Raw genomic sequence first — 57,671 nt, 5'->3', positions numbered from 1 at the left:
CAAGTTCCGTAATCTTTTCGTGATTGCCCGGAACTCGTCATTCTTTTTCAAAACGCAGACGATGCCCCCGAAAGAAGCGGCGCGGCGTTTGAACGTGCGCTATGTTGCTCGCGGCAGCGTGCGCCGTTCGGCCAGCCGAATCCGGATCACTGCCGAACTGGTGGATGCCACGACCGAACGCACCATCTGGGCAGAACGGTTCGACCGCAAGATCGACGACATCTTTGACATTCTGGACGAGGTGACGGAATGCATCGTGGCCGCCACGGCTGTGATGATCGAGTCGCATGAGAAGCAACGTATGATTCAGGCGATTCCGTCCGATCTTGAGGCGTATGGGTCTGTGCTTCAGGGTCAGTACCACATCTTCAAATACACCCGAAACGACAACCGGAAAGCACAGAGCTTCTACGAAAATGCCCTGGATCGGGACGAAGGCTACGCCCGCGCTGCGGCTGCGCTGTCGCGAACGCTGAATATCAACTGGCGCTATTCCTGGACCGAGGACCCCTCTGGCGCACTTGATCAGGCGCTGGGATTTGCGCAACGCGCAATCGAGCTGGACCCGACGGACGCACGAGGGTTCGGAGAGTTGGGGTATGTGCATCTCTACCGCAAAGAGCATGATGCCGCGATCCAGTCCTATCAAAGGGCGCTGGCGCTTAACCCCAATGATGCCGACATGCACTCGGACTATGCTGACGCTCTGGCGCATTATGGTGACAACGAAACGGCGATCACGCATCTGCGGCAGGCTATGCGCCTGAACCCCTATTTCCCGGATCAGTATCTGTGGCACCTGGGGGGCGCGTATTACAACCTTCGGCGCTACGAAGACTCGATTGAAACCATCAATAAGATGAACAATCCAACCGAGGGGCAACGTTTGCTGGCCGCAAGCTATGCACAGCTTGGTCAAACCGACCTGGCCCGTCAGATTGCGGACAAACATCGCTCGGCGCATCCGAATTTTTCACTGTCGCGTTGGGCGACTGTTCAGCCGGACAAATTGGAAGAGGACACGCAGCATTTCGTTGAGGGCCTAAAAAAGGCTGGGTTCTAATAAAACAGGCCCCGTTTGACAGGGGCCTGTTGTGCAGTTTTCCAGATCGGAACCACAAGGTCCGTCCGGCGTCAGTCCTCGGAACCCCGAGCCCGCGCGCCGCTGACTCTGGCACCGCTGACACGTGCGCCACTTACCCGGGCCCCACTGACACGCGCACCGCTGACACGCGCACCACTTACCCGAGCGCCACTGACCGCCGGGCTGTCGAAGCCAAAATAGATGTCGAGAAGGACTTGTTCGAACTGGCCGGTCATCACATCCATGCGAACGGTGTAGTCGGCTTTGTCATAATCCCATACACGAATGTCGTCGGCGATTTGATAGTCCGCAGACGCCACACCAGAAAGAGCTGGGTTCACCGGAGCCCGAGCACCATTGCCAGCAGGGGCATTGCCTTCTGTGGCGGTATCACCTTCTCCATGTACCAGAAACACAGTTGGCTCAGGCAACTCGTAATAGGTTCCCTCGTAAGAAAAACCGTAAATTCTGGCGAACTGAGCGTCATCGTCCAACTGTTCCGCCAAATGGTTGTTGTTTCCGCGTCGCTTTTTACGTCTGCTAACCTGTTCAAACAACTGTTGCCCAAGATCGAATCTGCCGACTTGTTCCCAAAATGGCTTTTGTGGGTCGGTCTGAGTCCCCTGACGCACTTTTATTAGCGTTCCATGTTTGAATTGGGTTTTATTAAACCAAGAATGATCAGGGTCGTCCGCAACAGTATAAACGCCGTTTTGTGTTGGCTCGGCTTGATCCTTTACCAGAACGCGGTCGCCAGGTTTCAGGTTAACTCCATCGACGGTATTCCCCTTTAAAGGGAGGGGCAGGTTGGCAGTCGTGGCAGCTTTTACCTTGGTTTGCGTTTCGATCTTTATGTCGCCAAGTACTCTTCCAAATAACAACACTTCTGAAAAACTGAGCAATGACTCAGACATATCACTCTCTCCCAATTACGGGAGCGACGGAGTCCGAGACCTCATCTCCCCCTCAATACGGCCTGAACGGGTTCAGGCTTAAATTAATCCAAATTAATCACCCCACGCATAGATGCCACAAAACCGCTTCAAAATAAAGGGTTTTGGGTCTCACCCCGGCACTTGAGTGCGGACCGAATTAGAGTGGCTGTCCTCGTCGGGGTCGGGCAGGCGCGGGCCTACCGTCGCCTCGCCGATATCGCGCATTCGGAAATTGCCTTCGATGATGCGGTGAAACGCGCCCCCGGTGATTTCCTGATCGACAGCCAGCAAGGCCTTTTCCACCCCAAAATAGCTGAGCATATCCGCATCCAGCCGCTCCCACGTATCGGCCAGATAGGTTCCCAGAAAATCGCGCGCCTCCAGCAGAGCAATGCGGAAATCTTCGGGGTTTTCAGCGTATCGTTTGTCGAAAATCCCCTGCATCACCTCGCTGTATTCGGGCGTACCTTCCAGCTGATCCGACAGGTTCTCTTCCTCGGGTGTGATCAGCTCGTGAACCAACAGGCGTTCGTGGTAAATGTCCACGAAAACATCGAACATCGCGCCGGTCAGGGGTTCGGACAAAGCATGCTCGCTGGACCATCCGGCGGCAAACTCGGAAAGTGACCGGTCGTTGGCCGCAAGCCGGATTTGTGCATTCTCGGACAGTTCGGCAAACCGGCTCAGGCGGTTGAACGTATAGAGATTGCCGCGCGTGTTTTCGAGCAAATCATCGACCACCGAACCGAAATGCAGCGAGGCCAACAACGCCACCAGATCGGCTGCCGATTCATGAAACCCGTAATACTCGCCCGAGGCATCCCCGTCCGAGGGCATCCCGATCACGCTGTAGATGATGGCATGGCCGATTTCATGCGCGACTACGTCGAAATTCAGGCTGTAGGGGCGGTATTCATCGCCGTGTTCATGCGTGCCGCCAGTTTCCAGAAAACCCCAGCCGATATGTGCGTTGTCAAGGCTGGGCAGCAGCGACAGCTCCAGTCGGTCAAAATCGCGCCTGAAATGCCAGGGGATCGGACGGTCAAAATACCCCTCCCAGACATCCATGGTGAAATGGGCCGAGCCGAACAGATGCGCCGCTTCAAACGCCGGATCGCTTGGGTCGATATGGATGAAGTTGCCGGACTCGTCTGGCATGGCGGGGGGTTGAAAGAACCCGTCCCAGGGCGGTAGATACATGCCGGGGCCGTTTGGGCCGGGCACGATCGCACCATAAGGTGTGGTCTTGCCCACCGGGTTGACCGTGTACATGCGCGGACCGGACGGGCCGGGACCGATGCTGCCTTGCGGGGCCGAAACCTCGACCAGTTCCAGCGGCGCATCCGGTTCCAGAAAGGGCGATTGCGGGTAGAGAAGAAACCGCGTGCCGGGTTCCTCGGCTTCGTGCTGTTCGGGTAAGTCCATCAAACGCCCTCCCGCGCGTTTGCCCGATCAATATCCGCACCCCCCTAGGCGGGGGCGTCGTTCGGGCCGCCATCTCTGTGGCAATATAAAAACTCAGCTTCTATCAAATCATAAAACGCGTCCCGCCCGGCCAGACCCAGCGAGATTGCATGGGATTCAAGATCATCCGGCACCTCCTGGTCAAGTCGTGTTTCAAAGTACCATATTACGAAGCGCAGTCTGTCCGCCCCTGTTCGCCGTTCCGATGTGCCGCCGTTGGCTTTGCTGGCGGCGCGATCCCGCAATTTGGCATAGTGGCCCGAGCGGCGCAGCTCGGACAGCAGCTGCGCATCCAGATCGTCAGCACGCGCGGTCACAGCGCCTTCGATACGGGCGGCATCGGCCAACAACATCTCGTAATCCTCGGGGCTGAGGTCATTGTCCTGCAACCAGCCCATCAGATCGGCACGCCGGACCAAGCCGGCGCGGGCGCGGTGATCTGCCATTTGCCTGACCAGATCGGCACGCTCGGGGTCGCGGTTGCGTCGCGATGCATCCTCGCGCGACAGCAAGGCCAAAACGGCACGATCCCGCAGCCGCGCATAGAGATCCGGGTTCAAGCGCAGTTCATCCACAACGGCCTGATCCGCGTCTGGATCGCCGCCATCCACCCGCCGCCGCAACGCTTTCCACATCAGCGTCGGTTCGGTGCGTTCCGCATCGGACATGGGCGGGGGGTCACCGGCCAAATGCTCTGCCATGGCGTGCAACATGGCACGGGCATCGTCGGCCTTGGCGTCGATAGCTCCCTCAGGCAGCCAACTGGTAAAGTCCGCAACGCCGGGATGGCCGTTCATCTGCGCCGTAATTTCGGGCCACAAACGTTGTTGGTAGTGCAGGTTTTTGGAGGCCCGAAGCATCGCGGCAGCCGTTTCCGGCGGTAGAACCCCTTCGGACTGCGCCCGCGCAACCGTTGCCCGGATCGAAACCATCGGCGCGCTGAGCGGCTGGAACCCCAGCTCGGCGGGGCTGTGCAGAACAGCGACCTCATCATCGTCCTGCAAGGTGCCGGAATAGTAATCCTCGTAGATACGCCCAACCCCGATCATTCCAAAATCGGCCAGTTCGGCCGCGCGCAAGGCCCCCATGCTGGCACTGCCGAACACCGGAATTCCCTGCTCCATCGCCCAGAGGATTTCCTTGTGCCAGACCGAAGGGACGCCTTCAAAGAAACCGTCGATTATGCCGATGGCATCCGGCTTGTCCCGTGCCACGCGGTAGACATCACCCTGCCGGACCGGAGGCAAGATCGTGGCGTCCAGGCAGGCGCGCACCTCCTTTTGCGACAGGGTCGGGCCTACGAAAACAACCACCGTCATTCCAACCCATCCATCACGCGCTGCGCCCGCGGGCCGGGCAGGTAGTCAGAGTCATCATGGGGCGCTTCCAACCCGGGAATGACTGCCCGGACCACTGCGATGTCATAGTCGGGGCGCGACAGGTCGACCGTGACCACCTGCGAGATCCCGGCCTGCGCAAGCTGATGCCGCAACAGGGCCAGATCATCATCGAACGAGCCGGTTGCATTGGACGGGCAATCGGCAAAGCGCTGATCCGCAGCGCAACCGTCAATCAGATCGCGCACATATCGGCCACGCTCGGATTTGGCCTGATCGGTGAATTCCGCAGGGTCCAGATCATCCCGCGCACCCGAGATATAGGTCAGACGTGTCTGCGCTGCCTCGGTCAAAGCGCGCAGCAGGGCAATGGCGCGGTCTGGATGGCAGCCGTCGCCGATGCCGATATGGCCGGGTTGGCCGCTGCCCTCGCAGATCACACAGCGGAAACTGGCGATCCCGATATCCGAGGTGGTGTTCCACAAACCAACATCCAGCCCCGCAGACAACATCATTTGCACGGCCTGCTGGCAGCGCGGGTCGTCAACACTGTCAGGATCAAGCCGAGCGGGGAGGTGCTGCTGGTCCCACAGGGTGGTGGCATCCCTCTCAATCAATTCGCAGATGGCATGGCAACTGGCCTCAGCCAGGTTGTTACCTGACGCTAACCCGTTGGTCGACCGGGGAAAGGCCGCCTGACCGCCGACCGGGGCCGTGGTGTAATCCGTATCGACCATCTCAAGCGGCACCCAGCACGCATCATCGGCCATTAGATCGCGGCCTTCGACCCACAGCATGTTCTCATGCGGATCAAAGCGCCCGCTGTTGACACGCGGCAGCCTCTCCACATCGACGACGGCCACATCCCGGGCAAGCTCGGCATAGCGCGCCAACCGCTGCGGCAACAGCACACGCTCGGCGTGCCAGGACTCGATCGCTTCCATCACGCCTGACGCCTCAGCCGCGGGCAGGGACAGGCCCTTGCCCAACGACACCGCCACCGAGCGGGAGTTTGGGCGCGCGACCATAACAGTGGGCAATCCGATCCGGTCCAGCCCGGTCAGATTGGCGATGCGGGTGATGCCCATTTCCCTGAGGAACGGTTTGACAATGGCCAGCGTCTGCTCGGGGTCGCGCAGCCGGTGCGTGTCCAGCACATATTGCTTTTGCGATGACTCGGGCATGTTGCGGGCCTTGCCTTAAATTCGAGCAATGACCTCGATGCGAAAATAACTGCGCCGGGCCAGTCTGTTACGGCTCAGGATGATGGATCAACGCCGTTCGGTCAACCGCACTGACCGTCAATGCGGCTAAAGGCAAAGCGTGAAACGTTACGGTAGAGCTGACCGTGTTCCAAAATAACGCTCGGGTAAGCGGGGTTGTTCACGGCATCCGGCCAGCCCTGCGGTTCCAGCGCCAGACCGGACCAGGCCATGTAGGGCGCGCCCGACAGCGTCTTTCGGCCCGGATGGTTCAGATAGGTGCCGGAATAAACCTGCAACCCCGGTTCCGTCGTGGACAGGTCCATCCGAACACCCGACCGGAGGGATTCCAGCGTCGCAGCCAGTTTCTCTGGCCTTTGTTGATCCGAAAGACAGAAGTTGTGATCGAAGGGGTAGTTTCCGACCTCTCGGGGTGTACGGAAATCAAATACCGTACCCGAAACTTCGGCCGGATCACCCAGCGGAATAAGGTCATCATCCACCGGCAAGTAACGGTCGGCAACGATGGTCAGGATGTGATCTGTGATGTCTCCAGCACCGCTAAGATTGAAATACCAGTGCGGCGCGAAATTGCAGATCGACGCACCTTTTGAGCGGGCTTCGATCTCAAGCACCAGCGCAGCAGGGTCTTCAATCGTAAAGCGCGCCTCGACAAACAGCTCTCCGCCAAATCCCATATGACCGTCCGGCAGATGTAGACCAAAGGTTACATGCGTCGCGCTTTGCTGCCTGAGGTCCCAATCCTGCTTCGCTGCGCCATCCTCACCGCCGTGCAGGCAATGCCGGTCACGGAAGTTTTGGTCTAACTGGTATTCCTGACCGCCAAGGCGATAGCAACCTCCGGCGATGCGGTTCGCACATCGTCCGACGATCGGGCCCAGATAGTCATCGTTTTGCAGGTAATCCTGCGGCTCGCTCCACCCCAGCACCAAAGAATGGTCGACGCCATCAAGGCGCAGGTCGCACAACGAGGCCCCTAAAGGCGAAAGCGTCGCCGTTAGTATTCCGTTCGAGATGACTATCCTTTGCACTGCCATTGCCCTCGTGACCCGTTTTTCGCCCATATCCTGCCTTGGCACGGGGCAGCGCGCATATGTTCTATTGTATCCTCGGGCAAATTAGTATACCGCCGCATACAAATGGATGCCCGAGCCCGTCAGCCCGGTGCAAACCCCTCTGAAACGCCAACACCCGGGATAGCCATGAGCCTTTATACAGACTACCTAGCCGAGATCGAGACCCGTAAAGAACAGGGCCTGAACCCCAAGCCGATCGACGACGGAGCCCTTGTCAAAGAGATCGTCGCCCAGATCAAGGATGCAGGCCATGAACACCGGGCGGAGTCGCTGAACTTTTTCATCTACAACACGCTGCCCGGCACAACCAGCGCCGCAGGTGAAAAGGCGAAGTTTCTGAGAGAGATCGTTCTGGGCGAGGCCGTGGTCGAGGAAATCTCGGTTCCTTTCGCGTTCGAACTGCTGTCACATATGAAAGGCGGCCCTTCGGTTGAGGTTCTGCTGGATCTGGCGTTGGGTGATGATGCGGCGATTGCCGGGCAGGCCGCCGACGTTCTGAAGTCGCAGGTGTTCCTGTATGACGCCGACACTGATCGTCTGAAAGCCGCCTATGAGGCCGGCAACGCGGTGGCGAAGGATGTTCTGGAAAGCTACGCCAAGGCAGAATTCTTCACCAAGCTGCCCGAGATCGACGAAGAGATCGAGGTCGTGACTTATGTCGCGGCCGAGGGCGATATCTCGACCGATCTTCTGTCGCCGGGCAATCAGGCGCATTCGCGCGCTGACCGGGAACTGCACGGTAAGAGCCTGACCGAAAAGTAGTTGAAGGATATCATCGGGTTATGATTCTCTGAATTTTGCTGGCAAACGGAGGATCAGATGCCCTGGAATGATATCGCTCGCGCTCAACATACACGCAAAACGGACCGCTATCCAAGTGACATGTCAGACGATGAATGGTCGCTGGTCGAGCCAATGATTCCACCGGCACGGTCTGGCGGTCGTCCTCGAACGACGGATATGCGGGAAGTGATGAATGCGATTTTCTACATCGGATCGACAGGCTGCCAGTGGCGCGCTTTGCCGACAGACTTTCCTCCCATGACGACTGTACAGGGATATTTCTATAATTGGCGGAACGCGGGCTTGCTGGCGGCAATGAGTGATTTGCTGGTTGCTGCCGCTCGTGAATTGGAGGGCCGCGCTGCCGAGCCTACGGCGGGTGTGATTGATAGCCAAAGTGTGAAAACTACAGAAAGTGGAGGCATTTGCGGATATGACGCCGGCAAAAAGACCAAGGGGCGCAAGCGTCATATTGTGACGGACGTCCTTGGGCTTCTGCTGATTATCATCGTTCATGCCGCCAACATCCAGGACCGTGACGGCGCTCCCGATCTGCTCAAAGCGGTCGGCAAAAAATTCCCTTGTTTGCGCCATATTTTCGCCGATGGTGGGTATGCGGGGGATAAGCTCCGACAAGCCATGGGTGATGAGTGGACACTGGAAATAGTCAAGCGACCTAACAAGGCAAAAGGCTTCGTTCTTCTGCCCAAGCGATGGGTCGTTGAGCGCACTTTTGCATGGCTGGGAAGGTGTCGACGGTTGGCCAAAGACTGGGAACGCACAATCGAAAGCTCAACAGCCTGGGCGCTCGTTGCCAATATCCGCCTCCTGACACGCAGACTGGCAAGGCACTGCTATGCAACGTAAAACTTTAGATTCAGGCTCTAAGTGCTTTATCTCTGAAAAGGCACAGCAGGAAGTCGAAGCGCTGAAACTCCAGCACCCGGGCAAACGCGTGATGCTAATCGCTGAAAAAGGCACCATGGGTGTTGGATCGTCCCGGATGTCGGGCGTGAACAACGTGGCACTGTGGACCGGCAAGCAGGCCAGCCCCTATGTGCCTTTCGTCAACTTCGCTCCGATCGTGGCAGGGACAAACGGTATCTCGCCGATCTTTCTGACCACCGTGGGCGTGACCGGCGGCATCGGTCTGGACCTGAAAAACTGGGTCAAGAAGGTGGACGAAGATGGCAACGCCATCCTGAACAACGATGGCAACCCGATCCTTGAAGAGAAGTACTCGGTCGCAACCGGTACGGTTCTGAAGATCGACACGAAAAAACACGCGCTGCTGAGCGAAGATGGTGATGAACTGGTCGACCTGGCTTCGTCCTTCACCCCGCAGAAAATGGAGTTCATGAAGGCGGGTGGGTCCTACGCCATCGTCTTCGGCAAAAAGCTTCAGACACTCGCGGCGGAAACGCTGGGCGTCGAAGCACCTTTGGTGTTTGCCCCGTCGAAAGAGGTCAGTCACGAAGGTCAGGGTCTGACCGCAGTTGAGAAGATCTTCAACAAAAACGCCGTTGGTTCCACGCCGGGCAAAACCCTGCATGCAGGTTCCGACGTGCGCGTAAAGGTCAACATCGTTGGTTCGCAAGACACCACCGGCCTGATGACCATGCAGGAACTTGAAGCGATGGCCGCCACCGTCGTGTCCCCAACCGTTGATGGGGCTTATCAGTCGGGCTGTCACACCGCGTCGGTTTGGGATGCCAAGGCACAGGCGAACACGCCGCGTCTGATGAAATTCATGAATGATTTCGGCCTCGTCACCGGCCGCGACCCGAAAGGCGTCTATCACTCGATGACCGACGTGATCCACAAGGTGCTGAACGACATCACTGTGGATGACTGGTCGGTCATCATTGGCGGCGACAGCCATACGCGTATGTCCAAAGGCGTGGCGTTTGGCGCGGACTCTGGCACCGTGGCTCTGGCACTGGCCACCGGTGAGGCTTCGATGCCGATCCCGGAATCGGTCAAGGTGACGTTCAAAGGCCAGATGGCCGAGCATATGGACTTCCGCGACGTGGTCCACGCCACCCAGGCGCAGATGCTGGAACAGCACGGCGACAACGTGTTCCAGGGCCGCGTGATCGAAGTGCATATTGGCACGCTGCTGGCGGACCAAGCCTTTACCTTCACCGACTGGACCGCCGAGATGAAGGCCAAAGCCTCGGTCTGTATCTCGAATGACGAGACCCTGATCGGTTCGCTGGAATTGGCCAAGTCGCGCATCCAGATCATGATCGACAAAGGCATGGAGCATGAAAACGGCATGCTGCAAAAGCTGGTCAACATCGCCGATGCCCGCATTGCTCAGATCAAATCGGGTGAAAAGCCCGCTCTGCAACCCGATGACAACGCGAAATACTTCGCCGAGGTTGTTGTCGATCTGGATCAGATCGTCGAGCCGATGATCGCCGACCCTGACGTCAACAATGCGGATGTGTCCAAGCGGTACACCCACGACACGATCCGCCCGATCTCGTACTACAATGCCGAAAAGCATGTGGATCTGGGCTTTGTCGGCTCGTGCATGGTGCACAAAGGGGACATCAAGATTGTCGCCCAGATGCTGAAAAACCTTGAAAAGGAAACCGGCAAGGTCGAATTCAAGGCCCCGCTGGTGGTTGCGGCTCCGACCTACAACATCATCGACGAGCTGAAGGAAGAGGGCGACTGGGAAGTGCTCGAGAAATACTCGGGCTTTGAATTCGACGACCTGTTCCCGAAAGAAAAGGCACGTACCGAGTACGAGAACATCCTGTACCTCGAACGCCCCGGCTGTAACCTCTGCATGGGCAACCAAGAGAAAGCCGCCAAGGGTGACACGGTTCTGGCCACATCGACCCGCCTGTTCCAGGGCCGTGTCGTTGCAGATGCGCCGGACAAGAAGGGTGAAAGCCTGCTGGCGTCGACCCCGGTAGTTGTGCTGTCTGCAATCCTCGGCCGTACGCCGAAGATCGAAGAGTACAAAGCGGCGGTTGAAGGCATTGACCTGACCAAATTCGCGCCACCTGCAACGCCGGAAAACACCAGATCGGCGCATTTCTAAGACCCGTTGGGCCGGTTCGCCACAGGTCAGGCGGACCGGCCCGCGAACAGCAGGTTCGCCAAGCCCGGTTTAGGTGATGTGAAAGCCGCAACCGGGCTGCCTGCACCATTCCGACAAAAGCCGCGCGACCTGATGGATGGGATCATCGCCTTCGATATCCTCGGTCCGCAGCACCGCGCGCCACGGAACGGTAATTCCGTCCTGTGTGACCCTCGCGCCCACAATGCGCCCTTCTTTCAGCGCGGACTGAACCGCCCAATTCGACAAAACGCTGGTCCCCAGATCTGAGGCTACAAGCTCGACAATCGCTTCGGGCAGTTCCACCGTCGCGGCCCATTTCGGATAGCTGTCGGTAGGGCGAAACAGCAGCGCGAATTCGCGGTCCGGTTCGGGGATTTTAGTGTAGGTGATGAACGGCTCACCAACGATGTCCGAACCTTCGACATAATCGCGGCCCGCCAGCCGATGGGTCGGCGGCATGATATACAGCAACGGGTCTTCGAACAGCGGCAGACTGCTGATCCCGGCCTGTGAGACGTTTCCAGACATGATCGCAATATCCAGATGTCGGTTGAGCAATCCGCTGACCGGATCGCCGCGAACGCCCGCCATGATCTGAATGTCGATCCCGTCTGTGCGCAGCTTCAGGAATTTGATGAAAGAAGGCAGCCACCGGTAATTGCTGTAGGCCTCGACCGACAGACGCACCACATGCTGCACATTGGCATTCATTCGGCGCACGTCCTCTTCAGCGCGGCTGAGATCAGTGAGAATACGTTCGGCCACCACGGCCATGTAGTCCGCCGCCGGGGTGCGGCGCAATTTCTTGTGCATGCGTGTGAACAGGGGAACATCCAGCCTGCGTTCAGCCTCGCGCAGGCGGTGGGATAGGGCCGAGGGTGTAACACCCAGCTTTTTGGCCGCATCGGTGATCCGTCCCGTTTCGGTAATCGCTTGAATCAATTGCAGATGGCGCAGGTCGAGCAGTGGTTTCATGGGTTTTAGCCTGAACAAAATTCAACAAATAGAAAAAACTTCGAAATTGAAATTCAGTCAATATGCAGGTGAAACTGCCTTGTGCGGCAATCCAAGCTCAGGCGGATGCCGCAACCCCGGCCAGGAGATATCGCAATGACAACGCTGCTTGTACCGAAACTGCCGGATGCCGGGCTGGCGGGCAGTTATATCAACGGGGCATGGCACTGGCCGGCCAGTGGAGAGACACTGACGGTCGAGAACCCCTCGCGCCGGGTTCCTATCTGCGAGGTCGGTCGCGGCACGTCAACGGAAGTCGATCTGGCAGTCGCCGCCGCCCGTGCCGCGCTGCCAATGTGGCGCGCCTTGGCAGCGGCCGAGCGTGGCAAGCTGCTTACCGAACTCGGGCGTCGTCTGGAAGAAAATGCGGAAGAGGTCGCCCGCGTGCTGGCTGCCGAAACCGGAAACGCCATCAAAACCCAATCACGGGGCGAGGCGATGGGCGCGGCCGGTGTGCTGAAATATTATGGCGGTGTGGCCGTTGAGCAGAAGGGTGAAACCCTGCCGCTGGGGCCTGGCCTATTCAGCTATTCCACGCGCGAACCGCATGGGGTCGTGGGCTCGATCATCCCGTGGAACTCGCCTTTGCAACTGGGCGCGGTTAAGATTTCGATGGCACTGTCGACCGGGAATTGTCTGGTGTTGAAACCTGCCGAGGACGCGCCGCTTGCGATTCTGAAGCTGGTTGAATTGGCTGAGGGGCTGTTCCCGCCGGGCGTGTTCAATGTCGTCACCGGGCTGGGCGAAGAGGCCGGAGCCGCGCTGGCTGCGCATCCCGGCATCGACAAGGTCTCGTTCACCGGGTCCAGCGAGGTGGGCAAGCTGATCGGCAAGGCAACTGCCGACCGCATTGCCAAACTGACGCTTGAGCTTGGCGGCAAGTCGCCCACCATCGTCTTTCCCGATGCCATTGCCGAAGGCCGTTTGGACAGCACTGCCCAACAGGTCGCCAATGCGATGCGCTTTGCCCGTCAGGGACAAAGCTGCACCGCCGGATCTCGTTTGTTTGTGCATAGGTCCATCTGGGACGTGTTGATGCCAAAAGTGGCCGAGAAATCCGCCGCGTTGAAAGTTGGCGATGCGCTGGACCCGGAGGTTGACATGGGCGCGGTAGTCAATGCCGAACGATATGGTGAAATTCGCGCCTATGTGGCCGAGGCCGAGGCGCAGGGTGCCACCTTTTTGATCGGTGAAACCCCCGATTCTGACCCTAAAGGGTTCTGCCCCAACCCGACTATCATTACCGGTGTCGACAACACATGGCGCATCGCCCGAGAAGAGGTGTTCGGCCCCGTCATGGTAGCCATGCCCTTTGACACCGAAGAAGAGGTCATTGCTATGGCCAATGACACGCATTACGGGCTGGCGGCCTTTCTGTTCACCCATGATATCAGCCGCATCACCCGTCTGACCCGCGCCATCGACGCGGGTTGGATTCAAGTCAATCAGGGTGGGGGGCAAATCCCGGGCATGTCTTATGGCGGCACCAAGCAATCCGGCACCGGCAGTGAATACTCGATTGAGGGCGCACTTGAGGCCTATACCTATCGCAAATGCGTAACGATCAACATCGAGGGCGGTGCGTGAGCACGGACCGATTTGGCAATCCGATTGATCCAGCTGTTGGCTACGCTCGTGGCGCGTTACTGAGCAGCTCGGCGGATGAAGTACGAAGGCTAGCTCAGGCAGGCCGCGTGGCGGCGGAGTTCGTGGCGCGCAGGGGCATCGACCGGATTGCCATCTGCACCGGCAACTTGCGGTTCTATCCGGCAATGCCTGACGATCTCGGTACCTTGTGCGAGGAATGGATCGGGCCGGGCCTGTTCCATGAGGACCTGCGTCAGGCCGCCATCGCGCATCTGGGCGGGCAGGGGCATGAGGCAGCGGCCGTGCTCAACCGCACCAGCGCCGGCATCGTAGCGACTGTGCTGGCCCATGCGCACGATAAACCGGTGCTGTCTCTGGTGGCCGAAGGGGATCGCAGCCATGCATCGGTTTTGCGCGGGGCGCGACTGGCCGGTGTTTCGGTGCGCGAGGTGCATGATCTGGAGGCTGTTCAACAGGCGCTGGCTGCGGACAAACCGGCGCTGTTCGTCATTACCCCAGTTACGTCCGAACTCTCCCTGCTGAGCGATGATCTGATTCGGGATGCGGTGACGGCCGGACGCAAGGCTGGGTGTGTCACCTTCCTGGATGACGCCTATGGCGCGCGGTTTCGTCCGGTTCTGCATGGCGGCGGGGCCTCGTTGTCGTTTGGGGCCGATCTGGTGATTACCAATGCCGACAAGGCAGGTCTATCCGGTCCTCGCGCCGGGGTCCTGTGTGGCGATCCGGCAGCGCTGATCCCGGTACAGGCCAAAGCCAGCGAGCTGGGGATGGAGGCCCGAGCGCCCGTCGCAGTAGGTGCGATGCGCAGTTTGCAGGGTTTCACCCCGGATTTGCTGCTGCAAGAAGCGCAGGACGGGGCAGCATTGGCCGATGCGTTGGGCGCCAGGCTTGGGGCGGAACGGGTGACACGTTCGGCTCTGGGGCCGAAAATCGACGAGCAGGACGTCATGCAGATCGTGCTTGAGATTGCCGGGGCAGACCACGCCAATCTGGTACCCGCCGAAGTCACGGCCACAATCGGCATGTTGATGTTGCGCGCCAAGGGGATTGTCACGGTCAATACCCATGGGCAGCCTGGCGGGCGGGTTTCGATCCGCCTCAAGCCGACAACGGGTGCTATGGCTCGCGCCGGAGGAGCAACGGCGGTGGCCGACTGTCTCGTGTCGGCAATGCGTCAGACGGCTGAGCGTCTGCATGACACAGCTTGGATCGAAGCGACCTTGTTTGGAGAAACGTGAATGGCCGACGCGGCATTGATCACACGGCTGGACAATCGGCTGGACCAGCTTGTGAATATTGACATGGGCGAACGCGGCATCGAACCTTTGTTCGAGGCTGCGCGCGAATTGCAGGGCGGTTCGCTGATCGGCGTGGCTGCCGATGCGCTGATGGCAGTGCCTCAGGGTGGAACCGTGGTCTTAACAACCGGATCGGTCTCGCGCGCTTGGATCACACCACAGCTTGGGGAAAATGACGGCCCCTCGGGCGCGGCGGCTATCGCGCGGGCGCTGGTGCTGGCGCGCAATGTGACCTGCGTGATGCTATGCGAAGAGACTTTGCTACCCGCCATCCGCAATACATGCCAGGCTGCCGGGCTATTTCCCGTCACGCTGGAACAGGCTGCGATTGCGAAGGCAGACCAAAGCCTCGCCACGATTGTGAAGGTTCCCTATACCACCGACGATGCGGGCGGGCAGGCACAGGCTGAGGCGCTGCTGGCCGATCTGAAACCGGAACTTTTGTTTTCGACCGAGCGTGTTGGGCGCAATGAATACGGTGTTTATCATTCTATGCGTGGCATCGACTATGGCATGGGCAGGGCGCGGGTCGATATGCTGTTCGATCTGGCGCTGGAGCGTGGCATTCCCGTCGTAGCCGTCGGTGATGGCGGCAATGAGATTGGCATGGGCAAGGTCGCCGACCATGTCAAGGCGCATGTGCCCTATGGGGACACCTGCCAATGCGGCTGTGGCGGCGGGATCGGCGCGGTGACGGGCTGTGACGTGCTGGTTACGGCGGCTTGTTCCAACTGGGGCTGCACCGCCATTGCCGCCGCCATGGCCGCGCGGGCCGGGCACGCCGGATTGCTGCACACACCCGAGCGTGAAGCCCTGCTGTTGGACACGATGGTGGCCAACGGCCTGATCAATTCAACACACGGGGTCGTCGACGACAATGTTGACGGCTTTCCACGCCAAAGCCATATCGCAATAGCCGAGCTATGCCGCACGATTGTAAGCCGCGCGCTCTGACAACGCACAGGACTGACCTATGATCCAAGACACTCCCGCCCTTATCGACGCGATCCGCGACCGGTTTGCCCATGTCGACAACTGCCCCTTTCAGGGTGACCGCATCTTTTTTGAAAACGCCGGAGGGGCACTGACACTAAAATCGGTCGCTGAAACTTCGGCCTTCTATGCTGCGATCCCGGACAATCCTGGCCGCATCAACCCGGCGGGGCAGGGGACGCAGAATGTGATCAACAAGGCCAAAGGCGATCTGGCCGTGTTTATGAATGCCTCCTCCGGGCAGTTCTTTACCGGTGAGAGCGGCACCGAGCTGCTGTTCCGCATGATCCGCACCGCTTGCCTGGTGGCTCCGAAAGGGGCCAAGGTCATTGGGTCGTCCATCGAACACCCTGCCACACGCAGCGCGGCACGCCGCTGGGCCGGGATCGCGGGGCTGGACTATGTCAACGTGGCGCATAATGACGAAATCGGTCTTGTCACTGCCGCCGATTATGCTGCGCAGATGACCCCTGACGTGGCAGTGGCGACGATCCTGCACGCCTCGCCGGTCACCGGCATGGGCATGGACGTGGCAGAAATCTCGGCGACCATCCGGGCGGTTTCACCAGACTGTCTGATCATCGTGGACGGTATTCAGCACGCGGCGCACGGTCAAATGGATCTGGATGCGTATAATGTCGACGGCTATGCGATCTCGCCCTACAAAGTGTTCTCGCGACATGGCTATGGCATCGCCTGGATCTCGGACAAGCTGAGCGCCCTCCCTCATGACATGCTGATCGACGCGCCCGCCACCGGGTGGGAATTTGGCACCCGCGACGCAGGCTCATACGCCACGGTGTCAGATGTGGTCGCGTATTTCGACTGGCTGGGCGGAGAAGTTTCGGATGAGACCGAGCCCCGCGCCCGGATCGAGGCCGCAGGCCGTGCAATCCACGCCTACGAGACCCACCTGACCAATACCGCAATCAACGGAACCGGCAACCTGCCGGGTCTGCGTGACATGGATCACGTCACCATTCTGGCGGGCGTGGACAATCCAGCTCGCGAAGGTCTGGTGTCGATTGTTGTCGACGGGCGGGCCTCGGAAGACGTGGTGGAGGTTCTGAACCAGCAGGGCATTCGCACTCATACGCGCAAAGCCGATCATTATTCCGGCAACGTTCTGACACCGCTCGGGCTGCCGGACTGCATTCGCATCTCGTTCTGCCATTACAACACCGAACAGGAAGTCGCCCGCCTTCTGGCCGCGATCAAAGAGCTGGGGCCGGAAAGCTAACGCCACCGCGATACTGATCATGGGTGCGCGGGCTCTAACCGCGCATCCGGGCGTTCAGCGGATCATAGAGGGGGCGCAGGCTGGCCCGAGCCGAAAGCGCCTTCCCGGCGACCATCACCTGATAGCTGCGTTCAGCAAGGTCTTTAACAGTGATGTCATCGGGCTTGGCCACATATCCCATCCCAACGGCACTACCGACGGTCCAGCCATAGCTGGCCGATGTCAGGCGTCCCACGATCTGGCCATCGTGGAGAATTGGTTCTTTACCAAAGACCAGCGCGTTCGGATCCTCTAGCCGGAAGGACAGCAAACGACTGGCCGGGCCTGCCGACTTTCGGGCCTCAATCGCCGCCTTGCCGATGAAATCGGTGGTGAAGTCACAGGCAAAGGTCAGGCCGCTTTCCACCGGGCTGTCAAATGGCCCAATATCATGACCCCAATGGCGGAATCCTTTCTCGATCCGGCACGAGTCGACCGCCATGCTGCCACACAGGCGCGGCGCGTCCGGCGTGGCCATGATGGTCTCAAACACCTGCTGGGCAAACTCGGCAGGGATGTGCAATTCCCACCCCAATTCACCGACATATGTAATCCGCTGCGCCCGAACCGGAGCATGACCCACGTGCAGCGACTGCCACGTGCCGAACGGAAAGGCATCATCCGACAGGTCACCATCCGTCAACCCCGCCAAAAAGTTCCGCGCGCGTGGACCCATCAGGGCCAGCGTGGCCTCGGATGAGGTCACGTTAATCACCGAAACCCCGGTGCCTGCCAGTTGCGTTCTCAGCCAGTATTCCGTTTGCGGCTCGGCCCCGGCCGAAGCCATGACCATGTAGCGCGTCGCGGTCAGGCGCGCGATGGTCACGTCGGCCTCGATTCCGCCTTGCGGGTTGAACATCTGCGTATAGACCAAAGCGCCCGATGCGACAGCCATATCGGCACCACAGAGCTGCTGCATCCGGGCCTCGGCCTCCGGTCCATCGACCATATAGCGACCAAAAGTCAGGTCGATGCATCCCAGATCGGTGCGCATAGCCTCATGCTCGGCCCTCCAATCGCCGAACCAAGGCTCGCGCCCGAACCCATCGGTCATCTCGCGACCGTAGTACAGGGGCCGTTCCCACCCGTTGGCACTGCCAAACTGCGCGCCCGCGTCGCGCAGATGGGTGTAATAGGGGGTACGGCGCAGGCCACGCGCTTCGGTTTTGCGCAGGTAGGGCCAGTGCATCGCATAGGCATGACTCAGCGTTTCAGCGGCCTTGGCCGCGGTATAGCTGCGTGCGTTCAGACCCGGCACGATCCGGCGGCTGTCCATATCAGTCAGGTCCATGGTCATGTGACCCGCCATGATCCACTCGGCCAGCGCCTTGCCCGCACCGGGGCCGTTCTGAATTCCGGTCGAGTTGAATCCGGCTGCAACCCAATAGCCCGCCATATCCGGCACCGGACCCAGATAGGGTTTGGCGTCTGGGGTAAAGCACTCCGGTCCGTTGAAGAACTTGCGAATGCCCGAGGTCGCCAGCGCCGGAACCCGCTGGGTCGCTGCCTCCAGAATGGGATACAGGTGTTCTTCGTCACAGGGCAGTTCGTCAAATTCGAAAGCTTCGGGCAAGCCGTCCTTGGGCAGCCATGGCGTCGCGTTGGGCTCGGAACAGCCGATCAGCAGCTTGCCCGCGTCTTCTTTATAATAGGCATATTCATCCATCACCCGCAGGACGGGCAGGTCGCCGGTTACGCCCTCAATCGGGTCGGTCACAACATAATAGTGGTTGGTGTAGTGCAGCGGGATCTGAACGCCATGGGTCAGGCCGAACTCACGCGCCCACATGCCGGTTGCGTTGACCACGTGTTCGGCGCGGATCAAGCCCTGCTCGGTCTCTACACCAACTGCGCGTCCGCCTTCGATGATGACGCGGCTGACCTTGGTGTCTTCGAACATCTGCGCGCCGTTGCTTCGCGCGCCTTTGGCCAGCGCCATCGTCGTGTCGATCGGGTTGGTGTAGCCGTCGCCGGGGAACCAGAATGCGCCCTTCGCGCCATAAGTCGACAACAATGGCCAACGATCCTGCGCCTCGGTCAGGCTGATTTCTTCGGCGCGTATCCCGCAGCCATGGGCGTAATCGACCTTGCGGCGCAGTTCTTCCATGCGGGCCTCGGTCAGCGCCACGGTCATCGAACCGTTGCGTTTGAACCCGGTGTTCTGGCCGGTCTCATCCTCAAGGCTTTCCATCAGGTCGAGACCGTATTTCGCCAGCGCCGACATGATCGGCACGCCCTGCGTTTCACTAACCAGACCGGCGGCGTGCCACGTCGTGCCTGAGGTCAGTTTCTTACGCTCGAACAGGGCGACCGACCAGCCTGCTTTGGCGAGATGATACGCGGTCGCGCAGCCGACAATGCCTCCGCCGATGATAGCGACCTGCACGTCTGAGGGCAGAGGTTTTGCCATGGTTCTTATCCCCGCAAGCGGTCGTTTTCGGGGTCGTAAAACGGCACAGTAGATACAGTCGCATTCACCGGAACGCCCAATACTTCGATCTGATAGACGTCACCGGGCTGCGCGGCTTCGGTCAGATAGCCCAAAGCAATCCTTTTGCCGATGCGGAACCCAGTTCCGCCCGAGCTGACATAACCCACCGGCTTGCCATCCCGGCAGATCGGGTCCGACGACAGCGCGTCAGCCCCGTGGCCGTCCAGCTCGAACGCAGTGAAGTGATAATCCTTCGGCTGATCGGCCCGCGCCAGAAACGCCTCGCGCCCGACAAAGCTGTCCTTTTTCTTGCTGACAAAGTGATCCAGCCCCGCGTCGAACGCGGTGTATTCGATGCCGAAATCCGCGCCCCAGCCGTGATAGCCCTTTTCCAGCCGCATCGCGTTCAGCCCGTAAGAGCCGAATTCAACAATCCCTTTGTCTGCGCCCTGTTCAATGATGGCGGTGTAGACGCGGACCAGATCGGCGTTGCGCATATGCAGTTCCCAGCCCAGCTCTCCGACATAGGATACCCGCAAGGCAATCACCGGCGCGCCTGCGATGGTGATCTTACGCACCGACATCCACGGGGCGCTTTCCTTGGACAGATCATCCTGCGTCAACGGTTGCAGCACCTCGCGGGATTTCGGCCCCATGACCATCAGGGCTGCGTCAAACTCAGAACCTCGGGTCAGGGTCACACCCTCATCGGGCAGGAATTTCGACATCCAGTCATGATCGCGCTGATCGGCCAGAGTGGGGCCGCAGAGCAGGTATTTGTTCTCATCCAGCCGCGAAATCGTGGCTTCGGACCAGATTTTGCCCTTGGGCGTCAGCATGTAAGACAGCTTGACCCGACCCACCGCTGGCATCGTGCCGCAGAACACCTGATTGAGAAACTCGGTGGCCTTCGGCCCTTCGACCCCATACCGGGTGAAGCCGCCGTGGTCCATCACGCCGACATTGTCGCGCACGCCCTCGCACTCGGCTTTGACCGCGTCATGCCATGCTTCGTGATGGAAACTGAGCTGGCCATTGTCTTTGATGTCATCGGTCTGGAACCAAAAGGCGCGCTCCCACCCGGCGACTTGCCCGAAGACCGCGCCCTTGGCTTTGAGCACGTCATAAAGCGGAGAGGTCTGCACCGGACGTCCCGCTTTCCACAGGCGGTGCGGGTAGGGGATCGCGTATTGGTGTTCATACAGCTCGCTGGCGCGTTTGACGGTGTAATCGAACGTGGCCCATTCCTCGCCAAAGCGACGGGGGTCCCACATGGACATGTCCCATTCGGTCTCGCCCTCTGTTATCCACTCAGTCAGGGTTTTTGCCGCCGCCGCCGAGTGGGTGATACCGACCGGAAAGCAACAGGCGTGGTAGAAATTCGGCAGACCAAAGGCGGGGCCGCAGAGTGGCGCGCCATCCGGGCTGTACGGGATCGGGCCGTTCACGAAACGGCTGACACCGGCCTCGCCCAGAAGCGGCACATGTTCCAGCGCGGCTTCTAGGATTTCGGCGATGTCATCGACGCTGTCCGGGTAAAGCTGGTTGGCAAAGCAGTCGGGCATGCCATCCAGCCAAGCGGGGCGGCCCTCGTGACCGTAAGAGCCCAACAGCAACCCGTTCCGCTCGCGCCTCAGGTAATACATGATGTCCGGGTCGCGGATGAGCGGGAAGTTCTCGGGGTTGGCCTCAAGCTCGGGCAGGCTTTCGGTGACCAGATACTGGTGCTCCAACGTGACGACGGGCAGTTTCTGGCCCACCATCTCACCGACGACGCGACCGTAATAGCCACCGGCGTTGATCACAATGTCACAGACCACATTACCCTTGTCGGTCTGCACCTCCCACTCGACGGACGCGCGGCGTCTGATGCCGGTGACCGTGGTAAACCGCGCGATCACCGCGCCCTGATCCCGCGCGCCTTTGGCCAGCGCCTGCGTCAGTTGCGAGGGATCTACGTCACCCTCATAAGGATCATAAATCCCACCGATGATGCTGTCGCCCGAACTGAAATAGGGGTGCATCTCGTCCATCTCGGACGGGGTGAGCATCGCCATGTCATACCCCAGCCCCTTAGATACGCCGACAAGGTGGCGGAACAGGTCCATACGTTCCGACGTATGGGCGGGCCAGAACGCGCCCGTGTGACGATACGTGATCGGGTAATCGACCTCTTCGGCCAGATCCTTATACAACCGCCAGGCATAGTTGCCCGCGCGCATCCCGCCCCAACTGTTGGCATAGGTCGGAATGTTCCCCGCCGCGTGCCAGGTCGAGCCGCTGGTCAACTCGTTCTTTTCGATCAGCAGCGTATCGGTCACGCCTGCTTTGGCCAGTTGAAAAAGGGTCGAGACGCCAACCGCACCACCCCCGATGATCACGACTTTGGCCTGGTTTTTCATGAGATCAGACTTTCAGATGAATGGGCAAACGGGCGCGAATGGCGGCTTCGGCATCGGCCGGAAGATGAGAGGGCGCCGGCTGCGCCTCGATCTCGGCGACGCGGGCAATGGCGCGGTCCCACACGGTTTGCGCGCCATTTTCCAGCCAGTCGTTGACGCTCTGGCGATCACCCAATGACGGGTAGACGTATTCCCGGGTCATCAGTTCCAGCGTCTGAGCGGTGCCGAGGAAATGCCCTTCGCCCGTCACCACCTGTTCGATCATGTCCAGATCAATGCCGCCTTCACACATCTCGACCCCCCGCACCGTGCGCAGGATGGCCCCGCACATGTCGTTGTCGATCACCAGCGCCTCTTTGCTGGCAGCCATGATCGAGCCGAGCATACCCACCGACAGATTGATCATGTCGGCCCCGCCTTGCGCGGCCAGCGCGATGGTATAGCCCTTTTCATAGCCGGATTGCGCATCGACCGTCTTGGCGTCTGTCATCCCCGCCGAGACGGTCGAGGGCAGGCCGAGATGCAGCAGCAGTTGCGCGGCGGCGGCATTGGCCACTGCGGCCTCGCCAGAACCGCCGGTCATCGCTCCGGTCCGCAGGTCCGAGATGAAAGGCAAAAAGGCAAGGATACAGGGGAAACCCGGCTGCATCATGTTGACCAGAACCAACCCAGCCAGCGATTCCGCAAGCCCCTGCGCCAGAGCACCCGCCAGCGCGGCGGGGCTGGTTGCCCCCGCCTGCGCCGCCGAACAGATTTGCAGCGGCATGCCGTGTCGCACGCATTCCCACATAACGCCGCAGGCCTCTTCCGCCCATGTCAGCGGCGGCACCACATGGCAGACTGATGCAAAGCAGAACGGCTGCGCGCGGAATTGTCCTGTGCCGCCCAACGCTGTCTCGAACATCTCGATCACCGGTGCGACATTGGCAGGCTCAAAAAAGCTGGTGCCGATGGGTTTTGACGTCGCTTTCAACCCGGCAAACGCTGTGTTGAGGTCCAAGCTCAGCGGATCCGGCATATCGCGCGCCACCACCGGGCGCAGCGCATAGTGAATGCTGTCACAAGCATCGACGATCCGCATCAGGTCATACAGGTCCTGCAAGCTGCTGTCGCGAAAGCTGCCAGTCGCGGCATCCAGAACCTGCACCGCCGCGCCGCCGGTTCCTATGTGAACGCGGCCGCCGCCAACTTCGATCCCACGATTGCGGTCAAACCCCGGCAACTCAACTCGCTTGCACGCCTTAGAGATCGTGTCTTCAACGAGGCTGCACGGGAAGAGAAGACGCCCGTCTGCGCGTTCTGATGCTCCGTTTTCCAACGCCAGCGCGCGGATATCTTCAGGCGCGCCTGACAGGCCGATACGCTCCAGAATGTCGAAGGCGGCAGAGGTGATTTCGGTTAGTTTGCCGTCATCCAATGGCGCGAACCGGCCACCGAATGGCGGTGGTGTCCCTTGCGATGCGGCGGGTCTGTCCCCGCGTTTCGATCTTGTCCGCCGCATGCGTGCGCCTTTACTGGGGTAAGCTCTGACCCACTTTAGGAAAGGGGTTATTTTAGCTCAATTCCATAACTTACATCATTTCGTGAATCGTTTTCAGCCTATTCGAAACAGAAGTTTGACCAAGACGCCAGGGTATCGGATAGAGAAACCATGACTCAGCTGCCGATCCTTTGGACCTTCCGCCGATGCCCCTATGCCATGCGCGCCCGGCTTGCCGTTGCCAGCGCAGGGCTGACAGTGGAACTGCGCGAGATCGTGTTGCGCGACAAACCCGACGCATTTCTGAAAACATCTGCCTCGGGCACGGTACCTGCCCTGCGACTGGCGGATCGGGTGCTGGATGAGAGTCTGGATATCATGATCTGGGCGCTTGAGCAGCGAGATCCGCAGCGCCTGCTGGAAATGCCGTCTGAGGGGTGGGACCTGATCGCCGCAAATGACGGCCCGTTCAAGGCCGCGCTGGACCACACCAAATATGCAACCCGCTATCCGGAACTGGACACAGAGGCCGAACGTACAAAGGCAGCGGCACATCTCATGGCGCTGGACCAAAGGCTACACGGTCAGCGCTGGCTTTTCGGAGATCGACCAACTTTGACCGATCTGGCCCTGCTGCCTTTTGTCCGTCAGTTCGCGCATATTGACCGCGCTTGGTTCGACGCACAGGACTGGCCCGATCTGATCGGGTGGCTGAACCGGTTTCTGGCCAGCGACAGCTTTGCCGGGATCATGGCCAAATACCCGCCATGGGCCAAAGGGGCCGAGCCAGAGATATTCGGCGGCGCACTGAGCCCAGATCTCAGTCCCGCGACCCCGACCAGCGCAGGATAAGATTGGCCGCAATCGGCGCACCAATGATCACCAGCACGATGCGCATCAGATGGTGGGTGATCACAAATCCCAGATCGGCCCCCGAGACGATGGCCAGAACCGTCATCTCGGCTTGCCCACCCGGAGCGAAGGCCAGAAACGCCTCGACCGGCTGACCCAGTCCCAGTGTCGCAACAATGGCGGTAAAGACAGCTGCCAGAACCGCCAGCACGATCACATAGGCCATTCCCGCAGCTACGACCTTGCGCAGCTCAACCCACGTGACCCCGACGAATTTGACCCCGATTGCGCAGCCAATAAAGAACTGCGCCGCCAATATCGCCTCACGCGGGGGGCGGGTGTGAATGAAATCGCCAAGCGACAGTGCCGCCGTTAAGATCATCGGCCCAAGGATTGAGGCACCGAACAGGCCCAGGCGTTCTCCTCCTTTCCAGCCGACAATGGCCGCCAGCACCATCAGCGCCAGTTCCTGCACCGGTAGATCCCGCGCGGGCTCTCCGATCGGGTTGGTCAGCTGGGCATCGTAGAACACTGTCAGGACCAAAGGGGCCAGTGTCACGATAATCAGAACCCGCGTGCCGTGGATCAGGGACAGGATACGTGGGTTGGCCCCGGCCTCGGTGCCGAAGATGATCATGTCTTGCAGCCCGCCGGGCATCGCTGCGTAGAAGGCCGTGGTGCTGTCGAAGCCCCAGACCTTGCGAAAGAACGGTACACCGATCAACGCAATCAGCAGGATGAAAAGTGGGATAAGCGCAATCGACGCCGCCATCTTGGGCAACTCGGCGAACAAGGCCGGAGTGATGGATGCACCCACCGCCACGCCCAGAATGGTACGTGCGGCAACCGAAAGCTGCCCAAATCCTTTGATCGGCGCATGGGCGAAGGCCGCAATCAGGCAGGCGGCCATCGGACCGAACAGAAAGGGCAAAGGCAGCCCAAGCACCCAGAACACAGCCGTACCAAGCGCCGCCAGACCAAAGGTCAGGGCGCGTTTCGCAAGAAGAGTTTGCGGGGCAATCCGGGTGGGCAAGAGGCAGGGTCCAGTAGTGTTGACTAGTTCTGGATGCGCTTGTATCCATTTGGACACAATTTGACAAGCGAACACCTCATGACCCTTCAAGACGACCCATTGCAGCCCGGCCCGCAAGGGAATTCCGCCTATCAGCGTCTGCTTGATGACATACGCGATGGTACCCTTTTGCCCGGCGAGCGTCTGCGCGAGATTGAGCTGTCGGACCGTTTGGGTGTCAGCCGCACCCCGATACGTGAGGCCATCCGTCAGCTTGAGGCGGACGGGCTTGTCACGCACGTTCCGCGACAGGGGGCAACGGTACGCAGTCTGGATTATGCCGAGGTGATGGAGCTGTATGAGATGCGCGCCGTGCTGGAAGGCACCGCCGCGCGTCTGGCGGCACGGGCAGCATCGGATGTTGAACTGGATGAGCTGGACGTGCTGAATGACCGTCTGGCCGAAGCCGGAACCGGCCCCGAGGTGACCCGCATCAACCGGATTTTTCACGCCACGCTGCTGGATGCGGCCAAGAACCGGTTTCTGGCAAAATCCATGCTGTCTTTGCAAAAGGCGCTGTTGATCCTCGGGCCATCGCAAATGCTGGACAGCGACCGGGCCGAGGCCGCGGTGACCGAACACCGGCGCATCATGGTTGCCTTGAAGTCCCGCGATGGGGCGGCAGCCGAAACCGAAATGCGCGCGCATATTCACGCGGCCCAACGCATGCGCATCCGCGCCTTGCAAGAACGCGACCGCACAATCGAGCAATCCCCATAGGCGGGCAAGGCAGGGGAACCGCACGCAGGCCTGTGATGCGGCATCAAAACCCCAACGCAGGGGCAGGCAATTCCCTCCATACCCGCAATTTCCGCTGCATGCACAGGGGCCTCTGGGACCGTTGGCCGAGGACTATACCGAGGACGTATACCTCTCGGACCTGCTGAAGGTGACGGCGGCCGCGCCAATTCGCACCCGGTGCAAGCGCTATACGATCTGGGCGCGGTTGTTTGCCGCACAGCCCGATCAGATGGGCTATGCGATCGTCGACTCAAAATCTTTGCACCTGTTCATTCCATCAGTGTTTCCACCACCAACGGCGGACAAGTTTCAGCTGAGCTGCCATGGCAGTTTTGAAACTCAGGGCGGACCTAACGCCGCCCCTTTTTCCGGTTCTTCCAGAACGGAGGCACATCCCCCGCCATGATGCAGCCATATGGGTCGATGTAATCCTCGATCTCGGCCAAATCATAAGACTTGATCTGCGCCACCACACTGTCAGCCTTTTTGTAGCTCGACGGCAATTCGGACGCATCGACGCCTCCGGCATGGAACCGGATGTCCAGCCCTTCGGTCTCGGCCTTCAGCATTTGTTCGGGCGTGACCGACCCCATCCGACGCTTATGTTCCGAACGGGAAAAGTTCCGCCCAGCCCCGTGTGGGCTGAAGCCCAGACCATGGTCTGCATCCTTGCCGCGCACGATCAGCACCGGCTCGGACATGTTCAGAGGGATCAGCGTCAGGCCAGTTGCGTCCGCCGCATAATCCCCCCATGCCGGTGTCGCCCCCTTGCCGTGATAGAACATGTCTTCGCGCTTGAAGACAAAGTTGTGCTCGTTCCAGAACCGCTCACCCACATCGCCCACGCGCGCGACCTCGACCGTCGCCTGATGGATCGCGTTGTGGTTGGCCTTGGTCCATTTCCGGATCAGTTGCAGCGCCTCCCAGTAGTCTCGCCCTTCCTGTGTGTCCGCAGGAATCCAAGCGTTCTGCTTCGGTGTGCGCGGGGACAGTTGCTTGCGGAACCGCTCGGCCACGACCATTCCGTTCTTATACAGAACTGCCCCCGGACCACGCGAACCATGATGGGTCACAATCGCCGTGCGGCCGGTCTTGCGCGAACGACCGACGAACAGGAAATGGTTCCCATCGCCCTGCGTCCCCATATGCTCCTGCGCCATGCGCAGTGACTTTGGGTTGTCCAGAAACGGGTTTTCCCGGAACGCATCCAGCAGTTTCAGCGACGTGGTGAACCGCTTGCCCTGCGGGCGCCCTCCCGGCCCGAAATGCGTCACCGATTGCGCCGCATCCAGCACCGCCTTGGGGTCCGCATCGCCCAGATCAGTGATCATGACCGAGCAACAGATATCCGCCGAGTGCATCCCCGGATGGATCGCATTCCGCGCAGCCGCGACGCCGCCAACCGGGATCGTGCCGATCGGACCCGCCGGACAGGCATCGGGCATAATCGCCCCGGCTTCGATGGTCGGGGTCCGCATCAGCGCGGTCATCGTCTCACGCACTTTCAGGACATTGTCCTCTTCATCCGGATGCGCAGCGTCGATGTTTTCGTGAAAAGCCACTTCTCCGGGTGCGCGCAGGTCCAGCGTTGGCGGGATCGGAGGGATTTCGCCCTCCAGCTCCTGCCGGATACGCACCAGACCAAACCCCTCGGCCCGCATCTCATTCGCGCGACCCAGTAGGGTCGGGAATTGCTTGCCGGGGCGGTGTCCCCAGTCTTTCAGATGTTCCCCGGTCACAGGGTCAAATGTGTTTTCTTCAGTCATTGTATCCACTCATTCAAATTCAGGCCCCGGCGACAAGGGGGAAGAAACAGTTCGGGAGGCCCGCCCCGCATCTGAATGGGCAGATGCGTTTGCCGTCTGGGCGCCGACACGGAGGGGAGTTGAACCCGCTCGACCTGTCCCTGGTTGGTGCCATGTAGTTCCTTCGGCATTCGCCGGGGTATTCCTTTCGCTCCAGGTCTCGGCGACAAGGGTTTGGTGAAACGCCTGCTCTACCCGACTGAGCTACCGCCCGTCCCCCAGGGGGCTCGGGCGAGCGGGATTCGAACCCGCGACACGGAGATTAACAATCTGTAGTTCCACCGGCATTCGCCGAGACATATTCCTTTCAATTCGGGTCAGGCAAACAAGGGATAGTGAGACGGCGCCCTCTTCGGGCGCGGATCGGGTTCAGCGATGTAGTCCCACCGGCATTCTGCCTGATGTCATCTGGTTGGCCGGGGCGGCGCACCGCCTGAGCCTTGTTCATACGTCGATCTTCTCGATCTCACCGACCCAATGATCCGGGCCGGTCTGACCGGCGGCAAAGGCCGCGATCTGGTCAAAGACCGCATCCGAGAACCCGCCGACATTCAACACATCGGCACGCGTCTGCGCCTGTGTGGTCCCGTATGGGGCGATGTCGATGCAGACCAGTTTGGCCTTCGGGTTGCGACGCTTGATCACCTCCCATTCTTTCAACATCGCCGTGCCCTGCCCACCATTCCGGGCATCCACCCAGGATTGGTTATCGGACACGAACACCACCAGATCCGGCGCGCGACCGCGCTTATTCAACCAGGCCAGCGGCGCGGAACAGTTCGTCCCACCACCAGCCAAGGCAGCCAACCGCTCGGCATTGGTCAGGATCGTGTCGCGCGGCTGCAAACGTACGTCACGCACGTCAAAATCGAACGGCAACACCTGACATCCGCGGTTCACGCGCTGGAACGACGCTGCAACCAGCGCCGCCACATCCACGTGCCGCACGGCCGAGGTCGCCCCCGGACGATACCCTGTCACAGCCCAAGTCATCGACCCGGATACATCCGGGCACACAACAACCTGACCCGAGACCTGCGGCACGTTCTGCGCAGCGATCTCCATCGCGTCATGCAGAGCGTCCACGATCTGCGGCGGCATATCGCCGGTCACGTTCTGCGCCGCCACCATCAGCTGGTATGGAAACGCGCGCGCCTTGGCGATGGCCTGCGGGTCTCGCAGCAGTGCAGCCACTTGATCCACATTCTTGGCCACGTCAAAAACGCCGTGACGTTGAAACGTGTTCAGGTTCTGCCGCACCATCTGCCACGAACCCTTACGCGCGATCCGCGCCCAATGCTGTGGCGACAGCTCCAGCTGCGTCAGCATCTGGAACGGCACATCCGGCACCGGACCCTTGCCCGTCTCACGAAACGCGATCCAGTCCTGCAAGGCCCGTGGCAGCCGTGCCAGATTGCACGGCCGCCCGACGATCCAGGCAAACAGCGCCTCCCGCTCGGCCGAGGCCGGTTTCGGGTGCACCATCTTGACCACGTCCGCCAGCGACGGGTCATTCCCGATATTGGCGTTCAGCAGCGCCCGGTCAGACGCGGTGTTCAGCCAGTTTTGCACCATCGCTTTCGGCGCAGACCCAAGTGACTTGCGCCCCGTCTGACCTGACCGGATGACCTGCACGAATGTGCGCAGCATCTTGCCGTTATCGACCACTCGGCCAAAGGCCGCCCGAAACAATACCGGGTCGCGCCGGGCCAAGACAGCCAGCAACACCGCAGGCATATCCTTCATGTAACCCGACTGACGGGCATAGATCGCAGCCTGCGCCAGAAACTTCGGCTCGACGGCCTCGGCCACGTCCAGAACATATTCCAGTTCCTCTTGCGGAGACTGATAGAACATGCCCCCGAAAGTCCCGGTCACGGCGACCTGAGCCAGAGCATGCGCATCGGAATACGCATAGGCCGGAGCGCCATGGGCGTTCTTTGCAGTTGTCTTCGGCAGCAACCGGCCTTTCAACGATGCAAACACGGATTTGTTCGCCATTTCTTTGTCCTCGTTTGTTTGTGAGAACGTTTTCGCATGGCTTGTTCAGCGGACCGAGAAAAATTGCGCAACAGCGTAATACTCTGTTTTTAAACCATTTAATCCGCACTTGATAAAATCAACAATTGATTTTACGATACATTTTTATCATTATTTATACGAGCATATACACATGAAGAACGTGATCATCGGTTTTCTTGGCACCCAGCTGGATATGGGCAAGAAACGGCGCTGGAAGCCGACACCGAGCCTGACCATTCATGACCACTTCGAAGTCGACCGGCTGGAACTGCTGCACGATCACAAGTTCAATCGCCTCGCCCACCAGGTCAAACGCGAGATCGAGGAGCTGTCGCCAGCGACCGAAGTGCTGTTGCACCGCATGGATCTGGACGACCCGTGGGACTTTCAGGAGGTTTACGGCAAACTGTTCGATTTCGCGCGGGATTATGGGTTTGACGAGGATCGCGAGCAGTATCATGTCCACCTGACCACCGGCACCCATGTGGCCCAGATCTGTTGGTTCCTGCTGACCGAAAGCCGCCATATCCCCGCGCGCCTGATCCAGACTGGCCCACCCGGTCCGAATGAGAAGACCCCGAAACTCGATGTCATCGACCTGGACCTCAGCCGCTATAACGCGCTGCAACAGCGGTTCGATCAGCTGTCCCGCGAATATAGCGACCAGCTGAAAGGCGGGATCGAGACGCGCAATGCCCATTATAACGCCCTGATCGACCGCATTGAGCTGATCGCCAGCAACTCGGACGAGCCGATCCTATTGCTGGGCGAAACCGGCACCGGCAAAACCGAGCTGGCCGAGCGGATCTACAACCTCAAGCTGGACCGGCGGCGGGTGAAGGGCCGTTTGGTACATCTGAACTGTGCCACGCTGAACGGCCCGGATGCGATGGCGACTCTGTTCGGGCAACGGCGTAGCTATCTGGGGCAGGCGGGCAGCGAACGCAGCGGATTGCTGCGCGAGGCCGACGGCGGGCTGCTGTTTCTGGACGAGATTGATCAGCTCGGCTGGAATGAGCAGTCGATCCTGTTGCACACCATTGAAACCGGGCGGTTCTATCCGCTGGGGTCTGACCATGAGATCACCAGTCGGTTTCAGGTCATCGCCGGGGCCAACCGCGATCTGCACGCGCTGGCGGCCGCCGGGCAGTTCCGCCCGGATCTTTTGGCGCGGCTGAATACCTGGCGGTTCCGGCTGCCCGCCCTGCGTGAACGGCGTGAGGATATCGAGGCCAATCTGATCTTTGAACTCGCCCGGTCCGAGCGTGCCCTGGGCACTCAGGTCGGGTTCAACGCAGATGCGCATGAGGTCTATCTGAAATTTGCCGGAAATCCCGCCACCCAATGGCCGGGAAACTTTCGGGATTTCAGCGGCTCGGTCAAACGCCTGTGTACGCTCGCACCACGCGGCCGGATCACCCGGGCCATGGTCGAGGACGAAATTGCAGACCTGCAATCGGGCTGGAACGCGGCCAAATCGGATTCCGAATTCACAGTTGTTCAGCAGGTGATGGGAGAGGCCGCGTCCGAAGTTGACCCCTTTGATCTTGTGCAACTGGCCCGAGTCATTGAGACCTGCCGCAACAGTCCCAGCCTTAAAGCTTTTCGAGCAAAGTTTGAATCGGCAGGGTTCCCCTGAGGTTTGATTTGTGATTCACCCTTTTTGGGAGGATCAGGAATATGCCAGCACCGTTGCCAAAGGAACTACGAGATCGTTTTGCGCGCTTGATCGAAGAAGGGCTGTCAGGGAGGGAGGCGTCGCGCCGTCTTCAGGTGTCCGCCGCGACCGGTGCGCGTTGGAGACGCCAGATACACGCGTCTGGCGCGGCCCAAATTGCCCCGATGGGGCGTCCACCGGGCAGCGGAAAGTTGGCACCCCATGTCGGGTTCTTCCGCGAGTTGTTAGCTCAAGACCCCGACATTACCCTTTTCGAGTTGCGCGATGCGCTTGCCGATGCTGTGGGGATCACTGTTCATCATTCGGCCATTGCCGGATTGTTGAAGCGCCTTGGCTTCACTCACAAAAAAAGTCGCTGGTGGCCACCGAACGCCGTCGCGCCAAGGTAAGACGACAGCGCGACGATTGGTCTGCTTATCGTTCGCCAGCCATCGCCCGAATGCCGGACCGCGTGGTGTTCATCGACGAAACGGCGGTAAAGACGAACCTCACCCGGCTCCGTGGCTGGGCACCTCAAGGAGAACGGCTGACCATGGACGCGCCGTTTGGCAGTTGGGGTACACAGACGCTGATCGCGGGGCTGACTCAGGACGCGTTGATCGCGCCGTGGGTCATCAAGGGCGCAATGGATGGCCCGGCATTCGCCGCCTACATCCGAGAAGTCCTCGTCAAGGAAATAGCGCCCGGCACTGTCGTCATCCTCGACAACCTAGCCACGCACCGGAACAAAGAGGCAGCACAGGCCCTGCGTGACCATGGATGTTGGTTTCTCTACCTGCCACCATACTCGCCCGACCTGAACCCCATCGAACTAGCTTTCTCAAAACTGAAAGCCCATTTGAGACGGATCGGGGCGAGAACCTTCACCGAAGTCTTCGAGGCTATCGGATCAATCTGCGATCTCTACGATCCAACAGAGTGCTGGAACTACTTCAAGGCCGCAGGATATGTTGCAAACTAATCTCGAAAGGCTTTAGTACTACAGTTGCGCATTGAGGCGGGACTTTCGATGGGCTCTGGCAGCAGCGGCCTGATGTGTTCTTCGCCAGAGGGACCATCCGAGAATGAAGGCGTCAGAAGGGGGCGTTGGGAGAATGAGGCGCGCGATCAATCTGAGGATTTCAACGGTCGAAAGAAAGCTTGGCGTAGTATATATCTCGGTTCGCAGAAAGCCTATGCGCTGCGGCCCGTTGCCGGACTCGTTTTGTTCACTTTCCCGAATGCATTGCGGCGCTGGTCCGCGCTGAGCTTTGCCAGAAATGCGGCGGTGGCCATCACAAGGCTCATATGCCGGTGCCAGCCATGCCAGGACCGGGCCTCGCAATGGTCCAGGCCCAGATCATCCTTTGCCCTGAGAAAACACTCTTCAATAGTCCAGCGCAGCCCGGCCGCAGCGGCCAGTTCCGCCAAGGTGGTATTGGCGGGCGCATAAGCGAAGTAATAGGCTATGGAAGCGCGATCATGACGGCTCCTGCGCGCCAGAACCCATTTGATAAACCCGTCTTTGGTCTGTTTACCGATGGGCAGACGCGCCCACTCGTAAAGGCGCGGTCCTTTCGCGCCCTCTCCGGCGGCAAGAGGTCGCCAGGCTTCGGGGCCCAGTTCTCCGGTCAGGGTGGCGGGATCGGTCTGGATGAGGTGATCGTCTTCGACAAGACGCAGTGTATGCGTGGACTTCACCGCCAATACATAGGACTGCCCGCGCTGCTCCAGCATGCGCCGGAACCCGCTGTCGGACCCGTAAACAGCATCGGCCAGCACAAAGGCGCAGGGGACACCTTCATCAAGGAGACGGGAAACCATCGCGCGAGCCATCTGCGGCTTGGTGGCAAATCCCACCTCCTGCGGGACATGAGCTTTGGCACGGCGATCCGGATCCTCCGCCCACGCCTTCGGCAGATAGAGTTGCCGATCGATCAGCGCATGACCCCAGCGGCTCGCATAAGCGGCAAATACCCCGATCTGACAGTTCTCTACCCGCCCCGCTGTACCCGAATACTGTCGGGCAACCCCAACCGAATGCTCGCCCTTCTTCAAAAAACCGGTCTCGTCCACAACAAGAACACCTTCAGGATCGCCAAGAATGTCAACGGCATATTTGCGAACAAGGTCACACAGCGCATCGGCGGACCAGGAAGAGCGCCCCAGCAGCGACTGTATCCGATACGGCTTGTCAAAACCGGCTTCTTCCGAAAGCATCCAGCCCGTCTTGCGTTCAGCCCCCGACAGCAAGCCGTCTATGAAGGCACCCGCTGTCCGGCGCTGTTCAATACGCCGGAAGGCCGGGGCAACAAAAGACTTCAATTCTTCCAGAGACTTGCGCCAGTCAACAAGCGTTTCCCTCCAGACCGAAACCGCCATCTCCAAAACCTCCCAATTACCAGATCACCAGTAATGAATCAGAGATCAAGTCAATGCGCAACTGTAGTATTAGTGCGGCGGGACGCACATTATTCGCCGTTTCGCGGCAAAAGCGCAAAACTCAGAATGACGCAGACCGGCTGCGGAAATATTTACAGAAATTCGGACTGGATTGGGATGCGGTGTCCGAGCAAGGCGGCTAAGCTGCCCTCAACCGCCGCGCTTGCGGCTGAGCAGACCGTACTTGACGGCCCATGCCCGGAATGAACGGCGCTTGCGCCTGTCCTGCTTCAGCGCCTGTTTCGACGGGACGCCGCCCTTGCGGTTGAATTCAAAGACGTCAATGATCCGCTCGGCGCAGCCGCAGGCCTCGCCCATGCCGACCTTGGCGAAATAGAACTTTTCGAAACGTTCCGGCGTCTGCATGCGGACCTCTTACCCCCCCGATTGCTGGGACGAATAGAAATAGGCGATGGCCTGAGTTCTGTTCTTCACCGACAGTTTCTCATAAATATTGGACAAATGAAACTTGACCGTGTTGGTCGAGATCTGAAGTTCCCGTGATAGCTCGCGATTTGACATGCCGCGCGCCAATGCTTCGAGGATTGCGCGTTCCTTGCGGGACAGGCTCTGGATCGGGTCCTGCTGCATTTTCCGAACGTCGATGAAGGGAAAAACCATTTTGCCATTGGCTACGTCGACACAGGCTTTCAGAAGCCCCTCGACCTCGCCGGACCGGGCAGCGAACCCGGCAGCCCCGGCTTGCATCGCCAAACGCGGGACATCACCGGCTGCCTCGCCATAAACCACAAAGCGCGGTGCGTTGGCCTGTTCGCGCAGCACCTCAATCAGTTTGGCGGCGCCCAGCACCGGAAGGTTCCAGTCCAGCACACCGACCTGAACCGGAACCCGCATCACCGTTCCCAGAAACCCCTCGGCCGTGGCCGAGGTGGCAACCAATGAGAATCGCGGGTCGCGCTCAAAGATTTCAGACATGGCCGACAGGACCAGAGGATTGCTGTCCGCCAGCATGACTTCTATCGGCGTGGTGACAGTGCCAACCATCTGATTTCTCCCTCATTTCCCCAAAACCTACCCTTATGGGTGGGGAGTTTTTTGGTATACGCTGGTATATTTACCAGAATGGGTAGGTTATAGCCCACCTAAATAGCCATCCTAAAGCAGTAGTAAGTTACGTTGTGCGGCAAAGCAACTGTGGGTTTTCTGTCTCGTAACGAAACAGAAAGGGCCGGTGCGCCCAGCCAACAGCCGAGGATGTCAGACGATGACTTTTCAGATTTTCCCTCCGCTCGAAATCCCCGAGACCCTCGCAGCGGGTCCGGGGCCGGGCAATACCGATGCACGTGTTCTGCGCGCTTTTGCCCAAGCAGGCGTCGCGGATCATATGCAAGGTGATGTCCTGCGCGGCATGATCGAATGCAAGCACATGCTGCGAAAGATCTGGGGCACACAAAACACCTATACGTTTGCGGTTGCCGGAACGGGTTGGAGCGCACTGGACACCATGTTCTCGGCGGTGATGCCGGGTGATAAGGTGGTGGCTTTTGCCAATGGCACCTTTTCTGGGATCGACGCGCTGACCTTGCGGATCAAGGCAGCGACACCCGAAGAACACGCAGCCAACTCACTGGACCCTCAGGCCGCGAGCGTCACGGTGATTGAGGTTCCGCACGGCCAGCCGGTAACGGGTGATCTGGTCGAGGCCGCGCTGGCTGAACACAAACCGAAATGGGCCTTCATGGCGCATTGGGAAACCGGATCGGGCCGCATAAACGACCTGCGCGGATTCTCGGATGCCTGTGAACGTCATGGCGTCATGGGGCTGATCGATGCGGTGTCGTCGCTGGGTGCGGATGACTTTTCGATTGACGATTTCCCGGGCATTGCGGGATGGGCGTCTTGTCCGCAAAAGGGGTTGTGCTGCTTGCCGCTAACCTATGCACCGGTCAGCTTCTCTGACGCGTATATCGACAGCCTCAAGGCATCCGGCGCTTATAGCTACGTCCACAATCCGTTTTTCGAGGCCCGCCACTGGGGCATTGTTGACGGGCAGGATGCAGAGAAAGGCACCTATCACCGGACGCATTCCGGTTACGCCGTCGCAGCGTTTCACGAGGCCCTGCGGCTGACCCTTCAGGAGGGGCTCGCCAAGCGGGCAGCAGCCTATCGGACCCACGAAAAGGTCCTGCGCGACGCCGTGATCGAGATGGGCTGTCACGTGACCTCGGACATGCCCAGTCTGATCGTTCTCAACCTGCCGCCCGAACTGGCGGGGCGCGAGATGGAGCTGGTGCAGAACTGCCGCGCTCGTGGCTTTGGTATCTGGCCTACGCTCAGTGCGCCGGTTCAGGTTCGCATTGGCATCCTCAATCAACTAAACCGCGAGGCCGTGAGCCGGATCGTGCGCCTGTTCGCCGACGCCATCCGCGAACTGGGCGGGCAGGTCGATGCCGACGCAATCGAGGCGTTATTGGAAAGCCGCTATGGCACCTCGATCGCCGCATAACCGCACTGCATGAACGGGAGGAATGCAGATGGATATTCATGAGTATCAGGCCAAAGAGCTTCTTTCGAACTTTGGCGTAGAAGTGCCGTCTGGCGCGCTGGCCTACAGCCCCGAGCAAGCCGCCTATCGGGCGCGCGAGCTGGGCGGTGACAAGTGGATCGTCAAGGCGCAGGTCCACGCAGGTGGGCGCGGTAAAGCGGGCGGCGTCAAACTGTGCAACACAGAAAACGAAATCTACAAGGCCTGCGACGAGCTGTTCGGTCGCAAGTTGGTCACGCATCAGACCGGCCCCGAAGGCAAGGGCATCTACCGGGTCTATGTCGAGTCCGCTGTGCCGATTGACCGCGAGATTTATCTGGGCTTCGTGCTCGACCGCTCGAGCCAGCGGGTGATGATCGTTGCCTCGTCCGAAGGCGGAATGGAGATCGAGGATATCTCGGCCGAGCGTCCCGACAGTATCGTTCGGTCGATCGTTGAACCTGCCGTCGGCTTGCAAGAGTTCCAGGCCCGCGAAATCGCGTTCAATCTGGGCATGGAACCCAAGCTGGTGCAGCAAATGGTCCGCACGTTGCAAGGCTGCTATGCCGCTTTCAGCGATCTGGACGCCACCATGGTCGAGATCAACCCGCTGGTGATCACCGGCGACGACCGGGTTTTGGCGCTGGACGCCAAGATGAGCTTTGACGACAACGCCCTGTTCCGACATCCACAAATCGCAGAACTGCGCGACAAAAGTCAGGAAGACCCGCGCGAAAGCCGGGCCGCTGATCGTGGCCTGTCTTATGTGGGGCTGGACGGCAATATCGGCTGTATCGTGAACGGCGCCGGTCTGGCCATGGCCACTATGGACACGATCAAACTGGCTGGGGGCGAACCCGCGAACTTCCTCGATATCGGGGGTGGGGCCTCGCCCGAGCGTGTCGCCAAAGCGTTCCGACTGGTTCTGTCGGATGACAATGTGCAAGCCATTCTGGTGAACATCTTTGCCGGCATCAACCGCTGTGACTGGGTGGCCGAAGGCGTGGTTCAGGCGTTGAAGGAACTGGATCTGGACCTGCCCGTCGTGGTGCGTCTGGCCGGAACGAATGTGGAAGAGGGCCAGAAAATCCTCGCCAAGTCAGGCCTGCCGATCATCCGCGCCACCACCCTGATGGAAGCCGCTGAACGCGCCGTTGGCGCATGGAAAAACGACCTGACCCAAGGCACCAAGATGAGGGCTGTGTAATGAGCATTCTTCTCGATCGTGATACGCGCGTTATCGTGCAGGGCATCACCGGCCGTATGGCCCGGTTCCACACGAAGGACATGTTGAGCTACGGCACCAATGTCGTGGGCGGCGTGGTACCCGGCAAGGGCGGCGAAACCGTCGAAGGCGTGCCGGTCTTCGATACCGTCAAACAAGCTGTTGAGGCGACGGGTGCAGATGCCAGCCTTGTCTTCGTGCCGCCGCCCTTTGCCGCCGACTCGATCATGGAGGCCGCGGATGCCGGTATCCGCTACTGCGTCTGCATTACCGACGGTATCCCGGCGCAGGACATGATCCGGGTGAAACGGTACATGTACCGCTATCCCAAAGACAAACGCATGGTTCTGACCGGACCGAACTGCGCGGGCACGATCTCGCCCGGTAAAGCACTGTTGGGGATCATGCCGGGGCATATCTACCTGCCGGGCAACGTTGGGATCATCGGTCGCTCGGGTACGCTGGGATATGAAGCCGCCGCGCAACTGAAAGAGCGTGGGATTGGCGTGTCGACCAGCGTTGGCATCGGTGGGGATCCGATCAATGGCTCGTCGTTCAGGGACATTCTGCAACGGTTTGAAGAGGATGAGGACACCCACATCATCGCCATGATTGGCGAGATTGGCGGCCCTCAGGAAGCCGAGGCCGCAGAGTATATCCGCAATCACATTACCAAACCCGTGGTCGCCTATGTTGCAGGCCTGACAGCGCCCAAAGGCCGGACCATGGGCCACGCAGGCGCGATCATCTCGGCCTTTGGCGAAAGCGCCAGCGAAAAGGTCGAAATCCTGTCGGCTGCCGGTGTGACCGTGGCTGAAAACCCTGCCGTGATTGGCGAGACAATTGCCCGTGTGATGGAGGCAGCGTGATGGTCAAACCTTCGGTTCTTGTCACCCGCCGCTGGCCCGCCGCCGTCGAGGCGCAGCTGGCAGAGAACTACAACGCCGTGCTGAATACCGGGGACAAGCCCATGTCCCCGGGCGAAATTCGGCAGGCGCTGAAATCCTATGACGCGGTTTTGCCGACCGTCACCGACACGCTCAGCGCCGAGGCGCTGGATGTACCCGGTGCGCAAACAAAGATCCTCGCCAATTATGGGGTCGGCTACAGTCATATCTGCGAGCCATCGGCGCGCGGGCTGGGCATGACCGTCACCAACACCCCCGATGTGCTGTCCGAATGCACCGCCGACATCGCGATGACCCTGCTGCTGATGGTGGCACGCAGGGCAGGCGAGGGCGAACGCGAGCTGCGCGCGGGCAACTGGACCGGCTGGCGACCCACACATCTGATTGGCACCAAGGTCAGCGGTAAGACGCTGGGCATTGTTGGATACGGCCGGATCGGGCAGGAAATGGCCCGCCGTGCGCATCACGGCTTTGGGATGGATGTGCTGGTCTATAATCGCAGCCCTGTGGCCCCGGACGTGCTGGCGCAGTGCAATGCGGTTCAGGTTGAGTCACTTGAAGCGCTGCTTCCGCGGTGTGATTTCGTTTCGCTCCATTGCCCCGGTGGCGCCGCGAACCGGCACATGATCAACGCACGCAGGCTGGACCTGATGAAACCCGATGCCTTCCTGATCAACACCGCCCGTGGCGAGGTGATCGACGAACGGGCGCTGATCCAGTCGCTGAGCTTCGACATGATCGGGGGCGCGGCGCTGGATGTGTTCGACGGCGAACCGCGCATCAACCCGGACCTCCTTCAATGCGACAACCTCGTGATGCTGCCACATCTGGGCAGCGCCACACGCGAGGCGCGCGAGGCAATGGGCTTTCGCGTACTCGACAATCTGAGCGATTTTTTTGACGGCCGCGAACCGCGAGATCGTGTGATCTGAAGCCGACCGAACCTGCAAGACAAAGGACCAAACACATGAGTTTCCACGCCATAGAACAAGCACCAGCCCGGCTGAACCGCAGTGAACTGGCCGTTCCCGGCAGTCAGCCCAGCATGTTTGAAAAAGCCGCCAAATCCGCGGTAGATGTGATCTTTCTCGATCTCGAAGACGCCGTTGCCCCGGACGAAAAGGAACAGGCTCGTAAAAACATCATCGAGGCGCTGAACGACATCGACTGGGGCAATAAGACCATGTCCGTTCGGATCAACGGTCTGGACACGCACTATATGTATCGCGACGTGGTGGACGTGGTCGAACAAGCGGGTGAGCGTCTTGACCTGATCATGATCCCCAAAGTCGGAACTGCCGCCGATGTCTATGCGGTCGACATGCTGGTCACACAGATCGAAGACGCCAAGGGCTACAAAAAGCGTATTGGCTTTGAACACATCATTGAAACAGCGCTTGGCATGCAGAATGTCAGCGAGATCGCTGCCGCCTCGAAGCGCAACGAAAGCCTGCATTTCGGAGTGGCCGACTATGCCGCCTCAACCCGCGCACGCACAACAATCATTGGCGGTGTGAACCCGGATTATTCGGTTCTGACCGACGCGGATACCGAAGGCGCGCGCCTGACCCATTGGGGCGACATGTGGCACTATGCACTGGCTCGTATGGTGGTCGCAGCCCGGGCCAATGGGTTGCGGCCCATTGACGGACCTTTCGGCGATTTTCAGGACCCGGACGGCTATCGCGCCGCCGCCAAACGCGCAGCGGTTCTGGGCTGCGAAGGCAAATGGGCCATTCACCCCAGCCAGATCGCACTGGCCAATGAAGTGATGTCCCCGTCAGACGCCGAAGTCACCAAAGCGCAGAGCATTCTCGTTGCCATGGCCGAGGCTGAGTCAGCAGGCAAAGGGGCCGTTTCGCTGGATGGTCGCCTGATCGACTATGCCTCGATCCGTCAGGCCGAAGTGTTGGTTGAAAAAGCGGGCCAGATCGCCGCTGCGTGATCATTGAAAACCCAAAACTTGCGGTCGTGGGGCCAAAGCGTCCTGCGACCGTGATTGTAAGTCTATTAGAGGGGTCGCCAACGATACGGGTTGGCCTGCCGAGCTCACGTCTTTTAACATAATCTTGCTTACACGAATATCATAGCGGATCAGGGTTTATTTGCTACTGTGTTCGAGCACTCACTATCCAGCCCCCTATCACGCGATTTCGGAAAACTCTGCATAAGTCTTCGGCTTATCTGTGACCCCAGTTCTGCCCCGGGATCACAGTTGTTTGCGCGATTACTATTCCGCTGGCGCCGTTGATGTTGCCGGATCAACAGTTGATGCGACACCGGCGGCTTCGCGACGCCCGTCGTTCCAGATCGCCTTGATCAACGCGATGCACATCAGCGCCATGACGATAGAGAACGGCAATGCTCCGATCACCATCGCGGTCTGAATGGCCCCGGTTCCGCCGGAGATCAGCAGACCTCCGACCACCAATGCCAGCGCTGCGCCCCAGAACATGATATGCGGACGAGCCTTGGGTCCTTCGTCACCAGCTGCGTTGATTGTATTCACGATTAGCACCGCTGAGTCCGCCGAAGTGACAAGGAAGGTCATCAGCAATATCACGATCACAACCGCCATAGCCCAGGCCAGGAATTCCGCAATGGGCGCGAGCATGTAGGTGGTCATGGCAAAGATCTTGTCACCATTTGCCGCATCAAGGATCGCACCGTTCGCGTCTCCGTTAAGCTCTAGGTCAATAGCGGTGCCTCCTGCCCATGCGAACCAGACAAAGCACATCAGCGAGGGTACGATCATCGCGCCCAGAACAAATTCGCGGATGGAACGACCGCGCGAGATACGCGCCAGGAACAATCCGACAAAGGGTGCAAACGCGATCCACCATGCCCAGTAGAACACGGGCCACCAGCCCTGCCATTGCGCCAGAAGGAAGGACTCGGACCCTTCGACACCATCTGATGCGTAAACATTGAAGCTGAGCCACGGCAGAGCGACCAAATAGTCCCAGATGCCAACAAAGAATGCCTTGGCGCCAAAGAACGTCGCCCCGAACAGGATGAAGAAGCCCAGCAGGAAGATCGACAACGCCATGTTGATATTCGAAAGCCATTTGATGCCCTTACCCACACCGGACAATGCCGACAGGGTCGAGGCCCCCATGATAACCAGCAAGGCGACAATGATGCCCAGCGTCGTGGCTGAACCGTCAGTGTTCGCCAATCCACCAATGCCGATTCGCGTCAGACCTGCCACGAATTGCTCAACACCAAAACCAAGGGTCTGCGCCACACCAAGGATCGTCGCAACAACGGCGACGATATCAATCAAATGCCCTAGGTTGCCAGACAGCGCCTTGCCAAAGAGCGGCGTCAGGGATGAGCGGATGGTTAGCGGAAGCCCGCGGCGATAGCTAAAGAACGCCAGCGCCAGACCGGCAATCGCATAGCACGCCCAGGCTCCCAGCCCCCAATGCAGGTAGGACCAGACATAGGCTGTGCGCACATTGTCCGCATCAAGAGCTGTCGTTACTCCCTGAATAACCGATGGGTTGTTCTTGAAATGCGCGACGGGTTCCGCAACGGCCCATGTCAGCATCCCAACACCGATACCTGCGCCAAACATCATCGAAAACCATGAGAAGTTCGAAAACTCTGGCTTTTCGCCTTCGACACCCAAGTTCAGGCGTCCGGCCGCTGGCCAGATGGCCAAACCGATACAGACAATAACAAACCCGGTGACAACCCAGATGTACCAAGCGGCAAACTGAGCCAGAATGGCCGCGTTCCAATCGCCCAGAATCCTGCCGGCCTGGGTTGGCCAAACGATGCACCAAACAACCAGCAAACTGATGATGATCTTACTGATCACCGTCACGTTGACGCTGAACCCCCGATAAAAACCGTTGTCAGCGGTCTTGATCGGAAGTTCCGATAGAGGTGGCTTTATCGCCATAATCAACTTCTCCCTGTTTTCGTTTTTCAAGCGGATCAATATGCCTGTTCGGGCCCGCCGGCCCGGAACCCCAAGACACCAATGAGACCAACGACGCAGATAATCTGCCTCGCCAATCTCATTGGGTCCGGGGAGTTTAGATTTGCCGGAATTCTCAGCTTTCCAAAGCCAGCTTATGCACGTGAATTTCGTTGATCGGGTGGCTTTCCGCACCAATGACGCCGGGACGGGAATGGCGGTACAGAGAGCGCCAATACGGTTGAATGATCGTTCCGTCATCCCGCATGAACTGCTCGATCTTTTCCATGTGTCCGCGGCGCGTTTCTGCGTCAGCGATTGCTGAGGCCTCTTCCAGCATCGCATCAAACTCGGCGCTGGCCAGACCGGTTTCGTTCCAGGCCACGCCCGATTTATACGCCAGCGTCAGCACCTGTACGCCGAGCGGGCGATGCCCCCAGTCTGTCGAGCTGAACGGGTATTTGTTCCAATCGTTCCAGAACGTGTTGCCCGGCAGAACCGTGCGCTTGACGTTCAACCCGGCATCGCGAAGTTGAGCCGCGAGAGCGTCAGTCGTGTTTCGACGCCAGTCATCGTCAATTGAGAAAATCTCGTGTTCGTAGTCGAGCATGCCGACTTCTTCGAGCAATGCGCGTGCGCCCTCGACATCCTTTTCCGGAGCGCCAATGTCGGCATATTCCGGATGGATGGGGCAAACGTGGTGATTTTCGCCCAATGTCCCACGATTGGCATATCCCAATTCCAACAAAACCGCATTGTCGCAGGCCATCGCCAAAGCCCGGCGAACACGTGCGTCTTCGTAAGGCTTCACCCCGTCAACTTCGGCATCACGGTTCGTCCGCAAAACCATAGTGTTGGCCGAAACGGACTCGCTCTGGTTCCAACCGATGCTTTCGTAGATGTCGACAAACTCCCCCACTGTTTCATAGGTCATGTCGATTTCTTCAGCTTCTGCCGCCGCCAAATGCGCTGCGCCATCGGTGCCGTAGTCGATAAACTCGATCCGATCCAGATAGGCGCCCTCGCCCCACCATTCGTGATCCGTGTTCTTCTCTAAAACGACCTTCTCGCCGACGACGTACTCAACCAGTTTGTATGGCCCCGTTCCGACCGGGTCATTCGCCGGATCGCCAGACCAGCCATCGGGCACAATCGCTGCCGGGTATTCCGTGACCGCAGGAATGATGGTGATGTCGGGTCGCGTCAGCTTCAGCTTCAACGTCAGATCGTCGACCACTTCCAGCGCCCCTTCGGCAGGGCCATCTCCGGCGTCGTTTTGCAAGGAGCCCATACGCGCAGCCATCGAGTTGCCTTCCCAGCTGCCGTCACACCATCGACCAAAGTTATACGCAACATCGGCGGCCGTAAGCGTTCCGCGCCCGTCATTCCAGTTCACTCCGGGGCGTATACGCAACAGGTATTCAGTCGCGTCATCGTTCACCTCCCAACTTTCAAGCAGCCGGGGTTCGAACGTGCCGTCCGCGTTGTATTGAACCAGATACTCCAGATAGCCACGAACCACGTTTCCAAGTTGCGGCCAGTTGTAAAGCGGCGGATCAAGCTGCGCCCGAACCACCTGCTGAATACGAATTGTTCCGCCGGGTTTGATATCCGTCGCGGCCTGCGCTGGTTGGGGCATGCCGATCATCGAATAAGCAGCAGATGCAGATAACCCAAGTGCAGTCGCGCGCGTCAGAAACTCACGACGGCTAAGTTTTCCCTCGGCCACTTCACCGGCATGCATTTCGATTGCCGGGTGAATGGTCTGGCGGCGGTTTTGTTCGATCATCATAAGCTCCCGTGTTGTCTTTGCAGAGCTGCTTTCGCGCCCTTTGCCACAATTTCTCGTATATATTTTCCCTCTTTTGCAGTAGTTGAGTGATTATGGATGACATTAACAGAGCTAATACCAACTTAAGTCGAAACCTTGTGGCGCTATATGCGTTCGAAATGGTTGCGAAACACGGTAATTTTACAAGCGCCGGAGACGCTCTTGGGCTGACCCAGTCCTCGATCTCGCAGCGGATAAAAGGGCTGGAAGTGGATCTGGGCGTAGTCCTCTTTAAAAGAGAACACCGTGGTGTTTCTCTCACATACGAAGGGCTGAGGCTTTTGAATGTGGTCAGACCCGCAATGACGCAGATGAACTATGCGGTAAGCGCTTTGCTTGAGCGCAAATCGAAACCCAGGGTCCGGATTTCCGCGGATTTTGCGTTCTCAACGTTTTGGTTGCTACCGCGTCTGGGGTATCTGCGAGAGCAAATCGGCAATGAAATCGAAATCCAGATATTGGCCTCAACAGTGCCGCCTGGATTAGAGGACAATGATTGCGACATTCAAATCCACGTCGCACCAAAAAGCCAAATTCAAACCGATGAAATACTGCTGTTGGAAGAGGTCGTCGCAGCCGTTTGCAGCCCGCAGCTATTAGAAGAGATTAGGCCAATCCAATCACCCGCGGACTTATTGGATGTTCAACTTCTGAGTCTGTCAAAGCCAGCAACCGCCGCTTGGCAAACCTGGCAAGGATGGTTTGATAGTTTAGGCGTAACAGGTGAACGAAAGCGAAATTACATTAGTTTCAATAACTATGACATGGTGACCCAAGCCGCCTTGTCTGGCGAAGGCGTCGCTTTGGGGTGGATTGGATTGATTGATGATCTGCTCAGCAAGGGTTCTCTGGTGACCGTTACGGACGATTTGGTCGCTAGCGACGCAGGCTATGTAATGTCACTTAGCCCGAACAACTCGGGCCGGGGTCCCCGGCTTGTTTTTGACTGGATTGCGGAACAAGTTCTCTCAACATCTCCAAAATAGCGCGTCGTCGGACTGTTCGGCCGGTCAGGCATTTTCTGAAGTCACTTCGAAGAACGACTCGAGTATGGCAACGCTATGAAGCGACAATCAAACAACCAAAGCGGGCGGCGCCCCTGCAAAGCAAGATCATTAAACCTTATGGACGCCCGGCGACAAATGGCAGGGCAGAACTCGTTGATCCCTTTTACCGCCATGACATCCATTCGGAAAAAGCCTGAATTCAATGGCAGTCTGGGGATTGCGATCAGGCACTCGAGACCTTTCGGTCGGCACCTTCTTTGCCGATAGCTGCCAACACTATGCTTGCCGCCATTCATCATTGCCTTGGGAATTTGGAAAAGACGGCAAAAGCAATGGAAGTCTATGTCGCCTACAACCCGGGCTGGACCGCAACGCGAGAGCGCGAAGTAAACACTGGTTTGTGGACAACTCAGGGCGTTCTTGATCGTTGGCATGCAGCGATGGAAGCCTCAGGGATGCCCCCATGACGTTATTTTTCAAGGGAGACTTTGGGCAGGCCGCGAGGTTATGGTTGCTTTGTCAGCTTCTCGGGAATTGCAAAATTCGCGTGTGTATGTTCGGCTTGGGCTGCCAGGCGGCATCGCTTGGTTCGCTCATTATAGACGCTGGGAGGGACAGGATTTGAAACCAATTGAAAAGTCTCGCCGCAATCTTCTGGGCGGCATGGCAGGATTTATGGGCGCCAGTTCGTTGGGTGCAAAAGCCACCGCGGCTGTGCTGACACCGGACGCTCCAGAAGGACCGTATTATCCAACACCAGCCATGCGGACTCCGGATACTGACAACGATCTGGTCAAGATCCAGGATCGAGTTGAAGAAGCCGGAGGCGAAATCTTCACATTGCGTGGGGTTCTTACCGGCACTGACGGACAACCACTTGCCAAGCATCGCATTGAAATTTGGCAATGCGATGTTGACGGCAACTATATGCACCCGCGTGACCGCCGTAGCGTCAATTTTGACCAGGCTTTCCAGGGTTTTGGCCATGACGTTACGGATAATGGCGGCAACTACGTTTTCCGCACAATTAAGCCGACAATCTACCCCGGTCGCACACCCCATATCCACGTGAAGGTGCATGATGGCAGCCGAGAGTTGTTGACGACACAGTTCTACATCAAAGGCCATCCGAACAACGCCCGCGATGCATTGTTCAAACGCATGTCCCGGGCTGAGGCCAACGCTGTCTCTATGGAATTTGTTCAGGGTGCGACTGGGCTTGAAGCAACCGTCAATGTTGTCGTCTAGCGAAGAAGCATTAGACCGCAAAGTTCGGTTTTGAAGGTCTGCTTATCCTTGCGCCGCTGTTTGTGTTGCGGCCGCGGTTCCGGCAACGAAGTGACCCACCGCAAGCCCGAAATTTCAGCACTATGAACCATAGTGTTGCAAAGCTGGGGAAGTTCATCCACAGTATGGTGCATAGTGCGGGGATTGCCTCGCTTATCTCACCGGGTGACCCCCGCCCTATTCGGAGATTTCGGATATGAAAAAGAAGCCTGCTGTTTTACCCCGCGGATACCGCACTTGCACCGCGTCGCTTGCGGTTGCAGACGTCCCGGCCGCGCTGAAATTTTATGAAAACGCCTTTGATGCAAAGGTTCAGTCCCACGACGCCGAGGAAGAGCCCGGTTTTGCGACCGTCAAGATCGGCAACTCGATGCTGTTTGTAACTGCCGGCTGGGGCGTGCATGCACCAACGGCTCCGGGGGCGGTTATTCCCGTTGGCCACCACATGTATGTCGAGGATATGGACGCGGTGCTGGCAAACGCACTGGACCATGGCGGCAGCCTGATCTCAGAGCCGACCGACACATATTGGGGCGAACGCTGTGCGACGGTTGCCGACCCCTTTGGCCACATCTGGACGGTTGCCACACGTGTCGAAAACCTGAAATCCGACGAAATCAGCGAACGCCGCCAAGAGTTGCTGCGCGCATCTCAGATTCAAGGCACGGAAACAATCGAAGAGGCAGGCGCCGCGTGAACCGGCGCCCCTTGAAGACTGTGCGGACCATGAAGTACCTCTTGGGTAACAAGTAAGGTATTTCATGATCGACACCCCTCTTCCCACCTACACGATCCGTCAGAACGATCTGGCTGTTCTGGCCGCCGCGAACCGCATTGGCGACTACCCGGTTGCGGTGCGCACGGCCCGTGAGGTGGTCAGCGGCGGCTTTGCCAACCAGTCGGCACATCCCAACACCTGGACCGTCTACTTTCTGGTCGACGGCCAGTGGGCGCTGGTCGAATCCACACGTGGGCTGCGGCGCGAATGGTCCAGTCTGGACCGCTTGGAGAAGTGGCTGCGCAGTTGCGGGTTCAGGTTTTTCTGGGTCCGCAATGACATCGACTTTGTAGAAACACCCGGCGAGGACATAGCCGAGGAAGAGGTCGGGTAAGCAGCCTGGCCCAAAAATATCAACTGCCTGCGGATAGTCGGCTTGCGCTCACCTGCGGTTTCATGCTCGGATGAAGAACGCCAGTCGGACCTGACGATCGCAAGTGGCACAAAAAAGAGAAGATTATAAAAGATGACCCCCTTTGCGATAACCGGAATTCAAATGCATGTCGGCGCACTGCATTCGAATGTCGATGCGATGCTGCACCGGATCGACGTGATGATGGCCCGGTTTCCCTGGACCCAGATGGCCCTGTTCAGCGAGTTGGCGCCCTATGGTCCGCTCGACCGGTTTGCGCAGCCCTTTCCCAACGACGACCTGTCGCGTTTTCAGGATGCGGCGCGCCGTTATGGCATTTGGCTGATCCCGGGCTCGATGTTTGAAAAGCGCGAAGACGGACGGATTTTCAACACCGCGGTGGTGATCAACCCCGATGGCGAGGTCGTCTCGAAATACTCCAAGATGTTCCCGTTCAAACCCTACGAACAGAACATCGCCTCGGGTACGGATTTCTGTATTTTTGATGTGCCGGATGTGGGCCGCTTTGGCCTGTCGATCTGCTATGACATCTGGTTCCCTGAAACCACACGCCACCTGACCAGCCAGGGGGTCGAGGTTCTTTTGCACCCGGTTCTGACTGGCACAACCGACCGCGAGGCTGAACTGTCGATTGCCAAGGCAACCGCTGCGCAGTTCCAGTGCTATGTGTTCGACGTGAACGGGCTGGCTGCGGGCGGCGTTGGACGTTCGCTGGTGGTTGATCCATCGGCCACCGTTTTGCACCAGTCGGCGGGACAGGAAGACATTTTCCCCATCGAGATCGACCTCGATCAGGTCCGCCGCCAGCGCGAGATCGGGCTGAAAGGTCTGGGTCAGGTTCTCAAAAGCTTCCGCGACCGCGAAGCAGATTTCCCAGTTTATGACCGCAACAGCGGCGCAGATGCCTATCTGCACACGCTTGGCCCGCTGCGCATTCCACAAAAAGGTGACTCTGCCGGGGTTGCCGCATCAGACCCCAGAACGGCGCTGGGATATAGTGAAGACGCCGCGACCAAGCCCGACAACCTCTATCTCTACAAAGGGCGCTCAGGCACAGACTGATATCGGGGCAGCTTTTCGGTATCGGCAGAAAGGACATTGATTTCATGCACGGCATTTCCGACAGCGAAAAGCTCCCCTCTATTTCGGATTACTACAGCGCCTCGCAACTGAGGGCAGACCGATGGAGCGCGCTGCGGGAAACGGCAGAGTCCCTTGACCAGAGCGGCAGCGACAAGGATCGCGACCGTGCCCGCCTGCTGCTTCAGGCGCTGGCACCGATTGAGATGTATTTCGCCTTTCCGGGCGGCTCGGCCTTCGATTACCTGCGCCGGTTGCTTGAACATGGTAACTTCACCGACTTTTCCACCGCCGTGCGCCGGGTGTCGCGGGCGCTGACCTCTGGGGCCTATCGCCGTCGGACGATCCAGCTGATTGCGGATGAAACCGATGGCGACGAGTTCGAGGACGAGTCAACACAAAGCCACGAAGCCCGCGCGCTTGGGCGGCCTTATTTCGAGGTGATGATCGTCGACAATGTCAACGAGCATCAGGAACGGTTCCTGCAATCCAGTTTGCAAAGGATGCGGCGCAGCGAGGACCAGTTCATTTATGAAACTGTCGTCGTCCCCAGTGTCGAAGACGCGCTGATCGGGGTATTGTTCAACCAGAATGTGCAGGCGGTCATCGTTCGCCCGGGGCTAAGCCTGAAGTCAAAGAACGAAACCAATGTGTTGGGTCGCTATATCAGCCTCTATGGCGAGGGCGCTGATCTTGATGCTCTGTCGCCTTCGGAATACGGCCCCGAGACCTGCCGCCGGATCGGAATGCTGCGCCCGGAGCTGGATGCCTACCTGATCACTGACCGTTCAGCCGAGGATATCGCGGGGCTTGATCTGGGTCTGTGTCGGCGGGTGTTCTACAATCAGGAAGATTTTCTGGAACTGCACCTGAATATCCTGCGCGGGGTGCAGCGGCGCTTTAAAACGCCGTTCTTCACAGCGCTCAAAGAGTATTCCAAACAACCGACCGGCGTGTTCCACGCAATGCCGATCAGTCGGGGCAAATCCATCAGCCGCAGCCACTGGATTCAGGATATGGGGGCGTTCTACGGGTCGAACATCTTCATGGCGGAAACCTCGGCCACCTCGGGCGGGCTGGATTCCCTGCTGGAACCGCGCGGCCCGATCAAAGAGGCGCAAGAGGCCGCCGCCCGCGCGTTCGGATCCAAACAGACCTTTTTCGCCACCAATGGCACCTCGACCTGCAACAAGATCGTGGTTCAGGCACTGGTACGACCCGGGGATATCGTGCTGATCGACCGCGACTGCCACAAATCGCATCACTACGGCATGGTGTTGGCGGGCGCGAGCGTGGTCTACATGGACAGCTATCCGCTGCATGACTATTCGATGTACGGTGCGGTGCCGATCCGCGAGATCAAGCACAAGCTGCTGACCCTGAAGGCCGAAGGCAAGCTGGACAAGGTCCGGATGGTTCTGCTGACGAACTGCACCTTCGACGGCATCGTCTATAACGTGCAGCGGGTGATGCAGGAATGTCTGGCGATCAAGAAAGACCTTGTGTTCCTGTGGGATGAGGCCTGGTTCGGCTATGCCCGTTTCGCCCCCAATACGCGCGTCCGCACCGCTATGCGCTCGGCCAATCTGCTGCGCGAGCAGTTCCGCACGGCAAAACATGCCGAAGCCTATGCCGCCCAGCAGGCCGAACTGGAAGGCGCGGATGATGAAACCCTGCTGAATACCCGCCTGATCGCGCCGCCGGATGCGCGCGTACGGGTCTATGCCACGCAATCGACCCACAAGACGCTGACCGCGCTGCGGCAGGGCTCGATGATCCACGTCAATGACCAGCAGTTCAAAGGTGCGGTGGAGGAGGCCTTTCACGAGGCTTACATGACCCACACCTCGACCTCGCCCAATTATCAGATCATCGCCTCATTGGATGTGGGGCGCAGGCAGGTCGAGATTGAAGGGTATGAATTCGTCCAGCGTCAGGTCGAAAGCGCCATGGCCATTCGCCGCGCGATCACGACCCATCCGCTGCTGAAGAAGTATTTCAAACTGGTCACGGCGGGCGACATGATCCCCGAAGAATATCGCGAAAGCGGCATGACCAGTTACTTCGACCCCGATCAGGGCTGGGCCGATGTCTGGGATTGCTGGGCCAAGGACGAATTTGTTCTGGATGCCACCCGCATCACCTTGCATGTGGGCGCGACGGGCTGGGACGGCGATACGTTCAAGACCAAGATCCTGATGGACAAATACGGCATCCAGATCAACAAGACCTCGCGCAATACCGTGCTGTTCATGACCAATATCGGCACCACGCGCAGCTCTGTCGCCTATCTGATCGAAGTGCTGGTCGAGATTGCCAAGGAACTGGACGACCTGATGGAGGACGCCTCGAAAATGGAGAAGCGGGCCTTTGAAAAACGGGTCCGGAACCTGAACGAGCACGTCCCTCCCCTACCCGATTTCAGCCGCTTCCACGAAGCCTTCCGCTGCGAGGTCGGAACCGAGGCGGGTGATATCCGCACCGCGTTCTTCCTGTCATATGACGAGGACAATTGCGACTATGTCGAGCCGGACAAAGATATGCTCGACCGCCTTGAAGCGGGCGAAGAGCTGGTCTCAGCCACATTTGTGATCCCCTACCCGCCCGGCTTCCCCATTCTGGTGCCGGGTCAGGTGATCAGCCCCGAAATTCTGAAATTCATGCAGGAACTGGACGTCTCGGAAATCCACGGATTCCGAGCCGATCTGGGCCTGCGCATATTTACCGAAGACGCTTTGAAATCGGTCAAGAAATCATAAAGGACTGGGAGGAACACATGCCAAAGAAGGTGCTGAAGAACATCTCGGAAATCCGCCGGTATTTCCACACCAACAAGGACCCGATCTATTTCGTATCGGCAACAAATTTCAACCTGTTGGGGCTGGATGAATGGGTGATGAACTTCACCTATATCTGCTACATGGATTGCTTTGACGGACGGCATCCAAACGTGTTCGTCCCATCTGAGATGCCGCATGACGAGTTCCAGTCAATCGAAGATATCAACAACTATCTGCTTCAGCACAAAGAGGTCATCGACCTGGTCAAGCGGCGCGGTGGAAAGCCGAAATTCGTGTTCCTGATGTTCGACGAAACCACCGAGAAACTGGTCAAGGAACTGGGTGGTGAGTTGTGGTTCCCCAAGGCCAAGCTGCGCACCAAATGCGACAACAAGATCGAAACCGTCCGCATCGGCAACAAGGCCGGCGTGCCGTCAGTGCCCAACACGCTGAGCGTGGTCAAAAGCTATGACCACCTGCGCAAGATTTGCGACAAGGCCGGACTGGGCCATGATCTGGTGCTGCAATCCGCCTTTGGCGACAGTGGTCACACAACGTTCTTCATCAAGTCCGAAGCCGATTTCAAAAAGCACGAACATGAGATCGTCGGCGAAGGCGAAATCAAGATCATGAAACGGATCGACTGCCGCGGGGCAGCGATCGAGGCCTGTGCGACCTCGGAAGGCACCATCGTCGGCCCGCTGATGACCGAGCTTGTGGGCTTCAAAGAACTCACCCCCTATCGCGGCGGCTGGTGTGGCAATGAAATCTTCGCGACCGCCTTTCCACCCAAAGCACGGGAACAGGCGCGGCAACTGACCTTCCAATTTGGCGAGGAGCTACGCAAATCCGGTTATCGCGGGTATTTTGAACTCGACTTTCTGATCGACAAGAAAACCGGCGAGCTGTGGCTGGGCGAACTGAACCCGCGCATCACCGGCGCAAGCTCCATGACCAACCACGCGGCCTTTGCCCATGCCGATGCGCCGCTGTTCCTGTTCCACCTGCTGGAATTCTCGAAGAAGCCTTTCAATCTGGACGTTGAAGAACTCAACGCCCGCTGGGCCGACCCGGACATGATCGATAGCTGGTCGCAGATGGTGATCAAACACACCGATGACAGCGTCGACCGTATCACGCAGGCGCCGCAATCGGGGATCTACAAGATGCTCGAAGATGGCCGTGTGGTGTTCGACCGGTTCGACTATCACCGGCGCGCCGTGGGCGAGAACGAGGCGTTCTTCCTGCGTATCTCGAATGTCGGCGATTATCGCTATGAAGGGGCCGATCTGGGCATTCTGGTGACGCGCGGGCGGTCCATGACCAAGGGCTTCAAGCTGACCGAGAAGTCGATGAAGTGGATCCACGGCATCACCTCGGCCTATACGGCAGAACCGCTACCCGCTGCTCAGCCGATGGAAGACCCCGCATTCAAGATCATGTAGAAAGCCCCATGGCGCTCGTTTTTCGTTCTATCGACGAGGCGCAGCCCGGTCCAAAGCTGGCCGGGCTGTTTGCCGAGTACTGGCCGGCCTACCAGAAATGGTGGGCGCAAGAGGGGTATTCGGCCCGCCCCACCTATCGCGAATGTCTGCGCGCGCTGGAGCGGCACATGCCGGAATTCTTGCCGCTTTATGACGAGGTGGTCGAGCTTGTCGGCGGCAGCGACAGTCAGGCCCGCTTTCTCAGCTTCTACTGCCCGCCCAAATACCTGTCAGGATGCAGTCAGGCGATCTGGCAGGGGAAATCTCCGTTTCTGGTGCGTAACTACGATTACCACCCCAAAACCTTTGACGCAGCCCTGCTGAAGACCAACTGGGGCGGGCGCGGCGTGATCGGGATGAGCGATGGCATCCTTGGCCTGCTCGATGGGATCAACGATGCCGGTCTGACCGTATCACTGACTTTTGGTGGACGGCGCGAGGTCAGTGACGGCTTTGGCGTTCCGCTGATCCTGCGCTATGTCCTGCAAACCTGCGAAACCACAGCCGAAGCGGTCGACTGCCTGTGCCGCATCCCCTGCCACATGAGCTATAACGTCACCATTCTGGACGCGAAGTATAACTACAACACGGTCTATCTTGCACCGGACCGGCACCCGCAAATCTCGGACGCGCCGGTGGCCACAAACCATCAGGGCCATGTGGAATGGTCCAAACACGCGCGCTTTACGGCCACCGTGGAACGCGAGCGGTTTCTGCTTAATCGCCTGAATCAAAACCCCGAAAGCGAAAAACGTTTCATCGAGGCGTTCCTGCGCCCACCGCTTTATTCCACAGCCTTCAAATCTGGCTTCGGCACGCTTTACACAGCGATCTACAGGCCGTCCCGCAAACAATTGCAATTGCAATGGCCGGGGCTCAGATGGGATTTCTCATTTGATGATTTTGCAGATGGCCAACGGAGCATTCTTTTGCCGGACGGCGAACCGGTTCACTAAGGGGCGTGACCGGCGTGGACTGCATTCGGTCTTTTCGGGCAGGCGCCATCTGGCGCTCGGCGGTGGGTTGCCTCGGTAAATAGCCTTGCCCTTTCTTCATCCAATCGGATTAAAAAAAACCACGCGCACACCATGACATGATGAGTTTTCTGCATTACGTTGCGCCCTTCGAGAACACTCAGAGATCCGTTTCATGCGCCGCCGAATTCCTTCTATAACCGCGATGCTGTGCTTTGAAGCCGCCGCCAAGACCGAAGGCTTTGCGCGCGCGGCCGAAGAAATGAACGTCAGTCAAAGCGCGGTCAGCCGACAAATCCAGATACTCGAATCCTATGTCGGGCAATCTCTGTTCACCCGCACAAAGCAGCGCGTGAAATTGACGGCTGCCGGAAGGGCGCTTTTGGTCGAACTGTCGCCGCTGCTGGAAGAACTGGAACTCACGATATTGAAAACCCGGTCCCATGACAGCGCCGAGGGAAGTCTGAACATCGGGGTATATCCCACATTGGGCAGTCGATGGCTGATGCCGATTATCATGAGCCCCGAAGCCGAGAAGATTCGGCACATGCTCAACCTTGTGACTTATCTGAAAAACTCGGAAATTGATCCCAGCCTTGTGGATCTGGCGGTTGCGCAAGGTGATGGCCGCTGGCCTGGCTATCGCATTGATCGCCTGATGTCGGAAACGCTGATTGTTGTCGGCGCCGCCGAACAATTTCCCAAAGGCGTCCATGATCCCGAATGCTTATTGGAAAACAGAATTCTACAACACTCCACGCGGCCTCTATCCTGGCAAATATGGTTTCAGGCGCAGGGATTGAAACTGCCCCGCAAGATCATCGGCCCCATGTTCAGCCAATTTGACATGCTTATCGACGCCACCAAGAACGGCTACGGAATTGCCATCATTCCCGAGATTCTGATCCGCAAGGAATTGCAACAGGGCAGTCTGGTTAAGGTCCACACTTTCGAGGCCCGCACCAGCAGCGCCTATTACCTTTTGACACCCGAGACCAAAGTTGGCGTTGCCCGGGTCGAACGAATGCGAAGTTGGCTTCTGGATCAGATGCAGGCTGGCGACCACGTCGCCTGATACAGACCACTTTCTACAACTTGATGCGTTTTTCTCATGACCTCATGAGAGAAACCCAATATTCACAAACCGAGAATGCGAATATCCCTGCGACAAACACAGCTCGATTGGGAGATTCCTCAATGACCTTCATGCCACAGATCAAGGACGGCGACGTCGACCTGATTGAAAACGCCATGTCGTCCATGCCCGATTACAAATCGGTTGCGGATTTCGTGCCCGGCCCCGGTATCGCCCGGCTGGACCTGAAGTTTGACATCGAAAAGCTGCAAGAAGCTTTGGATGAGTGCCTGAAACGCGAAGAATTCATGGGCGGCATGCAGGATCAGGGCTTTGCCGCCCTGCCACTGACCCAGCGCCCCGGCCAGACTGAGTGGACGTCGAACGATCTGTCTGGCCGCTATTGGCTGCGCGCCGATGATCGCTATGTCGAAGAGCCCCGCGAAGATCTGGTGCCCGAGGTCGATTTCTCTGAATTCAACCCCAAGTTCAAAGGCACGTATTTCGAGCACGTGCATCAAGAACTGAACAAGCGTTTCCCCATCGGACGGACCCGCATCCTGTCCAAGGGTCTGTACAACTGCAACTCGTGGCACCGTGACCCCGAGCCACGCCTGCACATCCCGCTGATCTCAAACCCCGGCTCGCTGTTCATCGTGAACCACCATGTGACCCACCTGCCCGCTGATGGCTCGGTCTATTTCACCGACACGCGCGCCTATCACACCGCCCTGAACGGTGGTGAGAAGAACCGTGTGCATATCGTTGCCGCGCTGGCCTACGATCAGGTCACGGAATGAGCCTGTACGGGTATATTGCCGCAGATGCAGGGACCAACTGCATCTGCGATCTGCGCAGCGACACGATGACCAAACCCAGCGCCGGTATGCGTGAGGCTATGATCGCCGCGCCGCTGGGCGATGACGTTTATGGCGAGGACCCCACGGTTGCCCGTCTGGAACAGGAGCTGGCCGCACGTCTTGGCAAGGACGCCGCAGTCTTTTTCCCGACTGGTACGCAAAGCAATCTGGCGGCCGTAATGGCCCATTGCGGACGCGGTGATGAGATGATCGTGGGCGACCGTTACCATCTGTTCTGTGACGAGGCGGCCGGCGTGTCTGTGCTGGCCGGGGTTTCGATGAACCCGGTGCCGGTCTCGGATGACGGTGGTCTGGACCCAGACCGGATCACCGCTGCGATCAAGGTCGACGACCCGCATTACGCCCGCAGCCGACTGCTGAGCCTCGAAAACAGCGTCGGTGGCCGGGTAGTGCCGCTGGACCGGATCGCCGCCGGTGTCAAAGTCGCGCGCAAGGCGGGGCTGGCCGTGCATCTGGACGGCGCACGGTTCTTCAATGCGATCACAGCTCTGGGCTGTGACGCGGCGACCTTTGCGGCTCCGTTCGATACGGTTTCGGTCTGTCTGTCCAAAGGGCTTGGCACGCCGGCCGGCTCGGTTCTGGTGGGACCGAACAGCATGATGGGTCAAATCCGGCGCAACCGCAAAATTCTGGGCGGCGCGATGCGTCAGTCCGGCGTTCTGGCGGCGGCGGGTCTGTACGCTCTGGAACATCACGTGCCGCAACTGGCCGAGGATCACGCCCGTGCGGCGCGGCTGGCGGATGCGCTGCGCTCGACCGGAATCGGCGAGGTCCAGTGCCAGACCAACATGATCTTTCTGACCCCCACACCCGAGGATCACGCCCGCCTGACCAGCCATATGGCGCAGGCCGGGGTCAAGATCGGCGGGCAATCCCCCGCCATCCGCCTGGTCCTGCACCGCGATGTGGATGACGACGCACTGGACGCCGCCATCCGGGCGTTCCAAAGCTTCCCGCCCAGTACCTAATCCCCAACTTGGCCCTCGCTCTTTTCAAAACCCAGAGCGTGGGCCATTCTTCTTAGGCCCACGTCAGACCGATCCAGAGTCACAAACCGAGAGTCATCATGAGCGACCCCATCTCTTTCATTCTGAACACCCGGTATGACGACCTGCCCCAGCCGGTCGCACAGGATGCGGTTCGCGCCCTTGTCGATACACTGGGCGTTGGCATGAGCGCGGTCCAGACCGACCTGTCCCGGATCATCCAATCCCATGCGCAGATCATGTTTGGCGGACAGGCAGCGCAGATCTGGCCCGAGGGCAAGACCGCCAGCGCAGCCGGGGCGGCGCTGGCCAATGGCATGACAATCGACGCGCTGGATGCCCATGATGGTCACAAGCTGACCAAGGGGCATGTGGGCTGCGGCGTCATCCCCTCGGTCATCGCGATGGCGCAGGCCGAAGGCGTTACGGACGCACGGGAATTCCTGACGCTTGTGACCATCGGCTATGAAATCGGCACCCGCGCTGGCATCGCCCTGCACCGCAGCGCCTGT

General features: G+C 59.0%; 45 protein-coding genes and 1 pseudogene (2 of these 46 running past the window's edge). 29 read left to right on the top strand and 17 right to left on the bottom strand.

Features of this window, described 5'->3' with window-relative positions:
- A protein-coding gene (locus ACOQOY_RS01485) for an adenylate/guanylate cyclase domain-containing protein (RefSeq protein ID WP_420583720.1) crosses the window boundary here: on the top strand, positions 1-1,063 show its 3' portion. It extends 707 nt beyond the left edge of the window; only the last 1,063 of its 1,770 coding nucleotides appear in the window; its start codon lies off the left edge, out of view; its stop codon occupies positions 1,061-1,063.
- A gap of 71 nt (positions 1,064-1,134) precedes the next feature.
- On the opposite strand, the gene ACOQOY_RS01480 is transcribed toward ACOQOY_RS01485, so the two are convergent.
- The 5 genes from ACOQOY_RS01480 to ACOQOY_RS01460 form a co-directional block, all read right to left on the bottom strand.
- Complete coding sequence (locus ACOQOY_RS01480) at positions 1,135-1,998, bottom strand: hypothetical protein (RefSeq protein WP_420583719.1); 864 nt, start codon at positions 1,996-1,998, stop codon at positions 1,135-1,137.
- Positions 1,999-2,148: 150 nt separating this feature from the next.
- Positions 2,149-3,444 (bottom strand): hypothetical protein, encoded by a 1,296-nt coding sequence (locus ACOQOY_RS01475; RefSeq protein WP_420583718.1) that lies wholly within the window; start codon positions 3,442-3,444, stop codon positions 2,149-2,151.
- Between the two features lie 44 nt (positions 3,445-3,488).
- The gene (locus ACOQOY_RS01470; protein ID WP_420583717.1) at positions 3,489-4,802 is read right to left on the bottom strand and encodes a TfuA-like protein; all 1,314 of its coding nucleotides are present in this window, start codon (positions 4,800-4,802) and stop codon (positions 3,489-3,491) included.
- The gene (locus ACOQOY_RS01465; RefSeq protein WP_420583716.1) at positions 4,799-6,004 is read right to left on the bottom strand and encodes a YcaO-like family protein; all 1,206 of its coding nucleotides are present in this window, start codon (positions 6,002-6,004) and stop codon (positions 4,799-4,801) included. Before ACOQOY_RS01465 ends, ACOQOY_RS01470 begins: the two co-directional genes overlap by 4 nt.
- Before the next feature lie 101 nt (positions 6,005-6,105).
- Positions 6,106-7,074, bottom strand: coding sequence for an aldose epimerase family protein (locus ACOQOY_RS01460; RefSeq protein ID WP_420583715.1), 969 nt, complete (start codon positions 7,072-7,074; stop codon positions 6,106-6,108).
- 171 nt (positions 7,075-7,245) lie between these two features.
- Here ACOQOY_RS01460 and ACOQOY_RS01455 point away from each other — a divergent pair.
- The 3 genes and pseudogenes from ACOQOY_RS01455 to ACOQOY_RS01445 all read left to right on the top strand — a co-directional run.
- Positions 7,246-7,869, top strand: a pseudogene (locus ACOQOY_RS01455) (bifunctional aconitate hydratase 2/2-methylisocitrate dehydratase); the annotation flags it as partial.
- A 69-nt stretch (positions 7,870-7,938) separates the two neighbouring features.
- Positions 7,939-8,769, top strand: coding sequence for an IS5 family transposase (locus ACOQOY_RS01450; protein WP_420583494.1), 831 nt, complete (start codon positions 7,939-7,941; stop codon positions 8,767-8,769).
- On the top strand, positions 8,759-10,960 hold the full coding sequence (locus tag ACOQOY_RS01445; RefSeq protein ID WP_420583714.1) for an aconitase family protein: 2,202 nt from the start codon (positions 8,759-8,761) through the stop codon (positions 10,958-10,960). The genes ACOQOY_RS01450 and ACOQOY_RS01445 overlap by 11 nt, the downstream gene beginning before the upstream one ends.
- 69 nt (positions 10,961-11,029) lie before the next feature.
- On the opposite strand, the gene ACOQOY_RS01440 is transcribed toward ACOQOY_RS01445, so the two are convergent.
- A complete protein-coding gene (locus tag ACOQOY_RS01440; protein ID WP_420583713.1) occupies positions 11,030-11,956 on the bottom strand; it encodes a LysR family transcriptional regulator in 927 nt (308 codons plus the stop codon).
- A 135-nt stretch (positions 11,957-12,091) separates the two neighbouring features.
- On the opposite strand from ACOQOY_RS01440, the gene ACOQOY_RS01435 reads away from it, so the two are divergent.
- The 4 genes from ACOQOY_RS01435 to ACOQOY_RS01420 are packed head-to-tail and all read left to right on the top strand — an operon-like array spanning position 12,092 to position 17,134.
- Positions 12,092-13,582: an aldehyde dehydrogenase family protein gene (locus ACOQOY_RS01435; RefSeq protein WP_420583712.1), complete on the top strand. Its 1,491-nt coding sequence runs from the start codon at positions 12,092-12,094 to the stop codon at positions 13,580-13,582.
- On the top strand, positions 13,579-14,841 hold the full coding sequence (locus ACOQOY_RS01430; protein WP_420583711.1) for a hypothetical protein: 1,263 nt from the start codon (positions 13,579-13,581) through the stop codon (positions 14,839-14,841). Before ACOQOY_RS01435 ends, ACOQOY_RS01430 begins: the two co-directional genes overlap by 4 nt.
- Positions 14,842-15,855 (top strand): glutamate cyclase domain-containing protein, encoded by a 1,014-nt coding sequence (locus tag ACOQOY_RS01425; RefSeq protein WP_420583710.1) that lies wholly within the window; start codon positions 14,842-14,844, stop codon positions 15,853-15,855.
- 19 nt (positions 15,856-15,874) lie between these two features.
- Entirely contained in the window at positions 15,875-17,134 is a 1,260-nt protein-coding gene (locus ACOQOY_RS01420; protein WP_420583709.1) for an aminotransferase class V-fold PLP-dependent enzyme, read from the top strand.
- Positions 17,135-17,168: 34 nt separating this feature from the next.
- Here the strand turns inward: ACOQOY_RS01420 and ACOQOY_RS01415 are convergent, their stop codons facing one another.
- Genes ACOQOY_RS01415 through ACOQOY_RS01405 form a run of 3 tightly spaced genes read right to left on the bottom strand, consistent with a single transcriptional unit; the run spans position 17,169 to position 23,507 of the window.
- Positions 17,169-19,583 carry a GcvT family protein gene (locus ACOQOY_RS01415; protein WP_420583708.1) on the bottom strand — a complete coding sequence of 805 codons (2,415 nt, stop codon included), beginning with the start codon at positions 19,581-19,583 and terminating at the stop codon, positions 17,169-17,171.
- 5 nt (positions 19,584-19,588) lie between these two features.
- Complete coding sequence (locus ACOQOY_RS01410) at positions 19,589-22,006, bottom strand: GcvT family protein (RefSeq protein WP_420583707.1); 2,418 nt, start codon at positions 22,004-22,006, stop codon at positions 19,589-19,591.
- Positions 22,007-22,010: 4 nt separating this feature from the next.
- Entirely contained in the window at positions 22,011-23,507 is a 1,497-nt protein-coding gene (locus ACOQOY_RS01405) for a trimethylamine methyltransferase family protein (RefSeq protein ID WP_420583706.1), read from the bottom strand.
- Between the two features lie 150 nt (positions 23,508-23,657).
- Between ACOQOY_RS01405 and ACOQOY_RS01400 the strand changes: the two genes are divergently transcribed.
- On the top strand, positions 23,658-24,338 hold the full coding sequence (locus ACOQOY_RS01400; protein WP_420583705.1) for a glutathione S-transferase: 681 nt from the start codon (positions 23,658-23,660) through the stop codon (positions 24,336-24,338).
- Here the strand turns inward: ACOQOY_RS01400 and ACOQOY_RS01395 are convergent.
- A complete protein-coding gene (locus ACOQOY_RS01395; protein ID WP_420583704.1) occupies positions 24,307-25,371 on the bottom strand; it encodes an AbrB family transcriptional regulator in 1,065 nt (354 codons plus the stop codon). The two genes, ACOQOY_RS01400 and ACOQOY_RS01395, sit on opposite strands and share 32 nt — an antisense overlap.
- Positions 25,372-25,449: 78 nt before the next feature.
- Between ACOQOY_RS01395 and ACOQOY_RS01390 the strand changes: the two genes are divergently transcribed.
- Positions 25,450-26,130, top strand: coding sequence for a GntR family transcriptional regulator (locus tag ACOQOY_RS01390; RefSeq protein WP_420583703.1), 681 nt, complete (start codon positions 25,450-25,452; stop codon positions 26,128-26,130).
- Positions 26,131-26,501: 371 nt separating this feature from the next.
- Here ACOQOY_RS01390 and ACOQOY_RS01385 read toward each other — a convergent pair whose 3' ends face one another.
- Positions 26,502-27,917 (bottom strand): RtcB family protein, encoded by a 1,416-nt coding sequence (locus ACOQOY_RS01385; protein ID WP_420583702.1) that lies wholly within the window; start codon positions 27,915-27,917, stop codon positions 26,502-26,504.
- Positions 27,918-28,400: 483 nt separating this feature from the next.
- On the bottom strand, positions 28,401-29,957 hold the full coding sequence (locus ACOQOY_RS01380) for an RNA-binding protein (RefSeq protein WP_420583701.1): 1,557 nt from the start codon (positions 29,955-29,957) through the stop codon (positions 28,401-28,403).
- A gap of 172 nt (positions 29,958-30,129) precedes the next feature.
- Between ACOQOY_RS01380 and ACOQOY_RS01375 the strand changes: the two genes are divergently transcribed.
- Both ACOQOY_RS01375 and ACOQOY_RS01370 read left to right on the top strand, forming a co-directional pair.
- A complete protein-coding gene (locus ACOQOY_RS01375; protein ID WP_420583700.1) occupies positions 30,130-31,617 on the top strand; it encodes an RNA repair transcriptional activator RtcR family protein in 1,488 nt (495 codons plus the stop codon).
- A gap of 41 nt (positions 31,618-31,658) precedes the next feature.
- Positions 31,659-32,617 (top strand): IS630 family transposase gene (locus ACOQOY_RS01370; RefSeq protein WP_420583699.1). Its coding sequence is split into 2 segments (ribosomal slippage): positions 31,659-32,000 and positions 32,003-32,617, totalling 957 coding nucleotides; the frame shifts between segments, so codons are not numbered across the junction.
- A 212-nt stretch (positions 32,618-32,829) separates the two neighbouring features.
- On the opposite strand, the gene ACOQOY_RS01365 is transcribed toward ACOQOY_RS01370, so the two are convergent.
- The 3 genes from ACOQOY_RS01365 to ACOQOY_RS01355 all read right to left on the bottom strand — a co-directional run bounded on the left by ACOQOY_RS01365 (position 32,830) and on the right by ACOQOY_RS01355 (position 35,082).
- On the bottom strand, positions 32,830-34,017 hold the full coding sequence (locus ACOQOY_RS01365) for an IS701 family transposase (RefSeq protein WP_420583698.1): 1,188 nt from the start codon (positions 34,015-34,017) through the stop codon (positions 32,830-32,832).
- 210 nt (positions 34,018-34,227) lie between these two features.
- On the bottom strand, positions 34,228-34,443 hold the full coding sequence (locus ACOQOY_RS01360) for a hypothetical protein (protein WP_420583697.1): 216 nt from the start codon (positions 34,441-34,443) through the stop codon (positions 34,228-34,230).
- Between the two features lie 9 nt (positions 34,444-34,452).
- Complete coding sequence (locus tag ACOQOY_RS01355) at positions 34,453-35,082, bottom strand: LuxR C-terminal-related transcriptional regulator (protein WP_420583696.1); 630 nt, start codon at positions 35,080-35,082, stop codon at positions 34,453-34,455.
- A 220-nt stretch (positions 35,083-35,302) separates the two neighbouring features.
- Between ACOQOY_RS01355 and ACOQOY_RS01350 the strand changes: the two genes are divergently transcribed.
- From ACOQOY_RS01350 to ACOQOY_RS01330, 5 genes are read left to right on the top strand one after another with little or no spacing between them, the layout of a single operon-like run.
- On the top strand, positions 35,303-36,544 hold the full coding sequence (locus ACOQOY_RS01350) for an aminotransferase (protein WP_420583695.1): 1,242 nt from the start codon (positions 35,303-35,305) through the stop codon (positions 36,542-36,544).
- A 28-nt stretch (positions 36,545-36,572) separates the two neighbouring features.
- Entirely contained in the window at positions 36,573-37,769 is a 1,197-nt protein-coding gene (locus tag ACOQOY_RS01345; protein WP_420583694.1) for a malate--CoA ligase subunit beta, read from the top strand.
- On the top strand, positions 37,769-38,656 hold the full coding sequence (gene sucD / locus ACOQOY_RS01340; RefSeq protein ID WP_420583693.1) for a succinate--CoA ligase subunit alpha: 888 nt from the start codon (positions 37,769-37,771) through the stop codon (positions 38,654-38,656). The genes ACOQOY_RS01345 and sucD overlap by 1 nt, the downstream gene beginning before the upstream one ends.
- Positions 38,656-39,627: a 2-hydroxyacid dehydrogenase gene (locus ACOQOY_RS01335; protein WP_420583692.1), complete on the top strand. Its 972-nt coding sequence runs from the start codon at positions 38,656-38,658 to the stop codon at positions 39,625-39,627. Before sucD ends, ACOQOY_RS01335 begins: the two co-directional genes overlap by 1 nt.
- Positions 39,628-39,662: 35 nt before the next feature.
- The gene (locus ACOQOY_RS01330) at positions 39,663-40,640 is read left to right on the top strand and encodes an HpcH/HpaI aldolase/citrate lyase family protein (protein ID WP_420583691.1); all 978 of its coding nucleotides are present in this window, start codon (positions 39,663-39,665) and stop codon (positions 40,638-40,640) included.
- A gap of 285 nt (positions 40,641-40,925) precedes the next feature.
- Here the strand turns inward: ACOQOY_RS01330 and ACOQOY_RS01325 are convergent, their stop codons facing one another.
- Positions 40,926-42,605, bottom strand: a complete 1,680-nt coding sequence (locus ACOQOY_RS01325) for a BCCT family transporter (RefSeq protein WP_420583690.1) — start codon at positions 42,603-42,605, stop codon at positions 40,926-40,928.
- Between the two features lie 154 nt (positions 42,606-42,759).
- Positions 42,760-44,412 carry an ABC transporter substrate-binding protein gene (locus tag ACOQOY_RS01320; protein ID WP_420583689.1) on the bottom strand — a complete coding sequence of 551 codons (1,653 nt, stop codon included), beginning with the start codon at positions 44,410-44,412 and terminating at the stop codon, positions 42,760-42,762.
- Positions 44,413-44,507: 95 nt separating this feature from the next.
- On the opposite strand from ACOQOY_RS01320, the gene ACOQOY_RS01315 reads away from it, so the two are divergent.
- From ACOQOY_RS01315 to ACOQOY_RS01260, 12 genes are all read left to right on the top strand, one after another.
- Entirely contained in the window at positions 44,508-45,440 is a 933-nt protein-coding gene (locus ACOQOY_RS01315; RefSeq protein WP_420583688.1) for a LysR family transcriptional regulator, read from the top strand.
- 642 nt (positions 45,441-46,082) lie between these two features.
- Positions 46,083-46,709, top strand: a complete 627-nt coding sequence (locus tag ACOQOY_RS01310) for a hypothetical protein (RefSeq protein ID WP_420583687.1) — start codon at positions 46,083-46,085, stop codon at positions 46,707-46,709.
- Between the two features lie 235 nt (positions 46,710-46,944).
- Positions 46,945-47,445 (top strand): VOC family protein, encoded by a 501-nt coding sequence (locus ACOQOY_RS01305; RefSeq protein ID WP_420583686.1) that lies wholly within the window; start codon positions 46,945-46,947, stop codon positions 47,443-47,445.
- 64 nt (positions 47,446-47,509) lie between these two features.
- Complete coding sequence (locus tag ACOQOY_RS01300; RefSeq protein ID WP_420583685.1) at positions 47,510-47,860, top strand: hypothetical protein; 351 nt, start codon at positions 47,510-47,512, stop codon at positions 47,858-47,860.
- A gap of 132 nt (positions 47,861-47,992) precedes the next feature.
- Positions 47,993-48,961 (top strand): carbon-nitrogen hydrolase family protein, encoded by a 969-nt coding sequence (locus ACOQOY_RS01295; protein WP_420583684.1) that lies wholly within the window; start codon positions 47,993-47,995, stop codon positions 48,959-48,961.
- Positions 48,962-49,005: 44 nt separating this feature from the next.
- Positions 49,006-51,738, top strand: coding sequence for an aminotransferase class I/II-fold pyridoxal phosphate-dependent enzyme (locus ACOQOY_RS01290; protein WP_420583683.1), 2,733 nt, complete (start codon positions 49,006-49,008; stop codon positions 51,736-51,738).
- Positions 51,739-51,755: 17 nt separating this feature from the next.
- Entirely contained in the window at positions 51,756-53,204 is a 1,449-nt protein-coding gene (locus ACOQOY_RS01285) for a biotin carboxylase (protein ID WP_420583682.1), read from the top strand.
- An 8-nt stretch (positions 53,205-53,212) separates the two neighbouring features.
- A complete protein-coding gene (locus ACOQOY_RS01280) occupies positions 53,213-54,199 on the top strand; it encodes a C45 family autoproteolytic acyltransferase/hydolase (RefSeq protein ID WP_420583681.1) in 987 nt (328 codons plus the stop codon).
- Between the two features lie 193 nt (positions 54,200-54,392).
- Positions 54,393-55,292 (top strand): LysR substrate-binding domain-containing protein, encoded by a 900-nt coding sequence (locus ACOQOY_RS01275; protein ID WP_420583680.1) that lies wholly within the window; start codon positions 54,393-54,395, stop codon positions 55,290-55,292.
- A 122-nt stretch (positions 55,293-55,414) separates the two neighbouring features.
- Positions 55,415-56,092, top strand: a complete 678-nt coding sequence (locus ACOQOY_RS01270; RefSeq protein ID WP_420583679.1) for a hypothetical protein — start codon at positions 55,415-55,417, stop codon at positions 56,090-56,092.
- Positions 56,089-57,141 carry a low-specificity L-threonine aldolase gene (gene ltaE, locus ACOQOY_RS01265; RefSeq protein ID WP_420583678.1) on the top strand — a complete coding sequence of 351 codons (1,053 nt, stop codon included), beginning with the start codon at positions 56,089-56,091 and terminating at the stop codon, positions 57,139-57,141. The genes ACOQOY_RS01270 and ltaE overlap by 4 nt, the downstream gene beginning before the upstream one ends.
- 98 nt (positions 57,142-57,239) lie before the next feature.
- Positions 57,240-57,671, top strand: the start of a protein-coding gene (locus tag ACOQOY_RS01260) for an MmgE/PrpD family protein (RefSeq protein WP_420583677.1). Its footprint extends 885 nt past the window's final position; 432 of the gene's 1,317 nt are visible here — the first part of the coding sequence; it begins with the start codon at positions 57,240-57,242; its stop codon lies off the right edge, out of view.

It is taken from the genome of Ruegeria sp. (assembly GCF_965221235.1).
Classification (GTDB): Bacteria; Pseudomonadota; Alphaproteobacteria; order Rhodobacterales; family Rhodobacteraceae; genus Ruegeria.
This window is presented reverse-complemented; position numbering and strand designations above follow the sequence as displayed.

Excerpts from the sequence above, each read along its gene's own strand:
- ACOQOY_RS01410 (WP_420583707.1), bottom strand. The coding sequence starts at position 22,006 with ATGAAAAACCAGGCCAAAGTCGTGATCATCGGGGGTGGTGCGGTTGGC.
- ACOQOY_RS01420 (WP_420583709.1), top strand. The coding sequence starts at position 15,875 with ATGATCCAAGACACTCCCGCCCTTATCGACGCGATCCGCGACCGGTTT.
- ACOQOY_RS01295 (WP_420583684.1), top strand. The coding sequence starts at position 47,993 with ATGACCCCCTTTGCGATAACCGGAATTCAAATGCATGTCGGCGCACTG.
- ACOQOY_RS01425 (WP_420583710.1), top strand. The coding sequence starts at position 14,842 with ATGGCCGACGCGGCATTGATCACACGGCTGGACAATCGGCTGGACCAG.
- ACOQOY_RS01480 (WP_420583719.1), bottom strand. The coding sequence starts at position 1,998 with ATGTCTGAGTCATTGCTCAGTTTTTCAGAAGTGTTGTTATTTGGAAGA.
- ACOQOY_RS01290 (WP_420583683.1), top strand. The coding sequence starts at position 49,006 with ATGCACGGCATTTCCGACAGCGAAAAGCTCCCCTCTATTTCGGATTAC.
- ACOQOY_RS01365 (WP_420583698.1), bottom strand. The coding sequence starts at position 34,017 with ATGGCGGTTTCGGTCTGGAGGGAAACGCTTGTTGACTGGCGCAAGTCT.
- ACOQOY_RS01405 (WP_420583706.1), bottom strand. The coding sequence starts at position 23,507 with ATGCGGCGGACAAGATCGAAACGCGGGGACAGACCCGCCGCATCGCAA.
- ACOQOY_RS01275 (WP_420583680.1), top strand. The coding sequence starts at position 54,393 with ATGCGCCGCCGAATTCCTTCTATAACCGCGATGCTGTGCTTTGAAGCC.
- ACOQOY_RS01360 (WP_420583697.1), bottom strand. The coding sequence starts at position 34,443 with ATGCAGACGCCGGAACGTTTCGAAAAGTTCTATTTCGCCAAGGTCGGC.
- ACOQOY_RS01385 (WP_420583702.1), bottom strand. The coding sequence starts at position 27,917 with ATGACTGAAGAAAACACATTTGACCCTGTGACCGGGGAACATCTGAAA.
- ACOQOY_RS01380 (WP_420583701.1), bottom strand. The coding sequence starts at position 29,957 with ATGGCGAACAAATCCGTGTTTGCATCGTTGAAAGGCCGGTTGCTGCCG.
- ACOQOY_RS01280 (WP_420583681.1), top strand. The coding sequence starts at position 53,213 with ATGGCGCTCGTTTTTCGTTCTATCGACGAGGCGCAGCCCGGTCCAAAG.
- ACOQOY_RS01285 (WP_420583682.1), top strand. The coding sequence starts at position 51,756 with ATGCCAAAGAAGGTGCTGAAGAACATCTCGGAAATCCGCCGGTATTTC.
- ltaE (WP_420583678.1), top strand. The coding sequence starts at position 56,089 with ATGAGCCTGTACGGGTATATTGCCGCAGATGCAGGGACCAACTGCATC.
- ACOQOY_RS01350 (WP_420583695.1), top strand. The coding sequence starts at position 35,303 with ATGACTTTTCAGATTTTCCCTCCGCTCGAAATCCCCGAGACCCTCGCA.
- ACOQOY_RS01345 (WP_420583694.1), top strand. The coding sequence starts at position 36,573 with ATGGATATTCATGAGTATCAGGCCAAAGAGCTTCTTTCGAACTTTGGC.
- ACOQOY_RS01435 (WP_420583712.1), top strand. The coding sequence starts at position 12,092 with ATGACAACGCTGCTTGTACCGAAACTGCCGGATGCCGGGCTGGCGGGC.
- ACOQOY_RS01305 (WP_420583686.1), top strand. The coding sequence starts at position 46,945 with ATGAAAAAGAAGCCTGCTGTTTTACCCCGCGGATACCGCACTTGCACC.
- ACOQOY_RS01390 (WP_420583703.1), top strand. The coding sequence starts at position 25,450 with ATGACCCTTCAAGACGACCCATTGCAGCCCGGCCCGCAAGGGAATTCC.
- ACOQOY_RS01415 (WP_420583708.1), bottom strand. The coding sequence starts at position 19,583 with ATGGCAAAACCTCTGCCCTCAGACGTGCAGGTCGCTATCATCGGCGGA.
- ACOQOY_RS01270 (WP_420583679.1), top strand. The coding sequence starts at position 55,415 with ATGACCTTCATGCCACAGATCAAGGACGGCGACGTCGACCTGATTGAA.
- ACOQOY_RS01450 (WP_420583494.1), top strand. The coding sequence starts at position 7,939 with ATGCCCTGGAATGATATCGCTCGCGCTCAACATACACGCAAAACGGAC.
- ACOQOY_RS01445 (WP_420583714.1), top strand. The coding sequence starts at position 8,759 with ATGCAACGTAAAACTTTAGATTCAGGCTCTAAGTGCTTTATCTCTGAA.
- sucD (WP_420583693.1), top strand. The coding sequence starts at position 37,769 with ATGAGCATTCTTCTCGATCGTGATACGCGCGTTATCGTGCAGGGCATC.
- ACOQOY_RS01335 (WP_420583692.1), top strand. The coding sequence starts at position 38,656 with ATGGTCAAACCTTCGGTTCTTGTCACCCGCCGCTGGCCCGCCGCCGTC.
- ACOQOY_RS01320 (WP_420583689.1), bottom strand. The coding sequence starts at position 44,412 with ATGATCGAACAAAACCGCCGCCAGACCATTCACCCGGCAATCGAAATG.
- ACOQOY_RS01400 (WP_420583705.1), top strand. The coding sequence starts at position 23,658 with ATGACTCAGCTGCCGATCCTTTGGACCTTCCGCCGATGCCCCTATGCC.
- ACOQOY_RS01315 (WP_420583688.1), top strand. The coding sequence starts at position 44,508 with ATGGATGACATTAACAGAGCTAATACCAACTTAAGTCGAAACCTTGTG.
- ACOQOY_RS01375 (WP_420583700.1), top strand. The coding sequence starts at position 30,130 with ATGAAGAACGTGATCATCGGTTTTCTTGGCACCCAGCTGGATATGGGC.
- ACOQOY_RS01300 (WP_420583685.1), top strand. The coding sequence starts at position 47,510 with ATGATCGACACCCCTCTTCCCACCTACACGATCCGTCAGAACGATCTG.
- ACOQOY_RS01355 (WP_420583696.1), bottom strand. The coding sequence starts at position 35,082 with ATGGTTGGCACTGTCACCACGCCGATAGAAGTCATGCTGGCGGACAGC.
- ACOQOY_RS01330 (WP_420583691.1), top strand. The coding sequence starts at position 39,663 with ATGAGTTTCCACGCCATAGAACAAGCACCAGCCCGGCTGAACCGCAGT.
- ACOQOY_RS01325 (WP_420583690.1), bottom strand. The coding sequence starts at position 42,605 with ATGGCGATAAAGCCACCTCTATCGGAACTTCCGATCAAGACCGCTGAC.
- ACOQOY_RS01470 (WP_420583717.1), bottom strand. The coding sequence starts at position 4,802 with ATGACGGTGGTTGTTTTCGTAGGCCCGACCCTGTCGCAAAAGGAGGTG.
- ACOQOY_RS01475 (WP_420583718.1), bottom strand. The coding sequence starts at position 3,444 with ATGGACTTACCCGAACAGCACGAAGCCGAGGAACCCGGCACGCGGTTT.
- ACOQOY_RS01465 (WP_420583716.1), bottom strand. The coding sequence starts at position 6,004 with ATGCCCGAGTCATCGCAAAAGCAATATGTGCTGGACACGCACCGGCTG.
- ACOQOY_RS01440 (WP_420583713.1), bottom strand. The coding sequence starts at position 11,956 with ATGAAACCACTGCTCGACCTGCGCCATCTGCAATTGATTCAAGCGATT.